The organism is Terrabacter terrae, assembly GCF_039529575.1.
Classification (GTDB): domain Bacteria; phylum Actinomycetota; class Actinomycetes; order Actinomycetales; family Dermatophilaceae; genus Terrabacter; species Terrabacter terrae.
Genome location: NZ_BAAANB010000003.1, coordinates 115344 through 172335, shown reverse-complemented (window position 1 = coordinate 172335; position 56992 = coordinate 115344). Strand labels below are relative to the sequence as shown.

Below are 56992 nucleotides of genomic sequence, written 5' to 3'. Positions count from 1 at the left end.
TGTCCCGGTCTTCGTCGCCGACTACGTCCTGATGGGCTACGGCACCGGAGCGATCATGGCGGTGCCCGGACAGGACACCCGCGACTGGGAGTTCGCCGAGAAGTTCGACATCCCGATCGTCCGCACGGTCCAGCCCACCGAGGGCCACCCCGACGACGAGCCGTTCCTCGGCGACGGCGTCGCGGTCAACAGCTCCAACGAGCGCATCTCGCTCGACGGCCTCCACGTCGCCGACGCCAAGGCGAAGATCATCGACTTCCTCGAGGCCGAGGGCATCGGCGAGGGGACGATCAGCTACCGCATCCGCGACTGGCTCTTCAGCCGCCAGCGCTACTGGGGCGAGCCGTTCCCGATCATGTTCGACGAGGAGGGGGTGGCGTATGCCGTCCCGGACGACGAGCTGCCGCTGACCCTTCCCGACGTGCCGGACTACAGCCCGAAGACGTTCGACCCGGACGACGCCCAGAGCAGCCCGGAGCCGCCGCTCTCCCGCGTCCCCGAGTGGGTCGGGGTCGAGAAGGACCTCGGCGACGGGCGCGGCCTGCGGAAGTTCCGCCGGGAGACCAACACGATGCCCAACTGGGCCGGCTCGTGCTGGTACTACCTGCGCTACCTCGACCCGGCGAACCGCGAGAGCTTCGTCGACCCGGCCAACGAGGCGTACTGGCTGGCGCGGCACGACACCCCGGTCGAGGGAGCCCCGGCCGGGACTCGCGACCCGGGCGGCGTCGACCTCTACGTCGGCGGCGTCGAGCACGCGGTGCTGCACCTGCTCTACGCCCGCTTCTGGCACAAGGTCCTCTTCGACCTCGGCCACGTGCAGAGCGAGGAGCCGTTCCGGAAGTACTTCTCGCAGGGCTACATCCAGGCCTACGCCTACACCGACAGCCGCGGCCAGTACGTCCCGGCCGCCGAAGTCGAGGAGCACCCGGGCAGCCACGGCAGCGAGCCGACGTTCACGTGGCAGGGCCAGCCGGTGGGCCGCGAGTACGGCAAGATCGGCAAGTCGCTGAAGAACTCCGTCAGCCCCGACGAGATGTACGACGCCTACGGCGCCGACACCTTCCGCGTCTACGAGATGTCGATGGGCCCGCTCGAGCTGTCCAAGCCGTGGGAGATCCGCGCGGTGGTCGGGAGCCAGCGGTTCCTGCAGCGCCTGTGGCGCAACGTCGTCGACGAGGCAACCGGCCGGCTGCGGGTCGTCGACGTGCCGCTCGACCAGGCGCTGACGACCCAGCTGCACCAGACGATCGCCGGCGTGCGCGAGGACTTCGAGGGGCTGCGCTTCAACACCGCGATCGCCAAGCTCATCGAGCTCAACAACGCCGTGACCAAGCTCGACGCGCCGCCGCGCGAGGTCGTCGAGGCCATGGTGCTGATGCTCGCTCCCGTTGCCCCGCACATCGCCGAGGAGATGTGGCAGCGGCTCGGCCACGAGAGTGGGGTGGCGTATGCCCCGTTCCCCGTCAGCGACCCCGCCAAGATCGTGCTCGAGCGGGTCACCTGCGTCATCCAGATCAAGGGCAAGGTCCGTGACCGGGTCGAGGTGAGCCCCGACATCTCTGAGGACGAGCTGCGCGAGCTGGCCCTGGCGCGCGAGAAGGTGCGCGCCGCGACCGAGGGAGGGGTGCGCACCGTCATCGTGCGGGCCCCGAAGCTGGTCAACGTCGTCCCGCTCTGACGTCGCGGTCACCGCGCGGGTCCGGCTCCGGGGCGAGCCGGGTCCGCGCCGGTAGGTTGAGGCACACCAGGGCGCGCGGGGACGGAAGGAGCGGGACGTGACGGTGCGGATCGTGACGGACTCGACGGCGTACCTGCCGGGCGAGCTGCTGCGCACACACTCGATCGAGGTCGTCCCGCTCCACGTCGTCGTCGGCGGTGACGACCACGTCGAGGGGCAGGACATCACCGCAGCGCAGGTCGCTGCCGCGTTGCGCGACTACACGATCGTGACGACGTCGCGCCCGACTCCGAGAGTCTTCACCGAGACCTACCAGCGCCTCGTCGACGAGGGGGCGACCGCGATCGTGTCGGTCCACCTCTCGTCGCAGATGTCCGGGACCGTCGAGGCGGCTCGCCTGGCGGCGGCCGAGGCCCCGGTGCCCGTCGAGGTCATCGACAGCCAGACCATTGGGATGGCAATGGGGTTCGCCGTCGTCGCGGCCGCGGAGGTGGCGGACGGCGGGGCAGACGCCCGGGCCGTCACCGGGGCGGTGCACGCCCGGCTCGGGCCCTCGGGCGTGCTCTTCTACGTCGACACCCTCGAGCACCTCCGAAGGGGTGGCCGCATCGGTGCCGCGTCGGCGCTGCTCGGCTCCGCCCTGTCGATCAAGCCCATCCTGGCCGTGCGGGGCGGAAGGATCGTGCCGGTGGAGAAGGTGCGCACCTCCTCGCGCGCCGTCGCCCGGATCGAGGCCATGGTGGTGGACCACGTCGGCAGGGGCGGGCACGCCGTCGACCTCGCCGTGCACCACCTGGACGCGGCGGCACGCGCCGAGGAGATCGCCTCCCAGCTGCGGACCATGGTGCCCGGCACCCCGAGCGTCCTCGTCGTCGAGCTCGGCGCCGTCGTGGGAGCCCACGTCGGCCCGGGCACCGTCGCGATCGCCGTGTCCCCGCGTCCCGGCGAGCCGCTCGACGCCTCGCACGGGGAGGTCACCGGGTCGTGACCGTGGGGACCGTCCTCGGGTGGACCGCCCTGGTGGTGGTCGCCTTCCTCGTCGGCTCCGTCAACCCGGCGACGATCATCGCGCGCCTGCTCGGCAAGGACCTCGCCGCGTCCGGCTCCGGCAACCCGGGCGCCACGAACGCCGGTCGGGTGCTCGGGCGCAAGTGGGGCATCGTCGTCGGCGTCCTCGACGTCCTCAAGGGGCTCCTCCCCGCGTTCGTCGCGGGCCACCTCTTCGGGGCCCACGCGGCATACGCCGTCGGCATCGCAGCCGTGCTCGGGCACATCTGGTCGCCCTTCCTGAGGGGGCGCGGCGGCAAGGGCGTCGCCACGACGCTCGGCGCCATCCTCGGAGTGCACCCGTGGGTCGCCCTGGTCGTCGTCGTGGTCTTCGCCGTGGGCGTCGCGGCCACGCGCTGGGTGGCGGCAGGGTCGATCCTCGGCTCGGTCGCGATGGTCGTCCTGGCCGTGCTGATCTGGGCCGGTCATGCGCCGGGTGATGGGTGGACTGCACTGTGGCTCATGGCGATCGGCCTGCTCGTCCTGGCCCGCCACAAGAACAACGTCATCGGCTGGTGGCGCCAGCGGCACCTGTCGTGAGATGAGGCGGCCCCGGCGCACGTCGTGAACCGGGGAATCGGTCAGAAGACGATCGTGCGCCGCCCGGAGAGGAAGATGCGCGACTCGGCGTGGTCGCGCACCGCCCGGGAGAGCACCCGTCGCTCGACGTCGCGACCGATCGCCACGAGCCGCTCCGGGGACTCCGCGTGGGTGACGCGCACGACGTCCTGCTCGATGATCGGGCCCTCGTCGAGGTCGGCCGTGACGTAGTGCGCCGAGGCGCCGATGAGCTTGACGCCGCGGTCGTGGGCCTGGTGGTAGGGCTTGGCGCCCTTGAAGCCGGGCAGGAACGAGTGGTGGATGTTGATCGCCCGGCCCTCGAGCGCTGTGCACAGCTGGTCGCTGAGGATCTGCATGTAGCGGGCAAGCACGACGAGCCCGACGTCGTTCGTCTCGACCATCCGCAGCAGCTCGGCCTCGGCGTCGGCCTTGGTCTCACGCGTGACGGGGATGACGGTGAAGGGCAGGCCGTAGTACTCGACGAGACCCCGGCAGTCCTCGTGGTTGCTGACGACGCCGACGATGTCGATCGGCAGGTCGCCGGACTTCCAGCGGTAGAGCAGGTCGAGCAGGCAGTGGTCGAACTTGCTGACGAGGATGATGGTGCGGCAGTGCTCGTCCTCGGGCCGGGCTGCCAGGTGGTGGTGGGAGATCGCCGCGCTCTGCCGGATGGCCTCGAGCACCTGCTCGACCTCGTGCGGCTCCGCGTCGAAGACGGTGCGCATGAAGAAGAGGTCGGTGTCCTCGTCGGAGTACTGCTGGTTCTCCACGATGTTGGCCGACACGGCGAGCAGCGCCGCGGAGACCGTGGCGACGATGCCGGGCCGGTCGTCGCAGGTGAGGGTCATGATGTGCCGGGCCATTGGGGCAGTCTGGACCAGCGGGCCGTGTCGGGGTGAATCGACGCGCGGGCAGTCTCGCTCTGTGGCCGTCCACATCCCCTGCGGGCGCGGACGGGTTGTCCCCAGCCGGTGCCGAGGCGGCCGGGAACGGGCGGCCGGCTTCCTACCGTCGGGGTATGCCGTTCCGACGCGCCCAGCGACCGCCGGACCTCGAGCGGGTGGCTCGGGTCCTCGGCGCCGGGCCTCCTTCTTCCGGGAGACCGAGTGCGCGGTCCAGCGAGCCGGATGCGGGGGAGTCGCGCTCGGCAGACCCTTCGGGACCGGCAGGCCTCCCGGCCGTCGACGAGGAGTCGGAGCCGGCCGGTGGCTGGGTGCCGTCTCCGCCCGACGGTGCGCGGGCGCCCACCTTCTGGTCGAGCGGGACCGCGGGTGCAGGTCCGGGGGCGGCCCGGCTGGGGTCAGTCCTGCGTCGGCTGACCGAGCGGGCCACCGAGGACGAGGTGTCGCGGCTCGATGCCGACCTCCGCAGGGCGCGACGCCCGGGGGTGCTCACCGTCCCGGACGAGCTGCGCGCAGGACGGCGGGGGCTCACCAGCGCCGCCGTCGTGTCGATGCTCGCCCTCGTGGTGGCGGTGGGCTGCGCCTTCGTCCTCCGGGTCCTGTGGGCCGAACGATCCGCGTCCGCCTCGGAGCGCCCGGCCGCGGGAGCGGCCACCGTCCAGGTGGTCGGAGGGACGGCAAGAGGTGCCGCGGTGCCGGGGGCGGGGACGACGCGGACGCCGCCCGTCGGACCGGGTGACCCCACGGCCGGCGCACCCTCGCGCGACGGGCTGGCCGACGCCGGTGGCTCCGGCGGGACAGCGGGTGCAGCGCCGCCGGGTGGATCGGTCGTCGTCCACGTCGTGGGGCAGGTGAACCGCCCCGGTCTGGTGCAGCTGCGTCAGGGCGCCCGCGTCGCCGATGCCATCACGGCGGCGGGAGGCACCCGACGCGGCGCCGACGTCTCGGTCCTCAACCTGGCGCGTCTCGTCCAGGACGGTGAGCAGATCCGGGTGCCGAAGCCGGGGGAGAGGCTCGTGGCGGCGCCCGGTTCCGGGACCTCTGGTGGCGCCGCATCCGCTGGCGCTGGGGGCGCGTCGGGCGGGTCCGCAGTGGCGGGCCCTCCGGTCAGCCTCAATGCCGCCGATGTCGCGGCCCTCGACACCCTTCCCGGTGTCGGCCCGGTGCTGGCCCAGCGGATCGTCGACTGGCGCACCGAGCACGGGCGGTTCACGTCCGTCGACGAGCTGGGCGAGGTGAGCGGCATCGGCGACAAGCTGATGGCGCAGCTGAGGCCGAAGGTGACGCTGTGACGCGCTCATCGAGCCCGCCCCCGGAGCGTGAACAGGCCCCGCGCGGGCCGTCCCTTGTCGTCCTCACCGGCCGCGAGACGATCCGCCGGGTCAGGCCACGCGCCTCTCACCGGCTCGACTTACGGCTGCTGCTTCCCGTCGTGCTCGCCTGGCCGCTCGTGGCCTTCGTCGGTCTGGTCGGCCCGGTCTGGCTCGTCGCGAGCGGCGCAGTGCTGGCGCTCGCGGTGGGCACCCTCGTCGCGACGGCGAGTGCCAGGGACCGACCCGCGCCACGCCGCGCCCCGCCGCCTCGCGGCCCTGACGTCCTCGGCGGCGAGGGCCGCAGTCGTGGTCGCGAGCGCTGGCGCCGCGGCGTTCCTGTGGGGACCTCGCCCGGCCTGCGGTCCCTCGCAGCAGCCTGCGCCGTGCTCGCCCTGCTGCTGGGCGCGGCCGCCGGCCACCGCGCGGTCAGGTCCGCCGGCCCGCTGGGCGACCTCGCCTCGGAGCGAGCCGTCGCCACGGTGCGTGCCGTCGTCGCTGCCGAGCCGCGGCCCGTGCACAAGCGCGGACGTGCCGGCCCGGACGACGCTCCGGGGTCGCAGGTGACGGTGGTTCGGCTCGACGTCACCGAGCTGGTCGCGCGCGGCCGGACCTCTGCAGTGGCGAGCCCGGTGCTCGTCATCGGACGAGGTCCGCAGTGGTCGGCGCTGCACTGGCGCGAGCAGGTGGAAGTCGTGGTCCGCCTGGCGCCGGCGGAACCCGGCGACGACGTCGTCGCGGTGGCCACCCCGAAGGGTGGTCCGCGGGTCATCGCCCGCCCGGGCGGGGTCTTCGCCGCCGCCGACGCAGTCCGGGCGCGATTCCGCGCCGCCACCGAGCAGCTCTGGCCGGACGCACGCGGACTCGTCCCCGCCCTGGTGGTCGGCGACACGTCGCGAACTCCTCCGGACCTCGAGGCGGCGATGCTGCAGATCGGGCTCAGCCACCTCAGCGCGGTGTCCGGGAGCAACGTGACGTTCGTCCTCGCCGCGGTGATGTGGCTGTGCAGCATCGTCGGGCTCTCCCGGCGATGGCGCCCAGCCGTTGCCGCGGTGGCGCTGCTCGCGTTCGTGGTCCTCGCCCGTCCTGAGCCGAGCGTCGTACGGGCCGCGGTGATGGGTCTCGTCGGCCTGCTCGCGCTGTCGACGTCGCGCCGACGGGCGGGCATCCCGGCGCTCGCCGGCGCGATCGTCGTGCTGCTCGTGTGGGACCCCTGGCTCTCCCGCTCCTACGGGTTCGCGCTCTCGAGCGTCGCCACCTTGGGCCTGCTGGTCCTCGCCCGGCCGTGGGGCCTGACGGTCGCACGCCGGCTGCCTGACCGGTTGAAGCCGCTGGGGCCGGTTCTCGCCATCCCCGTTGCCGCCCAAGCGGTCTGCGCCCCGCTCGTCGTGCCCCTCCAGGGCAGTGTCTCGGTCGTGGCCGTCCTCGCCAACCTCCTGGCCGCACCCTTCGTGGCACCCACGACCGTCGTCGGCGTCGCAGTCTCGGTCGTCGCGATCATCTGGGTCACCGGAGCCGGTTGGCTCGCGTGGGCGGCGGCGCTCCCGGCCCAGGCCATCGCCGCGGTGGCCCGGTGGTGCGCCGGCCTTCCGCTCGGGAGCATCCACTGGGGAGACTCGGCCGCGGCCGCGATCCTGCTCGCGGTGCTCACCGTGGCGGTCGTCCTCACCGCGCCGTGGGCCTGGCACCGGACGAGGCAGCGCCCGACCGTGGCCGTCGCCGTCGTGGTCCTCGCCTCGGGTGTGGGCGCGCCGACCTCGACGGTCGCCTGGCCTCCGCCGGGGTGGGCGCTCATCGCCTGTGACGTGGGGCAGGGCGACGGCCTCGTGGCCGACAACGGCGGCGGACACGTCGTCGTCATCGACACCGGACCCGAGCCGGAGCCGATGCGGGCCTGTCTCGACCGCATCGGGGTGACAGCCGTCGACCTGGTGGTGCTCACCCACTTCCACGCCGACCACGTCGGTGGACTGGCTGCCGTTCTCGAGCGGCCGGTCACCGAGATCCGGGCCTCGCCCGTGCTCGACCCGCCGGCCGAGGCGGCCCGGGTGTCGCGACTCGCGGCCGCCGCACGCATACCTCTCGGGGAGCTCCGTGCCGGTGAGGAGCTCACCGTGGGCACCATCAGTGCGGACGTGTGGTGGCCCGCGCGGCGCATCGACGCCGGGTCCGTACCCAACAACGGCTCCGTCGTGCTGACGATGCACGTGCGCGGCCTCACCGTCCTGCTCGCCGGTGACATCGAGCGGGAGGCGGCCGGACAGCTGCTCCGCGAGACTTTGCTGGACCCGCAGCGGTGGGGGAGGATCGACGTCCTCAAGGTGGCCCACCACGGGTCCAGCAACCGGGACGACCGGCTCCTCGACCAGGTCGACGGACGGCTCGCCCTCATCAGCGTCGGGAAGGACAACGACTACGGACACCCGGCCCCGGCGACGATGAAAGCCCTGCAGGACAGGGGCTTCCAGGTGCACCGCACCGACCTCGAGGGCGACGTGGCCGTCGTGGCCGACGGTGAGGACATCACAGCGGTCTCCCGGTGAAAGGATCGGCGACGGAGCCTCGTCGAAGCAGGACTTCAGGCCGGGTTGGTCGGTTCGGAGGGGTCCACCGGCGACTCCTCGGGACCTGCCGGGGCACGCTGCACCGGGCCGGCGTCCACGTCGGCGTCCGCGTCGCCGCCGACGTCGCCGCCGACGTCGCCGCCCACGTCGGTACGGCTGTCGTCCGCGAGCTCGAAGTCGGAGAAGTCGAAGCCCGGGGACACGAGGCAGCTGACCAGCGCGTCCGAGCGGGTCGACACCGTGCGCTGCCACACATGCGCCGGCACGACCGCCTGGCCCACCTCACCCGCCGCGAGGTCGACTCCGACAGTGACCCTTGGGCCCTCATCACCGTGTACCTGCGGCGCCGCACCGTCACCGCCGAGCTCCAGGATCACCGAGCCGGCATGGGCGAGCCACACCTCGTCGGAGGCGACGCGGTGCCACGCGGACGCCTCACCGGCAGGCAGCAGGAAGTGGATGAGCGTCGCGGTGGCGCGCTGCCGACCGTCGGGCAGGGTCACCGTCTCGGGGGACACCCACGTCTGCCGGTACCACCCGCCCTCGGGGTGTGGCTGCAGGTCGAGCAGATCGGCGAGAGGCGGGCGCATGACGACCATCATCGCCGACCCGCTCGACGCTCGCTCAGTCCTGTCTGGCAGTCGGCTGCACGGGTCCGTGTCCGCGCCGGGTCGGCGGGCTTCGGTGGCCACGGGAAGAACCCGCTCGTACGCCGCACGTAGTGGGCGTAGGCGGGACGACGGTCGCCGATGTCCTTCTCGAGCAGCTTCTTGCCGGTGCCGGCGTAGAGGTTCCAGACCATCACCGCGGGCGACAGGATCGTCAGCGCCCCCGGCCAAGCGCTCGCTGCCACGAGGAAGAGCCCCGACCACACGCACGCGTCCCCGAAGTAGTTGGGGTGGCGGGTGTACCTCCACAGCCCGGTGTCGAGCACCGCGCCGCGGTTGGACGCGTCGCGTCGGAAGCGCATGAGCTGCAGGTCGCCCACCCCCTCGAAGAACAGGCCCACCGCCCACACGAGGACCCCCAGCCAGAGCACCCAGCGCTGACCGCCCTCCACGAACATCGCGATCTGCACCGGGAGGGAGACGAACCACATGGTGAGGCCCTGCGGGAGGTAGATGTGCACGAGGGCGTAGGCCTTCGGGTTGCCGTCGGCACGCGCCAGCATCGCCTCGTAGCGCGGGTCCTCGCCACTCCCGCGCGACCGGTTCCAGATGTGCCCCGCCAGGCGCAGACCCCACGACGCTGTCAGCACGAGCGCCAGCCACCGGCGCAGCCCGTCGCCGTGGCCGGAGCTGCTGACGAACGCCGTCACCGCCAGCGCCACGAAGCCCAGACCCCACGTGACGTCGATGACGGCCTGCTTGCCCACGCGGAGAGCGACCGCGAACGTCACAGCGAGGACCACGACGACGGTCAGGGCCGTGAGCAGCAGGGTACGACCGAAGCCGCCACCGTCGAAGCCGGCGGTCGACGCAGGGGCGTGGACAGTGGCAGCGGTTGCGTGCGAGGTGGCCAGAGCGGCAGTGGCCGTGAAGGTCGCCCACGCGGACGACACAGTGGTCACCAGGCCCGCACGGGCGGCATACCGCTGCGGCCTTCGGCCGTCGGCTTCACGGCGAGGATCTGGTCCACGCCCATGCGACCCTCCTCGAAGGCGAGGGCCCCGCCGACGAGGTAGAGCCGCCACACGCGTGCGACCTCCTCGCCGACCATCGCGACGACCCGGTCCCAGTTGGTCTCGAAGGTCTCGTACCACGCATTGACTGTCCGGACGTAGTGCTCACGCATGGCGTGCACGTCCCGGACCTCCAGGCCTGCCTCCTCGATGAGGTCGACGGTCTCGCCGACCGGGCGCATGTGCATGTCGGGCGCGATGAACGCCTCGATGAAGGGCCCGCCTCCCGGCCGCGTCGTGCGCGACATCTGCTGGATCAGCGCCCGGCCGCCGGGCTTGAGCAGGCGGTGGACCTGGCCGGTGAACGTCGGGTAGTTGCGCTGCCCGACGTGCTCACCCATCTCGATCGAGGAGATCGTGTCGAACGGGCGGTCGGGGACCTCGCGGTAGTCTTGCAGGCGGATCTCGACCAGGTCCTCCAGCCCGCGCTCGCGGATCCGCGCGTCGATGAACGCCTTCTGCTCGCCCGAGATCGTCACCCCGACGACCCGGGCACCGAACTCCTCGGCGGCGTGCACGGACAGGGAGCCCCATCCGCAGCCGATGTCGAGGTGCCGCCCACCCGGCTCGATGCCGAGCTTGCGGCAGACGAGGTCGAGCTTGTCGCGCTGCGCGTCCTCGACGGTGTAGTCGGTTGCGGTGCGCGACCAGTAGCCGCACGAGTAGGCCATGTGCGGGTCGAGGATCAGGGAGTAGAAGTCGTTCGAGAGGTTGTAGTGGTGCTCGATGGCGCTGCGATCGCGGCGCTTCGTGTGCAGGCGGCCGCGCAGTCGCGCCTGCGAGACTGGCGGTTCCGGCGGGAGGCCGACGACGCCGAGGTCGAACGCCGTGCGGATGCCGTTCTTCGCCGCCGCGACGAAAGTGCCGGCGGAGCCACGCCCACCCGAGAGGTGTCGGGCGCTGGACCACACCCGGCGGAACCCGTCGAGCAGGTCTCCCTCGACGTCGAGCTCGCCCGTGACGTACGCCTGGGCGAGCCCGAGCTCGCCGGGGTGGCGCACGAGCCGACGCAGCGCGGCGGGGTCGCGCAGCACCACGGTGGGTGCGTCGACCGGTCCGGCGACGGTGCCGTCCCACGCCTTGAGGCGCACCGGCAGCCGACCGCCGAAGAGCGGCTCCACCACCGTCGCGAGCCGGGGTGCGATCCCGGTGGGCCGCGAGGGCGCCTGCGGGGTGACGGCTGGCAGGTCGGGACGGTGGTCGGTCAGGGTCATCGCGGTGGCCTCTCGTTCGGGGTCGACTCGGAGAGTTCGGTGCGCTGCCCGTTCCGGATGGGTGGAGCTCGCTCGGGGCCGTTGGCTCCGCTCAGCGAGACACGCCGACGGCAGCCTCACGCCGCCCGTCACCGGCTGCCACGAGCCCGTCGGGACCGAGCACGGCCGCGCCCACGCCGCCGAAGTACATGTGCGCACCCGGGAACGCGTGGGACGCAAGGCCGCTCGCCCCGATCGCTGCGGCGATCTCGTCGGACGGCTCGTGCTCGACGCACGGCGACCCGTCATCCATGAACCGCACGTGCAGGCGAGGTGCATCGATGGAGTGCTGCAGGTCGTCCCCGAGCAGCAGGCCGCGTCCGAGCACCTGCATGAGCGCGGTCGTGATCCGGTCTGCGCCGGGCGACCCCACGGCCAGGGCGGCACCGGAGGTGCGACGACCTGTCGTCGGTGCCATGTTGGACGCGAGTCGCGTGCCGGGCGGGACGGCGTGCAGCCCCAACCGGTTGAGCTCGGGCTCCCCGAGGGCGTTGTTGAGCAGGATCCCGGTGCCGGGAATCACCATGCCGGCGCCGTAGCCCGCGGACATCGTGATGGCACAGGCGTTCCCGTGCTCGTCCACCGCCGACACGTGCGCCGTCGACGCCGAGGTGGGCAGCCCGGCGAGCCCGTGCCGCTCGACGGTCTCGAGGAGGGCGTGCCCGTCCGCGTCGAGGTCGCGCGAGCGGTCGTGGACCGACAGCCGGTAGGCCAGGACCCGCCGCTGGATGTCGATGACCTCGGCCCAGGTCCAGTGCTCGTGCCGCGCCAGCTGTCCGAGCATCGCCGCGAGCATGGGACCACCGACGGACGGTGGTGGGTTCAGCGCGACCTGCCACGAGCCCAGCGTTCGCAGGGTCGGTGTGCGCACGACCGGCTCGTAGGCCGTCAGGTCGGCCTGCGTGACGAGACCGCCGTTGGCGGCCATGTCGTCGACGAGCACGCGCCCCACCGCTCCTGTGGTGAAGAGCGAAATCCCTTGGGTGGCAAGCAGATCGAGGATGTCCGCGAGATCCGGGTTCAGCGACGTCTCGCCAGGCTCGAGCGGCCCACCGTCGGCGCCCGTGACGAGCGCGTGCGCCTCGGGGTCGGGCCCGAAGAGGACGTCGCGGACGAGGCCGAGGTAGAGCGCGGCGGACGCTCCGATGCGGTATCCCTCGCGGCAGGCACGCGCCGACGGTTCGACGAGCCGGCCCCAGGGAAGGCTCCCGAAGCGATCCCGAGCGAGCGAGAGAGCTTGCAGCGCACCGGAGTTCGCCACCGAGCCGTGGCCGGCGCCAATGGTGATGCCGCCCCCGTAGTCGGTGGTCACCTCGCGAACGCCCTTGCCGAAGGCCGCCGCGTCGAGTCCGCGGCCCGGCATCTCGACGTTCCCGTCGACGACGACGGGGTCGGACCCCGCAGGCCAGATGTTCACGAAGGCGCCGGCCATGAGGCTCACGATCCCGGGTTCCGTGCTCATGGCGGCGATGGACGCCGCGATGGCTGCGTCGACGGCGTTGCCGCCCTCTGCTGCGGCCTCGAGGCCTGCGGCCAGGGCCGTCGAGCTCGGCGTGGCCAGGGCGACCCGGGTCATGAGGTCGTGCGACCGGTCGAGTGGTACTCCGGGTTCGGCACGAAGCCCAGTGCGGTCGAGACCCGGTTGGTGAGGTTGAACATGCCGACCACCTGCACGAGCTCGACCAGCTGGCGGTCGTCGAGGCCCACCGCGCGCAGCGCCTCGAGGTCCGACTCGGTGACCTCGGCCGGGTGCAGGGTGAGCTTCTCGGCGTAGGAGGCCATGGCGTACTCACGCTCCGGCAGGCCCGCTTGGCGCCAGTTGGAGGCGACGAGGTCAGCGGTCACGGCGTCGCCGGTGTACTCGCGCAGGGCGGCGCCGTGGCTGACCTCGCAGTACGTGCACCGGTTGACGCTGCTGACGACGACGGCCACCAGCTCGCGGTCCGCGTTGCTCAGGTGCCCTTCCTTGTTGACGAGGAGGTTGAAGTAGCCCCACCACGCCAGGAACTGGTCGCCGTTGAGCGCTTGTGCCTTGAAGACGTTGGGCACGAAGCCGAAGGCCTCGTGTGCCTTGTCCCAGAGCCGGCTCACGCCCTCGGGCACCTCGTCTCGTTCGGGCACGGGCAGGTAGGAGATGCGTTGACGGTCACCCATGAGCCCACCGTATGCCGGGTGGCAGTCGTCCGCCCCTGGGCGGCGCGCCGGGACGGCCGGGCCTCAGGCGTTCGCGCCCGCGAGCCTGGCCGGCGAGACCCGGGGGTCGGCGCCGGCCGCCTCGCACAAGGCGTCGAGCGCCGCAGCCACCGCCGGAACGCGCTGGAGGTCCGGGGTGGTGACGGCGAGGATCTGGCGCCGAGAGGCGGGGGAGAGGGGCAAGGTCGCGACCTCGTCGTGCTTGGCGGCGTTGAGGATGAGGTCGGGCACGAGGGCCACCCCGAGACCGGCGGTGACGAGGCCGAGCTGGGCGACGTAGTCCTCGGTCTCGAAGGCGACGTTGGGGCGGAAGCCGGCGCCGTCGGCGAGGGAGAGCAGGTGGCCGCGGCAGCGGGGACAGCCGGCGATCCACTCCTCGTCGGCGAAGTCGGTCAGGGTGGCCGCCTCGTCACGGGCGTGGGGGTGCGTGCCGGGGACGACGAGTCGGACCTCGTCGTCCATGAGGCGCCGGGTCACGAGGAGCGAGAGGTCCTCCTCGAGCTCGCCCAGCTCGGCGCCCTCGTAGGCGAAGGCGACGGCCACGTCGCAGTCGCCATTGCGCAGTGCTGCCAGCGACTCGGGCGGCTCGGCCTCGGTGAACGTGACCGTGATGTCGGGGTGGCGCGCCTTGAGGATCGCGAGCGTGCGAGGCACGAGCGTCGCCGACGAGCTGGGAAAGGCCTGCAGTCGGACTCGGCCCGCGCGGAGCCCGGCGATCGCGGTGATCTCCTCCTCGGCGGCGTCGAGGGCCGCGAGGACGCCGACGGCGTGGCGGGCAAGCACCTGCCCGGCCTCGGTGAGGCGCACCTGCCGGCCGTAGCGCTCGACGAGCACCGTGCCGGTGCGCTGCTCGAGGCGGCGCACCATCTGCGAGATGGCCGGCTGGGTGAAGCCGAGGGCGTTGGCGGCGCTGGTGAAGCTTCCCTCGTCGGCAATGGCCTTCATGACCCGCAGGCCGGCAGCATCGATCATGGAAGAAGCATAACCGACCGTTATGGTGTTCGGGGGATCTCGGGCGTCCGGCACGGGCCGCCGCGCGACGTAGGCTTGCGACGTGCAGCAGCCGAACGGCATACCCCCACAATCCTCCACGACCACACGGCTCTCCACGTCGCGCACCCTGCCGCTCGAGACGCACGACCTCGGCAGCTTCGACGACCTCGTCGACCTCGTCAGCGGCGGTGGTGTCGTCGTGCTCTCGGGCGCCGGCCTGTCGACGGAGTCCGGCATCCCCGACTACCGGGGACCGGACGGGACGCGCCGGGTGGAGCCGATGACCTACGGCGAGTTCGCCGGCTCGGGGGAGGCCCGACGGCGGTACTGGGCCCGCAGCTACATCGGCTGGCAGCGCTTCAACGCGGCCCAGCCCAACGAGGGACACCGCGTGGTGACCGACCTGCAACGGGCCGGTTACGTCGGGCCGATCATCACGCAGAACGTCGATGGGCTGCACCAGGCGTCCGGAGCGGTCGATGTCGTCGAGCTGCACGGCTCGCTGGACCGGGCGGTGTGCCTGACCTGCGGCGAGTACACGTCTCGGACCGGTCTGCACGAGCGCATGACCGAGGCGAACCCGGGGTTCATGGACCGGTTCGCCGAGGCCGCCGCGACCGTGGGCTCCCAGTGGGGCGAGCAGGTGCGACCCGATGGTGACATCGTCCTCGCCGACGCCCTCGTCGAGACCTTCCACGCGCCGCGGTGCCTCGTGTGCGGCCGCGACACGGTCAAGCCGGACGTGGTGTTCTTCGGCGAGTCGGTGCCCAAGGCCCTGGTGGAGCAGTGCTTCTCACTCGTGGAGGGCGCGGGGGCGGTCCTGGTGCTCGGCTCCTCGCTGTCGGTCATGAGCGGCTACCGGTTCGTCCGGCGGGCGCACCAGCGTGAGGTCCCCGTGGCGATCGTGACGCGGTCGGCGACTCGCGGTGACAGCGAGGCCAGCTTGCGTCTGCATGCGCCGCTCGGGATCACCCTGACGAAGCTGCGCAGCGCGCTCGGTCACTGACGGGTCACCGAACCCGTCACCGAGCCGGTCGCCTCACCTCACGACGGGACCGGGGGCCCGGGCCTCCGGGCCCGAGGTGTCCCGCAGGTCCCACAGCTCCTTGGTCTGCACCCCCCAGTACGTGCCGAAGAGGATGATGACGATGACCTCGGCGACCAGCACGAGGTGCCCGAATCCGGTGAGACCGGCTGCGGTGACCACGGCGACGAGGAGCGCCAAGGCGAGGGCCACCGCCAGTGCGATGTAGACCTTCTTGTAGACGGTGCCGCGACTGCCGTCACGGCCCAGGTGTCTCTCCTCGGCGCCGAGGGCGCTCAGCACCATGACGGCGATGACGCCGGCCACCATGGTGCCGGCCGCGATGCCGTGGCTCAGGGCGATGAACCGGTCGCGCAGGACGAGGAACAGGGTGAGCTCGGCCAGCACGACCGTCCCGCAGACGACGCTCACGACGATGGAGCGCACGCTGCGCGGTCGCGGCGGCGCTCCCGCCCTGCCGACCCGCCCGAGCCAGGCGACGACTGCCGCGGAGACGACGGCGACCACGAGCAGTGACCACACGTTGTTGCGCACGGCTGCCGCGATCTCCGGGGCCGTCTGGGTGTATGCGTTGGGCCCGCACCGGTCGTCGGGCGCGGTGGGGACCAGGGCGACGACGAAGGCCATCAGGCCGGAGAAGTTGAGGAGCACGTCCTCCTCCGGGGAGTGTCCCTTGTAGGCGATGAGGTTGGCACCGAGCGCGCAGAGCGCGCCGACGAAGACGCCACGGGCAGGTGTGTAGTAGTAGGCGCTGATCGATCCGAGCCAGCAGGAGTGCCCGGTCTCCCACCACCACTGGTAGCCGACCGACAACAGGAGCATGAGCAGCAGCGCGATCATCGCGCCCCGCAGGTAGCGGTAGGTGAGGACGACGTCTGGGGTGCGCTCCTGCGCCATCGGGGTCATCGGGGTCATCGGGGTCATCGGGGTCATCGGGGTCATCGGGGTCATCGGGGTGAGTGTCCGCCTTCGTCCCGCTCGTGTTCGCCTCGGTCCGCCGGGGGTTCGTTCAGATGCGGCGCAGGACCGCGGTGACCTTGCCGAGGATCGTGGCGTGGTCGCCGTCGATGGGGGAGAAGCTGGGGTTGTGCGGCATCAGCCACACGTGGCCGTCCTTGCGCTTGAACGTCTTGACGGTGGCCTCGTTGTCGAGCATGGCGGCCACGACGTCACCGTTGTCGGCGTGCTGCTGCTGGCGCACCACGACCCAGTCACCGTCGCAGATGGCGGCCTCGACCATGGAGTCGCCGTTGACCTTGAGCAGGAACAGCTCGCCCTCACCGACGAGCTGCCGCGGCAGCGGGAAGACGTCTTCGACGACCTGCTCTGCGGTGATCGGCACCCCCGCCGCGATCTGGCCGAGCACCGGCACGTAGGAGGCCTCGGGCCGTGCGTCGCCCGAGTCGGTCTCGGTGTCGTACTGGTCACCGCGGGGGCGGATCGGCTCGACGGAGCCGCCGCGGTAGCCGAGCTCCTCTGCCTTCGCGTCGGGGGAGACGACCTCGAGGGCGCGCGGACGGTTGGGGTCGCGGCGCAGGTACCCCTTGGCGACGAGCGCGTTGAGCTGGTGGGAGACGCTGGAGGGACTCGCCAGGCCGACGGCGTCGCCGATCTCGCGCATGCTCGGCGGGTAGCCGCGACGGTCGACGGAGTTGCGGATGACCTCGAGCACGCGCCGCTGGCGGACGGTCAGGCCGTCGCCGGTCTCGCGGTCGGGAAGCTCGGTCACGCCCATGGTGTCCCCTTCGTCGGCTCGTCAGGCCGCGCGTGACGCCGGCGTGGAGCGGCCAGTGTCAGTGGTGGCTGGTGAGGTCTGTGGTGTGAGGAAAGACTACGAGGTTCGAACACAGTTGCCAAACACCTGTTCGAGGCGTGTCTCGACTTCGTCGAACAGACGTGCTACAACTCGTACACACGTTCTATCGAACACATGTTCGTCACATCTGGAGCAAGGGGAGGTCACCATGAGCGCAATCGTCCTCGAGGCCGTTCGCGAGCCGCAGGCGGAGCGGACCGGGGGGCAGTCGTCCACGCCGCGGCCGCACCTCGTCCTCGTGCCCACCGGGCGTGACGCGGCCCGGGGGAGTCGTGCAGCGCACCACTCGTCGCCACGGTCCCCGATGCGGCTGACCAGGTTCGGGCGTCTCGTGCGCACGATTCTCGTCGCGAGCGTCGTCGCGCTGCTCGGCGTGGGCCTGGCGGGCCAGCTGGCATCCGCCACCGGCGACCCGCACACGGTCACGGTGCAGTCCGGCCAGACCCTCTCCGGCATCGCGGCCCGCGAGCTGCCCGAGCTCACCGTCCCCGACGGCGTCGTGCAGCTCCAGGTCGCCAACAGCCTGAGCACCTCCCAGGTCCACGCCGGGCAGCAGCTGGTCATCCCCGCGCACTGACCCACAGCGCCCTCGTCCCACGAGCCCGTGCCCGCGCCACTGTGCCTGATGCACCCGGCTCTCCGATCGGCCGCGTTGGCTCCACCTCCAGCGGCTGGCGGTAGCGGCGCTTCGACCCCGCCGCATCCGCCCCCGAACGCCGTATCCCGCTCAGGGATGCGGCGTTTCGGGTTGCCGCCGTCTTCGAGGCCATGTCCTCGGGGTGGTCCATGCTGTGGGCCGGGACCGGCGCGCCCGCTCAGCCCTGCCGGTCGCCTGATCCAGTACTTCCCGAAGCGCCTCCTGCAGCGCCTCCCGACGTGCCCTCTGCGGTCACTCCGGCAGAGCCGGCGTCGGTCTTTTCGACAGGGACCTCGAACCACACGCTGCAGCCCGGGCCTTCGACCGTGCCGATCCCGATGGCGCCGCCGTGAGCCTCGATGATTCGCCTGACGGTGGCGAGTCCGATGCCGTTGCCAGGGACCGAGGTCTCGACCCGGTTGAACAGGCCGAAGACCTTCTCCCGGTCCGCCTCCGCGATACCGATGCCGTTGTCCTGCACGGTGAGGCGCCAGCTGCCCGGGTGTTGCACGGCCGAGATGGTCACTCGTGGAGCAGTGTCGGGACGTGCGTACTTCACGGCGTTGGAGACCAGGTTGAGGAGCACGGAGTAGAGCTGTTGCCGGTCCACGCACAGGACGGGCAGCCGGTCGGAGGTCACCGTCGCACCGCTCGCGCGCAGGGCCGGTTCGAGGTCCTCGAGCACGGAGGTCAGGACCTCGTTGACGTCGGTCCGGCTGCGCCGCAGCTCGGCGCCCACGCGCGCATAGGCGAGGATCTCCTCGATCATGCCCGCCATCCGGCCAGCGGCCCGGTGGGCCGTGGAGACAAGGCGCTGGGCCCACTCGTCGGCCCGCACCGAGTCCTCCTGGCCGAGCAGCTCGGTGCTGGCCATGATCGCGGTCAACGGCGTGCGCAGGTCGTGGCTCACCTGCCCGGCGAACACCGAGAGCGCCTCGTTGGATCGGCGCAGCTCCTCCTGCGCCCGCGTCAGGGCCTCCAGCGAGTCCTGCAGCCGGCGGGTGCGCAGCCGCAGCTCCAGGACGTCCACCACCCGTTCGGCGACAGCGGCCAGCGACTCCTCCTGGGCTGCGTCCAGGTGGCGCGGGGTGGAGTCGAAGACGCACAGCCGGCCGATGATGATGCCGTCCGGAGTGGTGAGCGGGGCCGATGCGTAGAAGCGGACGTCGCCGAGGGGACCCGTGACGAATGGGTTGTGCCGGAAGCGGGCGTCGAGGCTGGCGTCCGGCACGACGACCCGGTCGGCGTTCTCGAGCACTGCCGCACACATCGAGTCCTCGCGCGCGCAGATGGAGGGGTCGAAGCCCGTCGTCGCGATCTGCTGCTGGTGCGTGGCCGTGATGAGGTTGATCGCTGCCCGAGGCACGTCGCAGACCTGTGCCGCGATGTCGACCAGGGCCTGCAGCTCACGCTGCGGGGCGTTGCCCAGCACGTCGTACTCGAGCAGCGCCTCCTCGCGCCGCCGGGTGGCGGGCGACGGCGGCGCCTCTGGTGTCCGGATTGTCACGCAGGGAAGCCTCCGACATCGGGGCCCTGCGTGCAAGGACCTGCGCTGTGGAAGCCGGGGCCGCGTCGCGTCATCAGGGTGCACATGAGCGGTTGTGCGGTTGGGAGCACCCCCAGATCTTGGGGTCACACTGCCCCGACACGCCGCCCTGCGCCGGTCGGCGTGGCTGTTTGTGCAGGTCAGCGACCTGCCACGCCGGACATCTTCGCAACTGCTTGCGATCGGGGTCGCACCGTGTCAGAGTTACCCCTACATCTAGTAGTTACACAGATGTAAGACGTCCACATGTAGTCCCCAACTTCTCGGGGTTACCCACAGGCCATCCCCAACGTCATCCCCAGGACATCCCCAGGTCGCCGGTCCCACGAACACCGGCGCGGCCTCGGGAGCCCCGGGACGGCATACGGGGCGGTGTGGACGCTTTGGACGACGGACTGGGAAGGAAGGTGGCCACAGGTGCACTGTCCATTTTGTCGGCACACCGACTCGCGGGTCATCGACTCGCGCACCACTGACGACGGCGCCTGCATCCGCCGGCGTCGCCAGTGCCCCCAGTGCAACCGCCGCTTCACCACGCTCGAGACCTCGAGCCTCAACGTGATCAAGCGGTCGGGGGCGTCCGAGCCGTTCAGCCGGGCCAAGGTGCTCTCCGGTGTGCGCAAGGCCTGCCAGGGACGGCCCGTCAGTGAGGACGACCTGGCCCTCCTCGCCCAGCAGGTCGAGGAGGCGATCCGGTCGCAGGGCAACGCCGAGATCGAGGCGCACGAGGTCGGCATGGCCGTCCTCGAGCCGCTCCGCGAGCTCGACGAGGTCGCCTACCTCAGGTTCGCCAGCGTCTACCAGGCGTGGGAGAGCCTCGAGGACTTCGAAGGGGCCATCGCGCTCCTGCGAGCCGAGCGCGCCGCGCTGGGGGAGGAGCCCGAGGCTTCCCCGCAGCGCGAGGAGCTCGACGCCCAGCGGTAACACCCTCCACCACACCGGCTCCACCCGGAGCCACCAGCAGGCAGCAGCAGGCATTTGGCAGGCACGCTGTCGGTGCTCCACGCAAGACTCATTCCCAGCAGCAGATTCGGTCAGGGAGGCCGCACGACATGACGGAGATCGGTAACCGCAGCTCACGCTCGAAGGCTGGCGCCAAGGGCGTCAAGATCGAGCGCATCTACACCACGCCCGGCGTCCACCCGTACGACGAGGTGACGTGGGAGAAGCGCGACGTCGTCCAGCAGAACTGGAAGACGGGAGAGACGATCTTCGAGCAGCGGGGCGTCGAGTTCCCTGACTTCTGGTCGGTCAACGCGAGCACGATCGTCACCACCAAGTACTTCCGTGGCGCCGTGGGCACGGCCGCTCGCGAGGTCTCGCTCAAGCAGCTCATCGACCGCGTCGTGCTGACCTACGTCGCCGCGGGCAAGAGCAACGGCTACTTCGCCTCCGCCGAGGATGCCGAGATCTTCGAGCACGAGCTGACCCACGCCCTGCTGCACCAGGTCTTCTCGTTCAACTCGCCCGTGTGGTTCAACGTCGGCACCAAGAGCCCGCAGCAGGTCTCCGCCTGCTTCATCCTCTCCGTCGACGACTCGATGGACTCGATCCTCAACTGGTACAAGGAGGAGGGGAAGATCTTCCAGGGCGGCTCCGGCGCCGGCCTCAACCTCTCCCGCATCCGCTCCTCCAAGGAGCTGCTCTCCTCCGGCGGCACCGCCTCCGGCCCGGTCTCCTTCATGCGCGGGGCCGATGCGTCGGCCGGCACCATCAAGTCCGGCGGCGCCACCCGCCGTGCGGCCAAGATGGTCGTCCTCGACGTCGACCACCCCGACATCGAGGAGTTCGTCGAGACCAAGGCGCGCGAGGAGGACAAGATCCGCGCCCTGCGCGACGCCGGCTTCGACATGGACCTCGGCGGCAAGGACATCGTCTCGGTCCAGTACCAGAACGCCAACAACTCCGTCCGTGTCAACGACGAGTTCATGAAGGCCGTCGAGGACGGCACGAACTTCGGTCTGCGCTCCCGCCTCGACGGCTCCGTCATCGAGGAGGTCGACGCTCGCGAGCTCTTCGGCAAGATCGCCAAGGCTGCCTGGGAGTGCGCCGACCCCGGCATCCAGTACGACGACACGATCAACGCGTGGCACACCAACCCGGAGACCGGCCGCATCACCGCGTCCAACCCCTGCTCCGAGTACATGTCTCTCGACAACAGCTCGTGCAACCTCGCCTCGCTCAACCTGCTGAAGTTCCTGCGCGACGACGACACGTTCGACGGAGTCACCTTCCAGAAGGTCGTCGAGCTCGTCATCACGGCGATGGACATCTCCATCTGCTTCGCGGACTTCCCGACCGAGCCCATCGGCGAGACGACGCGCAACTACCGCCAGCTCGGCATCGGCTACGCCAACCTCGGCGCGCTACTCATGGCCACCGGTCACGGCTACGACTCCGAGGGTGGCCGCTCGCTCGCCGCGTCGATCACCTCCCTGCTCACGGGTGCCGCCTACAAGCGGTCCGCCGAGATGGCCGGTGTCGTCGGCGCCTACGCCGGGTACGCCCGCAACGCCGAGGCCCACAAGCGGGTCATGCGCAAGCACCAGGCCGCCAACGACAACATCAAGACACTCGACGCGATGGACTCCGACGTCCACACGCTCGCCACGAAGGCGTGGGACGACGTGGTCAAGCTCGGTGAGAAGCACGGCTACCGCAACGCCCAGGCATCGGTGCTCGCCCCGACCGGAACCATCGGCTTCATGATGGACTGCGACACGACCGGCATCGAGCCTGACTTCTCGCTGGTCAAGTTCAAGAAGCTCGTGGGCGGCGGCTCGATGCAGATCGTCAACCTCACGATCCCGCGCGCGCTGAAGAAGCTGGGCTACCAGCAGGAGTCGATCGAGGCGATCGTCGAGTACATCGCCGACAAGGGCCACGTCATCGACGCGCCGGGTCTCAAGCCCGAGCACTACGAGGTCTTCGACACCGCCATGGGTGCCCGCGCGATCCCGCCGATGGGTCACGTGCGCATGATGGCCGCGACCCAGCCGTTCCTCTCCGGTGCCATCTCCAAGACGGTCAACCTCCCCGAGACGGCCACGGTCGAGGAGATCCAGGACGTCTACCTGCAGGGCTGGAAGCTCGGCATCAAGGCGCTGGCCGTCTACCGCGACAACTGCAAGGTCGGACAGCCGCTGTCCGACGGTGGCTCGACGGCCAAGGACAACAAGGCCGCTGCCGACGCCGCTGCCGCGGACGTCAAGGTCGAGAAGGTCATCGAGTACCGCCCGGTCCGCCGCCGGCTGCCCAAGCGCCGCAGCTCGCAGACGACGTCGTTCGCCGTGGGTGGCGCCGAGGGCTACCTGACTGCGGGCACGTACGACGACCAGCAGCTCGGCGAGATCTTCCTCAAGTTCGGCAAGCAGGGCTCGACCCTGGCCGGTGTGATGGATGCCTTCTCGATCGCGGTGTCGATCGGCCTGCAGTACGGCGTGCCGCTCGAGACGTTCGTCGAGAAGTTCACCAACCTGCGCTTCGAGCCGGCCGGCCTGACCGACGACCCCGACGTCCGCATGGCGCAGTCGATCATGGACTACGTCTTCCGCCGCCTGGCGCTCGACTACCTCGACTTCGACACCCGCTCCTTCATGGGCATCCACACGGCTGCCGAGCGGGCCCGGCAGGTCGAGACCGGCTCCTACGAGGCCGTCGAGTCCGACGAGTCCGACGAGGACCTCGAGGAGGAGCTCGAGTCGCTGCAGCAGTCGGCTCCGGTCTCGAAGAAGTCCGAGCCGAAGTCGGATGAGACGAGCAAGACCGAGGTCAAGGGCGCGGCCGCGGAGGTCAAGTTCGGCGCCGGCGCAGCCTCCGCTCGAGAGGCGTCCAGCGACGTGCACAGCTCGGCCGAGCTGCTCGAGAAGTTCGGCGGCATCACGGCTGACGCACCGATCTGCATGACCTGCGGCACGAAGATGCGCCCCGCCGGCTCCTGCTACGTCTGCGAGGGCTGCGGAAGCACCAGCGGCTGCAGCTGATGTCGTCGGTCAGGAAATGTCATGAGGGCCTCGGTCACGAGTGACATTCGGCCGGTCAGCGAGGTCACGGATCGGCTCAGCATGACGACGAGCCAGCGCGAGGGCCCCGGCCTCCCACGTGGGAGGCCGGGGCCCTCGACGCGCTCGGGGGAGCGTGGTCAAGGGCACGCGTCACTGCCCAGCAGCCGCGTGAGCGAGAGGCTCATCCATCACGACGACCAGCACCCAGACCGCGGGCACGTTGAGACGTGGTCGACGACGTCGCTCAACCGGCCACTCAGATACCCGGCCGCGGCTCGCACCACGCACGCAGCGGGGTGATGGTCCGCGCCCGCAAGACGGCGAGCACGAGGGGCGTGCGCAAGAGCAGCCAGCCGGCGCCGGCGACGACGGCACCGAGGAGGAGGCCGACGAGAACGTCGAAAGGGTAGTGCGCTCCGACGTACACGCGTGTCGCGGCCATCAGCAGGGCCGCGACCGCGGCCACGGCACCCAGGCGCCGGGAGAAGATGAGCAGCCCAACGGCGCAGGCACCGGCCATGACCGAGTGGTCGGACGGGAAGGACCAGTCGGTGCTCCGGGCGACGAGCACGAGGATGCTCGGGTGGGTCTGGTAGGGACGGGGCTCGGCCACCATGGACACCACCGGCTGGTTGACCCCGACCGCGAGGACGGTCGCGATACCGGCCCAGAGGGCGGCCGCCAGCTTCGCGTGCGGTGCGTGCCGGCCCTGCCACACGGCCAGCAGGACCAGCGCTCCGAAGAGCAGCACTCCGTACTCGGCGTAGCCGGTGGCGAGGCCGTGCAGCCAGGGCGTGTGCCGGGCCACGTCGTTCACCTGGCTGAAGAGAGTCTGGTTGGCGTCGGCGGGTGCGGTCACCGGAGTCCTTCCCGAGGGCGGGGTGGGGCGCCCGGACACCGAGTGTGCCCGTCCGGCGCCGTGCGTACCCCCCACGATGCCGTCGACTGCCTGAACCGATGCTGAACGAGGTGAACGAGGTGAACGAGGTGACGGTGTGCTGTCGACCTCAGGTGTCCGGACCGGAGCTGACCGGGTGGAGGCGATAACCCCGGCCCCGGACGGTCTCCAGGGACTCGGTCCCGAAGGGTGCGTCGATCTTCCTGCGCAGGTGCCCGATGTAGACCTCGACGATGTTCTCGCCGCCTTCGTAGGTCGGGTCCCACACGTTGTCGAGGATCTGCGCCTTGGAGACGACGTCCCCGGCGTGGCGCACGAGAAAGTGCAGGATCGCGAACTCGCGGGCGGTCAGCTGCAGAGCCGTGCCAGCACGCGTGGCCACGTGTCGGGCCGGGTCCAGGTGCAGGTCCCCGGCAGTCAGCGTGACCGGTCGCTCCGGAGCGCCCCGGCGCACCAGGGCGCGCAGCCGCGCCACCAGAACCGGAAAGCTGAACGGCTTGGACAGGTAGTCGTCGGCGCCGAGGTCGAAGGCGTCGGTCTGGTCGTACTCACCGTCCTTGGCCGTCAGCATCAGGACGGGCGTCCACACCTGCTGCGCCCGCACGTTGCGCAGCACGTCGTAGCCGTTGCGGCCCGGGAGCATGATGTCGAGGACGACCACGTCATAGGGGTTCTCCGTGGCCAGCCACTGGCCGGTGATCCCGTCGTGCGCCACGTCGACGACCAACCCCTCGCCGGTCAGGGCCTGCTTCAGCGGGCCGGCGATGTTCACCTCGTCCTCGACGAGCAGCACACGCATCGGAATCGCACCTCCTTCAGGCCGCACAGTAGCCCGCACGCCGGAGGGCAGGACGGGGCACGTCGTTCAACAACGCTTCAGCCGCGTCCCCAGATCGTGGGTCCTCCTTGGGGCGTGGCTGAACGCTCCGGGTACGGAGCACGAGATCGAGGGAGTACGCGATGTCATACCGACCGTTGACGACCGACCCGCCGCCGCAGCAGCGCACGCGGGATGCCCGGGTGCTGAGCGACTCCGGTTCGGCCCTGGCGTGGCAGGTGGTCGTCGGCGTCCGTGTCGTCTGACTGCTCTGGCGTCGCCTGTGGCCGCTCGCGATCCTCACCGCCGTGACCGTCGCAGGCTCCTCGCCGCTCAACGACCGTCGTGAAGACGCGGGTGCACCGGACCCGGCCCGTCGTCACCGACCTGTTCGTCCCTGAGCCAGGCGCGAGCTTCCCCAGCGGACACGCCCATGCGGCGATCGTCGGCGACGGCGTCCTGCTGCTCGTCTTCCTCCCGGTGCTGCCCGCCCGGTGGCGCCGTCCTGCGTTGGCCGTGGCGGCCGTGCTCGTCGCCGCGATCGGCTTGTCCCGGGTCGCGCTGGCCGCCCACTACGTCTCCGACGTGGTCGGTGGGTTCGTCCTGGGAGGGCCCTGGCTCGCGGCCCTGACGGCGCTCTTCAGCGCCTGGCGGCTCCAGCGGGGCCGGGCGCCCGTCACCCCTGAGGAGGGTCGTGCCCCGGAGGAGACCGCGCGGCTCGACCCGACTTGAGCTCTCACTCGCGTTCAGGCCGGTTGAGGGAGCCGAACCTCGAACCGGCACCACCCGTCCGGGGCCACGCCGGCGCTCACGGACCCGCCGTGGGCCTCGACGAGGGCTTGCACGATCGACAGCCCCAGCCCACTACCTCCGGTGTCGCGGTCTCGGGAGTCCTGCAGGCGGATGAAGCGGTCGAAGATCGCCTCGCGCAGGTCGGGCGGCACCACGTCGCCGTCGTTGTCGACGGTGATGACGAGCGTTCTGGCCGGTCCTGGCCCGCAGGCCAGACGGATGGCGCTGCGGGCGTGGCGTACCGCATTGTCGACGAGGTTGCGCACGACCTGGGCCAGCCGGTCCGGGTCGCCGCTGACGCGGGCGGCGTGGATGTCGCCGACGACCGTCAGCGAGCTCGTTGCCCGAAGGTGTCGAATCTCCTCGATGAGCACGTCGTCGAGGTCGACATCTCTGTGCTGGAGCGCGATTCCCTGGTCGTCCGCCTTGGCCAGGGTGAGCAGGTCGTCGACGAGTCGCTGCATGCGCAGGGCCTCGGCGCCGACGACCGCGGTGCCCGCCGCGTCGATCCCCGCCGGTGAGCTCTCGCTGATGACGCGGATGGCAGTCAGTGGGCTGCGCAGCTCGTGCGAGGCGTTGCTGACGAAGGCACGCTGCGCGGCGTCGGCGCGCTGCAGCCGGTCCAGCATGTCGTTCATCGTCTGGGCCAGGTGGGTGATCTCGTCACCTCCGGGAGGGACGGGGACGCGCACGGGGGAGCGGGTGGCGCCGATCTCCGAGACCGAGGCCCGGACCCGCTCGACGCGGCCCAGCGCGCTGCCCAGCACCCGGTCGATCAACCACAGCAGACCCGCCAGCAGCAGCAGTGCCAGCACACCGAGCGCCGTGGTCGCGCCCTCGATGAGCAGCGACTCGGTCTGCAGCGGGGTCGCCACGAGCAAGGTCGCCCCGCCACCACCGCGGCCACCCTCGGAACCGGTGGCGAGCCCACGTCCCACCACGACGTATGCCTCGTGCTCGTTCGTCGGTATGCCGTCGACCCGCGTGGTCACCACCTGTCCGGGGGCTGCGTGCAGGTCGGCCAACGGGCGGTTCGCGGCCGCGACGTCGTTGTACGACAGCACCCGCCCGTCGCTTCCCAACAGCTGCAGGACCGAGCCTCGGGCGGGCACCGAGCGCAGCGTCGAGGCCGGTTCCCTGGCGGCCACGATGATCGACGCGATCTGGTTCGCCTGCTCCGTCACCGCCGTCGTGGTCGTGTTGCCGACGACGGCCTCGAGCGTCTTCTCGTAGGCCCCCAGGGCCACCACGAGAGCGAGGGACGCCGCCGCTGCGGTGACAGCGAGGATGCGGAAGCGCAGGGACCGCACGCGCCACCGGGTCAGGAGGGAAGAGGCCGTCATCTCGACATCGTCTCCTGCGCCGTCACGGGCGACATCTGGGCTCGCAACGCCTGCTGGTGCGCGGATGCTGTGTGGTGTGTCAAACGGGTGGTCAACTCGGTGATCGAGGCGCAGCATGAAAAGGTCCGGCCGAGGGATCCAGAGCAAGAGCCCGAGGAGCGACGATGTCACGACAAGCTCCCTTCGTCCCCGATGGCGTGCCGGTCCTGTCACGGGGCCGCCACCGCAGCCCGCGCAAGGGTGCGTGCCTGATGGAGATGGCCTCGTTCCTCGCCGGCGAGCGGTGGAGCGACCATCCGACGTGCACCCACCCGGTGCTGGCCACCCTGGCCCGCTGCGTCAACGACATGCTGGACGACGCGCACCGCCAGCGTCTGGTGACGATGATCCCGGACATCGTCGGGCTCGATCCGGACGACCCGCGCGCGACGACGGCCCTGCTCCTGACCGCTGCACGAGCCGCCCTCCCGGTCGCCGCCGAGGACCGGCAGAACCTCATGGCCCTGGCCATCCTCAACGCCGAGCGGGTGCTCGCGGAGCAGGACGGCTGTTCCCCCGGGCACCTGTCCGACGCTTCCCGCGACGCTCTGGCGACATCGCCCTCGGCCGAGCGCTGGGCGCGGCTCTACCTGGCCCGCATGGGTTTCAACCCGGTGGGGGTGAGCCCCTCCACCGCGGCCAAGGTGGCAGTGCTCGCGGTGGACGGCATCGCCCGGGCCTGGGTCGACGACCGCCAGGAACGCCTGGTCGCGCTCCTGCGCGAGGGCATCGACGTCATGGCCGCCTTCTCGCCGCTGGTGCCGGACCCAGCCGTCGTGTCGTGGCCGGTGCGCGAGCCAGCGGTGCGCGAGTCGACGCCCACGCGCAAGGCGCGCAGCCACGCCGGCTGAGCCCGGTCGCATACGCACGCTTGTCGGCGCTGACCCCTGACTCGGTTGGTGTCTGCAGCCAATCGTTTTGACTTAATACCCCAGGGGGGTACCTTGGAGGTATGGACAGCCACAGCGAACACTCGACATGGTCGACGACCTCGCTGGTGCAAGACCCCGTCTGCGGCATGGACGTCGACCCCGCCACCAGCGACCACCACATCGAGCTCGACGGACACGAGCACCACTTCTGCTCCGCCGGCTGCCGAGCCGAGTTCGAGGCGCACCCGGGCAGCTACCTGAGCAGCTCCTCGGGGCAGTCTCCGTCGGGTCACGAGCGTGGCCACCATGGCCGCCACGCCGAGCACGGTCCCGGTGCCGACGTGGCCGACGCGGCACCGGGGGAGGTGGCGGAATGGACCTGCCCGATGCACCCCGAGATCCGGCGACCTGGCCCCGGCAGCTGCCCGATCTGCGGCATGGCCCTCGAGCCGGTCACCGTGACGGCGGACAGCGGCCCGAATCCCGAGCTCGCGGACATGACGCGCCGGTTCACGGTCGCGGTCGCCCTCAGCATCCCTGTGCTCGTTCTGTCGATGGGGCGCGACCTCATCCCTGCGCTCGAGGACGCCATCTCGGCCACGGCGGCGAACTGGGCGCAGCTGGTCCTGGCGACGCCGGTCGTGCTGTGGGCGGGCTGGCCGTTCTTCCAGCGCGGGTGGGCCTCGGTGCGGACCATGAGGCTGAACATGTTCACCCTCATCGCGATGGGGACAGGGGTGGCCTGGCTCTTCAGCGTGGTCGCCACCATCGCGCCGGAGATCTTCCCCGAGGCCTTCCGCATGGACGGCGCGGTCGCCGTCTACTTCGAGGCCGCCTCCGTCATCACCGCGCTGGTGCTGCTCGGGCAGGTCCTCGAGCTGCGCGCCCGGGAGAGCACCTCCGGTGCCATCCGCGCCCTGCTGGACCTCACGCCGAAGACCGCCCACCGCGTCGACCCCGACGGCACCGGGTCCGAGGTCACCCTCGACCAGGTCCAGGTCGGGGACCTGCTGCGGGTCCGCCCCGGGGAGTCCATTCCCGTCGACGGTGCCGTGCAGGACGGGCGGTCCAGCCTGGACGAGTCCATGGTGACGGGTGAGTCGATGCCGGTCACCAAGGCGGCCGGTGACGCCGTCATCGGCGGCACCGTGAACCAGACCGGGTCGCTCGTCATGCGCGCCGACAAGGTCGGACGCGACACGATGCTGGCCCGCATCGTCCAGATGGTGGCCGACGCGCAGCGCTCGCGCGCACCCATCCAGCGCCTGGCCGACCGGGTCTCAGCCGTCTTCGTGCCCGCAGTCATCCTGGCCGCGCTGGTCGCGTTCGTCGTCTGGGCCACACTGGGCCCGGAGCCGCGCCTGGCCCACGCGCTCGTCGTCGCCGTCAGCGTCCTCATCATCGCCTGCCCGTGTGCCCTCGGGCTCGCCACGCCGGTGTCGATCATGGTCGGCGTCGGACGGGGCGCCTCGCTCGGCGTGCTCATCAAGAACGCCGAGGCCCTCGAGCTCATGGAGAGGGTCGACACGCTCGTCGTCGACAAGACCGGCACGCTCACCGAGGGGCGTCCGTCCGTCACTCACGTCGTCGCCACGGACGACGGGGACGGGAACGAGGTGCTGCGGCTGGCGGCCGCCGTCGAGCGCGCCAGCGAGCACCCGCTCGGCCTGGCGGTCGTGCGGGCCGCCACGGACGCCGCCATGGCCATCCCGGAGGTCACCGACTTCGACGCTCCCGTCGGCAGGGGTGTCTTGGGCATCGTCGACGGCCAGCGAGTCCTGGTGGGCAGCAGCTCGTTCCTGGCCGGTCACGGCGTGGACACGGCCGGCATGGACGCGGAGGCGGACCGGCTGCGCGCCGACGGCGCCAGCGCCGTCTACGTCGCCGTCGAGGACCACGTCGCGGGAGTGCTCGCGATCGCGGACTCGGTGAAGGACACCACCCCGGCCGCCCTGAAGGCGCTGCGCGAGGAGGGGATCGACGTCGTGATGCTCACCGGCGACAACCAGGTCACGGCCCAGGCCGTCGCCCGCAACCTGGGCATCGACCGGGTCGAGGCCGAGGTCCTGCCCGACCACAAGAGCGACGTCGTCAACGCGCTCCGCGCCGAGGGGAGGGTCGTGGCCATGGCTGGTGATGGCGTCAACGACGCCCCGGCTCTGACCGCAGCGGACGTCGGCATCGCGATGAGCACCGGCACCGACGTCGCCATCGAGAGCGCCGGCGTGACCCTGCTCAAGGGCGACCTGACCGGGATCGCCCGTGCCCGAGCGCTGTCCGAGGCGACCATGTCGAACATCCGCCAGAACCTGGTGTTCGCGTTCGTCTACAACGCTGCCGGCATCCCGTTGGCCGCCGGAGTGCTCTACCCGGCGTTCGGCCTGCTGCTGTCCCCGATGATCGCGGCGGCGGCCATGGCCCTGTCGTCCGTCAGCGTCATCGGCAACGCCCTGCGACTGCGCACCCAGCGCCTGTAGTCGGGCGCTGTCCAGCGCGGCGCCCTGTCAACCGGGACGCCGCGCATGTCTGCCTATCGCTGGGCTTGTCGGCTGCTTCTGCCTATTCGTGTCTTGTGGGTCTTCGCCCTCGGACAACGGTGCCGAGGTCCACCATTGACCTGTCCCCGGCCGCTTTCGGCCGTGACCGGAAGCGTGCCACTCAAACCACGGGCCCAGGAGGCCTCGTATGAGAACAACGCATCTGACGCATCGGATCCGGTTCATGGTCGCCGCGGCCTGCGCTGCAGCACTGTCCCTGTTCATGCTCCCCGCGGTGTCCGCCCAGGGCACCATGACCCAGACGGCCACGAGCACGCAGCGCGACACGCGCACCTGGCACGTACGGGTGGGTGAGGAGACCGCCCACCAGGCCATCCAAGGCATGGCGTTCCTGCCCGGAACCATCTGGATCAATGCCGGCGACCGGATCACCTGGACCGCCAACTCCGGCGAGATCCACACCGTCACCTTCCTGGCGACGGGGCAGTCCCTCAAACCGTTCGACCCGTTCGACCCCAACCAGCTGCGCCCCCGTGGCGGGAGCCACTACGACGGCCGCTCGTACTACAACTCGGGCATCATGAGCAGCGACGAGGCTCCGGTCCTCCCAGCCTGGCGCAGCTACACCCTCACCTTCGACAAGACGGGGACCTTCACCTACTGGTGCCTCGTCCACGGCGTGATGATGAAGGGCGTGGTCCACGTCCGGCCGGAGGGGACCAGCTACCCCTTCTCGCAGGGGCAGTACGACCGCCGCAGTGCGCTTCACGCTCAGCGCATCTTCGCTGACGGCTGGCGTCTTTGGGTGAGCACGGCCCTGCGGGCGACGAGCCGGACCTCCTTCTTCGGAGCCGACGACGGCGTGGCGATGGTCATGCGGTTCATCCGGCCCACCTCACGCGTCCGTGTCGGGCAGACCGTCACGTGGCGAAACGTGGGGATGGCGGCTCCGCACACCGTGACGTTCGGACCCGAACGGGCCAACATCTTCGTCCCCTACGGCGACCCCACCCACTTCTCGGGTGGTCAGCTGAACTCGGGCATCGTGACGCCCGGTGGGTCGTTCACCGTGCGCTTCACGAAGGCAGGCACCTACCCGTACATCTGTGCCCTGCACGACAACCTGGGCATGGTGGGCACCGTCATCGTCTCGGGGGCATGATCGCCTCCGAGCCAGACTCGACGGGGACGACGGCCACGACGGCCGACCCGTGCCGAAAACGCGATGGAGGGGCTCGGACGGTCCTGTCCGGACCCCTCCTCGGGCGCCGTCGGTATGCCCCGGTAACGGCTGGAAAGAACGCCGATCCCCGGGCTCGCAGTGACCGTTGTGGGTATGAGCCGGGTGATCAGGCAGCAACGCATCGGGGGAGCGGCGGCCTGAAGCCCACTATCAACGGAGAGTCACCGTGATCGTCCTTGCACTTGCCACCCCTCTGCTCGGTTTCGCCCTGCTCCTGCTCATGCAGCGCCTCGAGGAGCACATGATGGCCGCTCCGGCCCAGGTCGTCCCGACGACCCAGGAATGACGGCTCCTTCGCAGAAACGGAGCCGGGAGCGAGGGCGCGTCAGGCGACCACGCTCGCGACCGCGAACTGGTCCGCCGGCATGGGTGTGTGCAGCCGCCAGGTGATGGCGATCGGCCGCTCGCCCCGGTGCTCGACGTAGGACACGGGGCCGAGGAACAGGTACGGCGCGCCGGCGCCGAACTCGGTGGTCTTGGCCTCGCGGACGAAGAGCAGGACGTGGCTGCCCTGCCGCTCGTGGGCGAGGTAGCGCTGCCCCGTCTTCGACGCGGTGGTCGTGCCGGACTGCGACTCCCAGTGGAACAGCGTCGGGCTGATGGCGTAGTCCCGGTACATCGTCGTGGGGGAGTAGTCGCCCTCGGACTTGTTCAGCGTCACGAAGAAGGCATCGCTGTTCGCCGCGGCGGAGAACAGCACGCCCTCACGGAAGCTGTTCGGCTTGCGCCCGTCGAGGCCGACGTAGTCGAGCGCCGCGACAGCCTCCTCGCGGGTGTAGCGGGCGTGCACGGCCAGCGGCCGGTCCGCGAGCGCGCCGGAATCCCCGAGCGCGCCGGAATCCCCGAGCGCGCCGGAGTCCTCGAGCACGCCGGCCGTCCCGAGCGCACCGACCAGGGGCCGAGTGACGTGCGACGCGTTCTGCACGCCCAGGTCGAGGACCGCGCGTAGGTCCTCGCACACGGCGGCCTCGCGGCGTACCGCGGCCAGTCCGTCGTCGTACGAGGCGAACCCGCCGCCGTCCGGGAAGAGCGAGAAGAAGAGCATCCGGGCGTATCGCTGCATCTCGGCCGCGGCCTCGCCGTAGGTAGGCGGGTCGGCCGAGAGCCACCGTCGGTATGCCGCAGCGCGCCCCGGGTCGTCGACGTGGGCGAGCGCGCGGACGCGTTTGAGCAGCTTGTCCTCCCGCGGGCCCGGCGGAGGTGCGGCGACCCCGGCGTCCCGGCGCAGCCGCACCCACGAGCGGTCACCGCGCAGCACGTCGGCGAGGTCGACCCCGGAGTCACGCAGGAAGGCGCCGAGGTCAGTGGTCGGGTGGGCCCTCAGCTCGGCTGCCAGCTGTGCCCAACGGTTCCAGACCTGCTCGCGGATGTTGCGCAGGACGAGCTCCTCGCTGAGCCGGTCGAGCACGATCTGGGTGCCGGCGGGGAGGAAGGGGAACCCTCGCTCGATGTCGTGGACCAGCTGGGAGCGGGTGGCTCCGGTGACGGCGCGGAAGCGCTGGTCGAAGCGGAACTCCTTGCGGTGGTGGCCGACGAAGTCGAGGGCGGTCAGCACCGCCTTGCCGGGCGCGCGACGCAGGCCACGTCCGAGCTGCTGCAGGAACACCGTCGAGCTCTCCGTCGGGCGCAGGAAGAGCACGGTGTTGATGGCCGGCACGTCGACGCCCTCGTTGAAGACGTCGACCGTGAAGAGGGCCTGCAGGTGGCCCCCGCGCAGCTCGCCGATGTGGCGGTCCCGCTCCCGCGGCGCGGTGTCACCGAGGACCACGGCCGAGCGGATGCCCGCCCGGGTGAAGACGTCCGCCATGTAGTGCGCGTGCTCGCGACTGACGCAGAACCCAAGTGCCCGCATACCGTCGAGGTCGAGCACCTTGTCGCGAAGGGCCTTGAGGATCAGTCGAGCCCGCGCGTCGTTGCCGGTGAGGACCTCGGAGAGGCTCTGCACGGCGTACGCCCCGTTGGTCCAGTCCACCGAGCGCAGGTCGGTTCCGTCCGCCACGGCGAAGTAGTGGAACGGGGTCAGCAGCTCTGCCTTCAACGCGTCCCAGAGGCGGAGCTCGGCGGCCACCCGGCCGTCGAAGAACGCCCGGACGTCTGTGCCGTCGCCGCGTTCGGGCGTCGCCGTCAGACCCAGGAGCTCAGCGGGACGCAGGCGGTCGAGGATGTCGCGGTAGGTGCGGGCCTCGGCGTGGTGGAACTCGTCGATGACCACGACGGCGAAGGCGTCCACGGGGAGGTTGCCGATGCCGTATGCCGTGAGCGCCTGGACCGAGGCGAAGACGTGACGCCACCGCTCGGGGCGGGCTCCACCGACGTACAGCTCGCCGAAGTCGGCGTCGTTCAGCACCTCCCGGTAGGTCCGCAGCGACTGCTCGAGGATCTCCCGTCGGTGTGCGACGAAGAGCAGCGTCGGCCTGTCGCCGAGCTGCTGGCAGAGCCGCCTGTAGTCGAGGGCGGCAACCACCGTCTTGCCGGTCCCGGTGGCGGCGACGACGAGGTTGCGGTGGCGGTCGTGGACCAGCCGCTCGACGTCCAGCTGCTCGAGCATCTCCGTCTGGTGCGGGTACGGGCGCACCTCCAGGCCGGAGAGCGACAGCGTCACGCGGTCGTGCGTGCGGCGGCCGGAGGCCTCGGCCAGCGCGTCGTCGAGGCGGTCCCGGTCACGGTCGGGGTCGTAGGTTTCGAACGTCGCGTCGTTCCAGTAGCTGTCGAAGGTGGCCCGGAACTTCTCGATGAGGGTCGGCGTGGCGACGGCCGAGAGCCGCACGTTCCACTCGACCCCGTCGAGCAGGGCGGCGCGCGAGAGGTTGCTGGAGCCGACGTAGGCCGTGTCGAAGCCGGTGTCGCGCCGGAAGAGCCAGGCCTTGGCGTGCAGGCGGGTGCGGAGGGCGTCGTACTGCACCTTCGCCTCGGCGCCGAACTCCCTGACCAGCCGGTCCAGGGCAGCGCGCTCGGTGGCACCCAGGTAGGTCGTGGTGATGATCCGCAACGGCACCTGGCGTTCGCGCAGCTCCCGCAGCTGGCTCTCGATGACCCGGATGCCGTGCCACTTCACGAAGGCCATCACGACGTCCACGCGGTCGGCGCTGGGCAGCTCGGCGCGCACCTCGTGCCCGATGCCCGGCTCTCCGGCCGCGTTGGTGAGCAGGGCGGCGTCGGACAGCGGCGTGGCCGGGCGGCCCGTCGACCGCAGCGTGCCGTGCTCACGGACGTAGGAGACTGACAGCAGCTGGCGTGAGGCTTCCACGACGGCGTCCTCGTCGGCGCCCAGGACGCCGAGGATGCGGTTGACCAGCTCCACCCGCGCCTCGGGACGGCGTTCGCCGCGGAGGACTCGGGCGACGGACTGGGCCACGTGCCGGCTGAGGACGTCCGGCTCGTCCGCCTCGGGGACGGCCTGCCGGGCAGCCCGGATGGCTCCGGCTCGGTCCAGCCGTCTCTGCAGGCGCTCGGTGATCAGGCTCTCGTAGACGCCCTCCAGCAGGCTGCCCCCGTCGTCGGTCATGGCCGGCAGCTTGCCAGGTCACCGGCGTCGCGGCGGTCAACGTGGTGCGGTGTCGCTCGGGTGCACCGCCACAGGCCGATCACGGCGGATGAGCACGGCCAGGGTGGAGACTGGCCTCGTCGGGCACTGCTGCTCTCGCGAGGGGACCGTCATGACCATCCCGAGTCCCGGGTACTCCATCACCGTCCGGGTCGAGGTGCCCGCGTCGGCCGACGCCACGGCGGCGCTCACGACGGCCGTCTCGTCCACGGGTGGCGCGCTCACGGCGCTCGACGTCGCGGAGAGCCACACGGACCGGCTGGTCGTCGACGTCACGTGCGACACCCGGGACGAGGCGCACGGGCAGGCCATCACCGAGGCCATCGCCGCGGTCCCCGGCGCAGTGGTCCGCAAGGTCAGCGACCAGACGTTCCTGCTGCACCTCGGCGGCAAGATCGAGGTGAACCCGAAGGTCCCGCTCAAGCACCGGGACGACCTCTCGCGGGCGTACACGCCGGGCGTGGCCCGCGTCTGCCTGGCCATCGCGGAGCACCCGGAGGACGCGCGCCGGCTGACCATCAAGCGCAACACGGTCGCGGTCGTCACCGACGGGTCGGCCGTGCTGGGGCTCGGCAACATCGGTCCCCTCGCCGCCCTGCCGGTGATGGAGGGCAAGGCCGCCCTCTTCAAGCAGTTCGGGGGAGTCGACGCGTGGCCCGTCTGCCTCGACACGCAGGACAGCGACGCGATCGTCGAGATCGTGCGCGCCATCGCGCCCGTCTACGGCGGCATCAACCTCGAGGACATCTCCGCGCCGAGGTGCTTCGAGATCGAGGCGAGGCTCCGCGAGCTCCTCGACATCCCGGTGTTCCACGACGACCAGCACGGCACCGCGATCGTCGTGCTGGCGGCCCTGCGCAACGCCCTCCGCGTCGTGGGCAAGTCCATCGACGACGTGCGCATCGTCGTGTCGGGGGTCGGCGCGGCCGGGCACGCGATCATCCGGCTGCTGCTCACGCAGGGCGCTCGCGACATCGTGGCCTGTGGCCGCAACGGCGCGGTGCACAGCGGCGAGCAGGTGATGGAGCCGTTCCGACAGTGGATCGCCGACCACACCAACCCCCGGCACCAGAGCGGCACTTTGAAGGAGGTCCTCGTCGGCACCGACGTCTTCATCGGGGTCTCCGCACCGGACCTGCTCACCGGCGCCGACATCGCCACCATGGCTCCCGGCGCCATCGTCTTCGCCCTCGCGAACCCCGTTCCCGAGGTCGACCCGCTGGCAGCCGGTGAGCACGCCGCCGTGGTGGCGACCGGGCGCTCCGACCACCCCAACCAGATCAACAACGTGCTCGTCTTCCCCGGCTTCTTCCGAGGCCTCCTCGACGCGCACGTCTCCGGCATCACCGACGCCATGATGGTCGCGGCCGCGCACGCCATCGCCGACACCGTCCAGCCGGGCGAGCTCAACCCCAGCTTCATCATCCCCAGCGTCTTCGAGGCGAGCGTCGCGCCGGCCGTCGCCGATGCGGTGCGTCGCGCCGCCAAGCGGTGACAACGCGTACGTATGCCGTCATCTCAGCAGCGGGACAGCGCTCCGGGGAGCGCGTCAGGCCGCGTGGCGCCCGCGGCTGCCGGTGCGGACGACGGCACCCTCCGGAACGGACTCGTCGCTGTCGACGCGTGCCCCGTCCCAGACGTGTGCCTCGCGTCCGACCTTGGCGCGAGGCCCGATCCGAGCCTCACGCCCGACCACGGCGCCCGCCGCCACGTGTGCCGTGGTGCCGACGTTCGCGCCCGCGTGGACGACCGCGTCGCGGTCGATCCAGGCACCGCTGGCGATGTGAGCGCCCTCGCTGACGACCGCTCCGCGGTCGACGTATGCGTGCTCGCCGACGTACGCCGTCGGGTCGACGTGGGCGTGCGACTCGACGAAGCCCCCACCGTTGACGTGGCGGGCGTAGCGCAGCATCGTGCCGTTGTCCTCTTCGAACTCCTCGTACTTCCTGCGCCTCATCGTGCACCCCCTCCGGGTTTGAGCGTGGGCACCGTGCCCACGCTCGTGACATGCATCCAACGTTCAAGTGAACGTGAAGATTCCGCTCTGCCGAACCTCCGACAACCTGTATCGGAGCAACGTCCGTACCCGCCCGGACGGTTCCTGATTCACCCCGTCTCACGGCAAACCGGGCGCCTCTGGCGCAACGGAGGCGGCGGCATACGGTGGAAGGATGAACTTTCGATACCTCGGCAACAGCGGACTGAAGATCTCCGAGATCACCTACGGCAACTGGCTGACCCACGGGTCCCAGGTGGAGAACGACGTGGCGACACAGTGCGTGCGCGCCGCGCTCGAGGCCGGCATCAGCACCTTCGACACGGCCGACACCTACGCCAACACCAAGGCGGAGAGCGTCCTCGGTGAGGCGCTCAAGGGCGAGCGGCGCGAGAGCCTCGAGATCTTCACCAAGGTCTACTGGCCCACGGGCCCCGGCGGGAAGAACGACACCGGCCTGTCCCGAAAGCACGTCATGGAGTCCATCAACGGCTCGCTGCAGCGGCTGCAGACCGACTACGTCGACCTCTACCAGGCGCACCGCTACGACACCGAGACGCCGCTCGAGGAGACGATGCAGGCGTTCGCCGACATCGTGCGCCAGGGCAAGGCGCTCTACATCGGGGTCAGCGAGTGGACGGCTGACCAGATCCGCGAGGGAGTCTCTCTCGCAAAGGAGCTCGGCTTCCAGCTCATCTCCAGCCAGCCGCAGTACTCCATGCTCTGGCGCGTCATCGAGGGCGAGGTCGTGCCGACGTGCGAGGAGCTCGGCGTCAGCCAGATCGTCTGGAGCCCCATCGCGCAGGGCGTGCTGACGGGCAAGTACCAGCCCGGCCAGCAGCCGCCCGAGGGCTCACGCGCCGCCGACGAGAAGGGCGGTGCCGACATGATCAAGCGCTTCATGAACGACGACGTGCTGACCCGCGTCCAGAACCTGAAGCCGATCGCCGACGAGGCCGGTCTCACGATGGCGCAGCTGGCTGTCGCCTGGGTGCTGCAGAACCCGAACGTCGCAGCCGCCCTCGTGGGGGCCTCGCGCCCGGAGCAGGTGGCCGAGAACGTCAAGGCGGCGGGTGTCAAGCTCGAGCCCGAGCTGATGAAGAAGATCGACGACGTGCTCGGGGACATCGTCGAGCGCGACCCGGGCAGGACCAAGGAGACCGCGCCCCAGCACCGCGTCGCCTGATCTGCGAGCGGGTGCGTCGGTCGGGAGCGCACGCTCCCGGCCGGCGGTCCCGCCCGGTCATCGGTCCTCGCGGCTCGATGTCCCGAGAGGTCGCCCGAGCGCCTGCTGGAGACAGTGGTCGATGACGGCGGCTCGAGACGGCGTGAAAAGCCCTGCGGCACCGGCTTCCTCGGGGGCCAGCTCACCGCGGAACACTTGGAGGGCGGCCCCGATGCTTCGCTGGTTGGCGCGGTGCCAGACGTCGTGCGGTGACCACTCCCCAGCATCCAGGGCCCTGCCGTCGAGCCGGACGGGTGCGAAGCGCCACGACCGGCCTTCTTGAAAACCGCCGGTGAGCTCGAGGGTCCCGGCGGGGCCGTGCGCTCGGATGCGATGGCGCAGTCCGTGCAGGCCGGGCTCGTGGCGCGATGCGACCTGCGTGTCCACCTCGCCGATGCGCAGCTGCAGCTCGGTGGCGTCGTGCGGGTCGGGCCTCGTCGAGCCGCCAACGACCGCCGGAGGCCCGAGCAGGTGCACCAGCAGCGACAGCGGGTGGCTCGCGACCTCCAGGAACCACTCGGGCGCGGTGAACGTCAGGGGCAGGTCGTATGCCGTGTCGATGAAGACGTGGTCCGGTGGCCCTGCACTCTCCAGGGCTCGAGCGAAGACCCGGGCGCAGTCGAGGAACGAGAACGCGTAGTTCACGAACGTCGATGACGTGGCCGACGGCACCCGGGCCAGGTCACCGGTGGCTCCCGCGACGGGCTTCTCACAGATCACCGCGGACCCGGCGAATAGCTCGAGCATGTCCAGGTGGGTGTGCGCCGGTGTTGCCACCGTGACGACGTCGACGTCGAGGTCGTGGATGTCGCGGGGGTCGTTCAGTGCCAGCGGTATCCGTTCCTGCGCTGCGACGGCTCGGGTGCGTTCGGCGTCTCTCGGCGAGCCGCACAGGGCCACGACGTCGACGTCGTTCTCGCGGAGCGCTCGGACGTGGACCAGACCCCAGCCCGTCCCGACGACGGCCGCTCTCACTGCCGTTCGCCGCCCGTCGAGGCCGGGCGCGTCGTGGTCAGCATGACGCAGATGAACCGCGCGCCCCCCGTACCTGCCACGGAGCCGTGAGTCATGCCGGTTCCCACGCGGTGGCTGTCGCCCGGCTCGAGCTCGAACGTGTGGACCTGGCCGGTGAGGTCCTCGACCGTCACGTCGAGCCTGCCCTCGAGCAGGTAGTAGTGCTCCTCGGAGTTGTCGTGCCGGTGCCAGCCGACGCTGGCACCTGGCTCGAGCCATGTGTCGAGCATGCCCTCCAGGCAGGACTCCGCGATCGCCTCGGCCTGGCGCCCCTGCTCGCTGGACAGCCAGATGCAGCGGCTGGTGCCCTGGCCGGCGCGGGCGCCCCCTTCGTGCGGGTTCGGGTGCGAGGGCTGGTAGGCGACGTGAGCCATGTTCCTGCCGCGCTTGACCAGGTGCGCCAGGGTCGCATCACCGCTGTAGATGGGGGCGTCGCTGCCGTGGAAGGTCGAACCGTCCTGCCATGCCGCGCTCTCGAAGGTCTCCTCCTGAGACGAACGGGCCCGCGGTCCGGCTCCTGACCCATGGGCTTCTCTCATGTGCTGAGCACTACCCGGTGGGCTGGCTGGTGAAGCGGCGCGGTGACTGGGGACAAGTCCAGCGTGCCGGGGCTTTTCCCGACCACCATGGCGAGCATGACCTTCAGAGACCTACCTCCTCGTGCCAGTGAGATTCCCCTGACCAACCGACGCGTGGCAGCGGATGTCGTCGACCTCATCGTGGGCGACGCGGACCGGGCCGCCGGATGCGTGGCAGTGATGCTGTGTGACGCCCGGGACCGGGGGTTCCAGCCTCTCGTGCTCCGTGACGTGCCGTCGGGTGCCGGCCCCGCGAGCCTGTCTCAGCTGCTCGGCCTCGTCCTGCCCCTGGTCGCCGCGAGCGGCGGCTCTGTGCTCATCGGCCGGGGACGACCGCGGGGCACCGCTCCCGACGACCTCGACAGGGCCTGGCACCAGGTGTCGATAGACCGGTGTGCCGACCACGGGGTCGGGCTGCTCGGCTTCTATCTCGCCACGGGCGACGGCATCTCTCGGCTGCCCGAGCCGCTGACCGCGGCTACCTGAACCCACCTGGCAGCCCCCGTCCTCCACGGCCCCTCCTCGTCCTGCCGTGGCTCACGGCCAGGAGGTCGGCAGCCACCACCGGCGACAGGTCGTCTGCGGCAGCCTCGAGCAGCTCGCCCAGCAGGCCCGGCACGACAGGGGTCAGCCGTGACTCCGCGACCTGCTGGCGCAGCACCCGCCCGAGCATCGGCAGGTCGCGTTGGCGCAGTGGCGTGCGACTCGCGGCACGACCCCGGAAGAGCTGGGACAGGTGGTCGAGATCGAGGACGACGTCGCCGCGGTGGGCGTCGCCGGGCGGGGGAAGCGCTGCCACCGACTCGATCGACCTCATGATTCATTCGCTGTTCGAACAGGAGTCAAAGGCTTGCCGTGTCGTGCACGCGGGGGTGAGTGACTCTTCTTCCGACGCGACGTCGCAGCCGTTTCCTTGCGCGGTCCCGCGTCCCCGGAGGAGGGTGCCGACATGGACGTCGACCTGGACAGGCTCTTCGCGCGCGCCGCGTCGGAGGGTGCCCACCACCGGGACCGCGTCCGCGACCGTCCCGTGCATCCTCTTCCCGACCGGGTCTCGCTCGACGCCGCCTTCGGCGGGGAGCTCCCAGCCGGGGCCACCAGCCCGGACCGTGTGGTGGGGGAGCTCATCGCCGCGGCCAGCCCCGGGCTCGTCGGCACGGTGGGTCCGCGCTTCTTCGGCTTCGTCATCGGTGGCGCGTCGCCCGCTGCGAGCGCGGCCGACCTGCTGACCACGGCGTGGGACCAGTGCGCCTACAACGAGGTGCTGTCACCCGCTGCCGCGGCCGCCGAGCGGGCCGCCGCCGCGTGGACGAAGCAGCTCCTCGGGATCCCGGAGACGGCGTCCGTGGGCTACGTCACCGGGGCGCAGGCCGCCAACACGGTAGGGATCGCAGTCGGGTGTCAGCGAGTCCTCGCCGACGCCGGTTGGGACGTGGCCCGGGACGGCCTCTTCGGGGCGCCCCGCGTCGCGATCGTGGCGAGCGAGGAGCGGCACGCCACCATCGACCGCGCCGCGCGCCTGCTCGGCTTCGGCACCAACAGCGTGCGACCCGTGGCGGCAACCACGCAGGGGGCCATCGACCTCGCGCAGCTGCGGGCGACTCTCGACTCGCTCGACGACGCGCCCGTGATCGTCTGCCTCCAGGCCGGCAACGTGAACACCGGCGCCTGCGACGACCTGAGGGCGGCCGCCACCGTCGCGCACGAGCACGGCGCCTGGGTGCATGTCGACGGCGCCTTCGGCCTGTGGGCGGCAGCGAGCCCCCGGACCGCGCATCTGGTCGCCGGCATCGAGCTGGCCGACTCGTGGGGCACCGACGCCCACAAGTGGCTCAACGTCCCGTACGACTGCGGTCTGGCGATCTGCGCCGACGCGGCGCTGCACGCCGCGACCATGTCGTATGCCGCCGCCTACCTCACCGGTTCCGGCGCCACCTCCGACCCAGTCCTCGGCGACCTCACCCCCGAGTCGTCCAGGCGGGCCAGGGGTTTCGCGGTGTGGGCCGCCCTGCGAGAGCTCGGTCGGGACGGGGTGGCCGACCTCGTCGACCGCTGCTGCGCACTGGCCCGCCGGATGGCTGCCCGCCTCGAAGCCGGTGGGGCGACGATCCACAACGACGTCGTCCTCAACCAGGTGCTCGTCAGTGTCGGCGACCCCGGCCGCATCGACGCCGCGATCGAGGCGATCCAGCGTGAGGGCACGTGCTGGGTCGGAGGCACCACCTGGCACGGCCGGCGCCTGATCCGCGTCTCCGTCTCCAACGCGACGACCACCGAGCACGACATCGACGTGTCCGCGGATGCCATCCTGGCGGCCGCGACCTCGGTGGCGCTCGGCGACGGGTGACAGAGCCGCCCCCCTCGCTGCCGCGCTTGCCATGCCCACCACGTCTGCCACGTCGCCGTGTCAGCCCGCCGAGGCCAGCAGCGCGGAGAGCTCCTGCGCCACGGGAGCCGCGAGGTCCCTCCACCCGGCACCACGTCGGGATCGCTGACGACCGTGATCCCGAGCGTGCCGGCATACGACAGCACGTCGAAGGTGACGCCGGAGTTCCCGGGCGTCACCGCGACGGGAACGACGCGCCTCACGCTCCACCCGGGCACGGGCCAGGCGTGCCCCGTCGTCGACGAGGAGGACGGCCGCGATGTTCATGGCGGCGGGCCCCCGGTCCGTCACCAGCGTCGTGAGGTCGCTCGGCGAGATGCGGTCGATGAAGGGCGCTTCGCGGAGGGCCTCGCGTGGAGTCCTCGTGTCCAGGACTCGACGGTAGGTCGGCGGTAGCCGGGCTGGGCCGCTGTCGCCGCAGCCTGCCCTGTCTCATCGCTCACGGACTGCCGCTGCAGCCTTGGTTCTCAGGACGCACAGCCGGCATCCAGCGGAATCCCAGCGCATCTTGACGCTCTCTTGACCCGCGATTTCGTAGCCTCCGCGGTGCCGAGGTCGTTGAGCAGACGAGCGAGGACGCCTGTCGTCGCTTCACGGTCTCGACCGGATGCCTCGGGGGTGTCCCCTTCCCTGACCCAGGAGATTGCGCACATGCTGCCAACCTTGCTCAGAAGACCTCGTTCCCGCGCCGTGCCCCTCGTGGCCTCGGCCGCCGTGGTCGCAGCCCTCGGCGTGGCTGCCCCTGCCCTCGCCGCAACGCCGGACTCCGGAATGGTGTCCGACACCAGCACCAGCGTGCAGTGGACCGCCGGGCCCTTCGCGGTGCCCAACGTCACGGGCACCACCGGTGACGTCACATGCGGACCCGGTCTCTGCGACGACTTCGCCCTGCACGTCTCGACCCCCAGCGGTTACGGCGACAGCCACCAGCTGACCATCAAGGTCGGCTGGGCCAACGCCGTGGCCGACTTCGACGTCTACCTGCTGAACCAGCAGGGCTCGGTCGTCGCATCGGCCGCCTCGAGCTCCGACCCGGAGGTCATCGTGGCACCGCCGACGAGCGGCGACTACACCGTGCGCGTCGTGCCCTATGCACCGCTCGCCGAGACCGTCACCGGCACCGCCACGCTGACGACCCCTCCCGCCAACCCGGCGCCGAGCACCGCCACGCCGCCCACCTTCAGCCAGTACGGCGCTCCCGAGTCGTTCGCCCAGGCACACAACGCGGGGGAGCCGTCCCTCGGCAGCAGCCACACGACCGGCGCGTCGTTCTACCAGGCGCTCTACGAGACCTACCGGGCGACGTGGGACGACAGCGTCAGCCCGTCGAAGGTCTCGTGGACGAACGTCTCGGCAACGCCCGCCAACGGCTGCCTCACCGGCGGCTCCACCTCCTTGGACCCCATCGGCTTCACCGACCCCTCGACCGGCAGGGTCTTCGAGAGCCAGCTCGCCGGCAAGACGTCGCTCATGTGCTACTCCGATGACGAGGGCAAGACGTGGTCGCCCAGTCAGGGGGGCGGCCTCAACTCCGGTGTCGACCACCAGACCGTCGGGGGTGGCCCCTACTCGCCCCACGGGATCGGAGCCCTGCCGACGTCGTCCTACAAGAACGCGGTCTACTACTGCAGCCAGGACATCGCGGACGCGAACTGCGCCTCCAGCCACGACGGCGGCGTGACCTTCGGGCCCGCGATCCCGATGTACTCGCTGCTCGACTGCGGAGGCCTGCACGGGCACGTGAAGGTCGCCCCGAACGACGGCACCGTCTACGTGCCCAACAAGTCGTGCGGCGGCAACCAGGCGGTCGCCGTCTCCGAGGACGGCGGCACCACGTGGTCGGTGCGCAAGAACCCGGCCAGCACCGCGGGGGACTCCGACCCGAGCGTCGGCATCGGCGCCAGGGGCACCGTCTACCTGGGTTACCAGGCCGCTGACGGAACGCCGCGCGTGGCCGTGAGCCGCGACAAGGGCAAGACCTGGACCGACGACCAGAACGTGGGCGCGAGCCTCGGCATCCACAACGTCGTCTTCCCGGCGGTGGTCGCCGGCGACGACGACCGCGCATCGTTCGCCTTCATCGGCACGACGACGGCCGGCAACTACCAGGACGCCACCAGCTTCAAGGGTGACTGGCACCTCTACGTGTCCACCACGTACGACGGCGGCAAGAGCTGGGTCACGGTCGACACGACCCCGAGCGACCCGGTGCAGCGCGGCTCCATCTGCACCGGCGGCACCACCTGCGGCAACGACCGCAACCTGCTGGACTTCATGGATGCGACGGTGGACAGGACGGGCAGGGTCGAGGTCGGCTACGCCGACGGCTGCACGGGCGCCTGCGCCCAGCCGGGTGGCGCGCAGAACTTCGACGCGTACGCCACCATCGCGCGCCAGCAGACCGGAAACACGCTGTATGCCGCCTACGACGCCCAGCCCAACCTGACCCCGACCTCCCTGTCGGTGGCCAAGAGCAGTGGGCTCTACGTCACGTCCGCCACCGTCGCGAACACGGGCAAGGCGGCGGCTCAGGGCGTCACCGCGCGGTTGCTCGTGGACGGTGTCAACGTGGCCACGTCCGCGCCGGCCGACCTGGCAGCCGGGCGCTCGGCGAGCATCGCCTTCCCGGGAGTGCGACTGGGCAAGGGAACCCACACTGTGACCGTCGTCACGGATCCCGACGGCCGCATCAAGGAGTCCGACGAGTCCGACAACCAGCGCCAGACGCAGGTGACCCGGTGAGGGGCTCGGCGCTGACTCGTGGTCATCCGGGCGGCAGGCCCTGTGCCACAAGGGGACTGGTGGTGCCCGTGGTCGCGGGGCTGGCCGTGCTCGCGGCCGCCGTCATGGGCGGCTGCGAGTCGGACGAGCTGGAGGCGGCCATGGCCGAGCCGGCCGCGACCGTGACCAGCCTCGCGCCCGTCTGCGCCCAGGAGGCCAAGCCGGTGGCGCTGCCCGGGTCGTTCCCCTCGCAGGCGGCGCTGCCGGACACCTACGTCGTGACGCGGGTCGAGGCGCGCAGCCAGGGGCGGACCGTGGTGACGGCCGTGTCGCCCAAACCCTTCGCGCAGACCCTCGCCGACATGCAGAAGGCGTACGCGACCCGCGGGTGGACGGCCTCGGAGGGAGAGGTCGAGGAGCGGGACGCGGAGTCCAACTTCTCGGGCAACGGGCTGCGGGGCCGATGGGCCGTTCGGGAGATGCCCGAGTGCACCGGCAACACCTCGGTGAGCGTGCTCATCGGCAAGTAGGAGGCGGTAGGAGCCGTAGGAGCCCATGAACAGGCCGGCGGGGAGCGGGCCGCACCGTTCCCCGCCGGCCTGTCAGAGCCGTCACAAGTCGCAGACGCCCCAGCCCCGACGCGGGACGATGGAGGTGGCCGGAGCATGCGGCCCCGACCAGACCGGAAGGGGAGGGCGATGAGCGCCGCAGGCAGCACCACAGACGCCACCTCGAGCACCGACACCGCGAGGAACGACACCGCTGGTGTCGAGACGGTCAGCCACGGGATCGTGGTCGGCTACGACGGCTCGCCCGGGGCACGGCTCGCGCTCGAGTGGGCGATCGAGACGGCCAAGCGCGACGAGAGGCCGCTGACGCTGCTGCACTGCGTCGGGATGACCATGACGCCCACCTTCCGGGCCTACGACCCCGGTGTCCAGGCGCGCCCGTACGACGTCATGGGCCAGGGCGTCCTGTCCGAGGCGGTAGAGATCGCCACCAAGACCCTGCGCCACCAGGACGTGCACTCGGTCAGCGTCATCGGCAGTGCCGCCGCAGAGCTCGTCGGAGTGTCCGACCGAGCCGACCTCGTCGTGACGGGGTCGCGCGGGCACGGCGCCATCTCCGCGGGGCTGCTCGGCTCCACCTCGTATGCCGTCACGGCCCACGCGCACTGCCCCGCGGTCGTCGTCCGCGGCGACGCGGTCGTGCACGCCGGGCCCTCCCACCCGGTCGTCGTAGCCTTCGACGACTCCAAGAACGCACAGCAGGCGCTCGAGACCGCCGGGCAGGTGGCGGCGGCGGCCCAGGCGCCTTTGCATGTCATCGCCGTCGACAACGTCGGTGGGCTGGAGGTGTGGCCCGAGACCGACACCATGATCGGACGCGAGCAGATGATGGAGTCGATGCACCGTCGCGTGGGCCAGGTGCTCCAGGACGTGACCGAGGACGCCCGTCAGGCACACCCCGGTCTCGAGATCAGGACGAGCGTGCTGGGTGGGTCCCCGGGACAGGCGATCGCCGCGTATGCCGTCGACGTCCGTGCGGGACTGGTGGTCATGGGGTCGCGCGGGCACGGCGGGTTCACCGGCATGCTGCTGGGCTCCGCAAGTCATCGCGTCGTCCACGACGCGCCGTGTCCGGTCCTGGTGATCCACTGACCACCCGGCGGTCCGCAGTTCACCGGAGGAGGAGGACGGATGGGGGTGCCCGCACCGGCCGAGGGGCTGGTGGTCGCCGGTTACGACGGGTCTCCCGCCTCGCAGCGCGCGCTCGCCTGGGCAGCCGGGGTGTCCCACTCGCTCGGAGACGCGCTCAAGATCGTGCACGCCGTCCGGCTGGTGCCGAGCCGGGAGGGCTATGCCGTGCGTCCGCTCAGCCCTTCGCTCGAGACCGTCGCGGAGACCCTCGTCGGAGCCCCGTCGATGTGGGCGGGGCGTCCGTTGGCGCGGTCGCGGGTCCGCGCGGTGCACGCCTTCGGCCGTCCAGCGGAGGAACTCGTGAACGCGTCCATGACCGCGGACCTCATCGTCCTGGGTACCCGCGGACGCGGACGCGCGCGGAGTGCGCTCATCGGCTCGGTGTCGTCAGCAGTGGCCGCTCACGCGTACTGCCCCGTGGTGGTGCTGCACGGGCTGGGCCGGCACGAGCGTGGCGCTCTGCACGGCGTGCCGGTGCCGGGGCCCGGGCGCGAGGTGGTCTGCGCGGTGACGGCAGCTGGCGACGACGGGCACGCCGCCCGCGTCGAACGGATCGTCTCGGCGGCCGCCACCGTGGCGGACGGATGTTCGGCTCCGCTGCGGCTCGTCACGGTGCTACCCGGAGCCGACGTGCACAGTGGGAAAGGGCCTGCGGGACAGGCGATTCCGTATGCCGTCGACGCCCTCACCGACCGCCATCCCGGCCTGGACGTCGCAGTGCAGAGCCTCCACGGCGATCCCGTCTCCACTCTGGCCCGGAGCAGCCGAGCCGCCGGGTTGCTGGTGGTCGGAGCGCCGCACCAGGGCGGCATCGGCGCCGTGCTGGCCGGGACCCCGGCCTACCGGATCGTCCACGACGCGACGTGCCCGGTCATGCTCGTCCGCTGACGAAGGCGCGGCGACGCGGATCTCGTCCTGAAGTCGGTCTCGCGCCCGAATCCTCGCAACTCGCGGGGGGACCCGGGCCTCGAGACCGTGCCCGGCGGCATACGGCCGGGGAGCAGCCGTGCGAACGGCGGCGGCGGGAGTTCGTGGAGGTTCTGCGGCGGCAGGTGCCGGAGAACCTCCACGACGTCGGGCGTCAGCGGGAGGGCGGACGCTGGAAGCCTGGCCTGCCCGCAGTCGACGCCGCCCGCTCGATCGAGCGCTCGAGGCGTCCGGCGGCCGACCCGATGGGCCGGGGCGGCAGGTCCCCGAGGGCGGGGGGAACGACGACGACGGGGCAGTGGGCGACGTGCACGAGCCGGCTGCCGAGCCAGCGGGCACCCAGCTCGGTCGAGTGGCCGGCGTCGATCACGAGCAGGTCGGCGGAACGGCTCTCCTCGACGAGGACGGCGCGGCGTTTGCCGGCCACGACGCGGGTCTCGACCAGGTGGTCGGGGCCGAGCGCGCGGGCGACGTCCTCGGCGAGGCGTGCCTGCTCGACGGCGAGCGTCGTGTCGTCGGAGACGACGGACGGCAGGCGGCCGCCGGTCGCCGTCTCGGGCATGTGCGAACGCCAGGCCCGGACGGCCACGACTCGGCCACCGCGGCCGGCGGCCTCCTCGACCGCCCACCGGAGCGCGCCGGGGGAGCCGCTCGTCGGGCTCACGCCGACGACGATCCGGTGCTGGCGCCCGAGGTCCTTGACGTTCATGCGGCCGCTCCCGACTCCTCCGGGACCTTGCTCAGCGGGTCGGCGATGTCCTCGAGGGACTTGCGCTCGGCATCGATGCCGATGACGAGGGCGACGATGCCGCCGAAGATCATGATCACGGCACCGGCGACGTAGCCCCACGTGAGCGGCATGCGGTCCTTGCCCTCACCGATGAGCGCGCCGTAGAGCACGGGCGCGATGGCGCCGGCGCACTGCGCGATGACGAAGAAGTAGCTGATCGCCTGGCCGCGCACCTCGAGCGGGAAGATCTCGCTCACCGTCAGGTAGGCGGCCGAGGCGCCGGCGGAGGCGAAGAAGAACGACACGCACCAGAAGATCGTGTGCGTCGTCGCGTTGAGGATCTCCGCGTGGAAGGCCCACGCCGAGACCAGCAGCACGATGCCCGCGATGGTGTAGGTGCTGAAGATCATCTTGCGACGCCCGATGGTGTCGAAGAGGTGTCCGAGCAGCAGCGGCCCGAGCAGGTTGCCTGCTGCGAAGGGCAGGAAGTAGAGCGAGGTCTGCGCCTTGGTGATCCCGTAGAAGTTCGTCAGCACGAGCGCGTAGGTGAAGAAGATCGCGTTGTAGAGGAACGACTGGGTCACCATCATCGTGAGGCCGAGCACCGTGCGCCGGCCGTAGCGGTTGACGAAGACGTCCCAGAGCACCTTCGGGCCCATCCGGTCCTCGGGCTTGACGTTGATGGCCTTGCTCTCGTCGACCTCGGAGATCTCGCCACCCTCACGGCGCACGCGCTCCTCGATCTCGTCGACGGTGCGCTCGGCCTCCTCGGCGCGGCCGTGCGTGAGCAGCCAGCGCGGGCTCTCCGGGATGTGGCGCCGCAGGTAGATGATGGAGAGGCCCAGGACCGGACCGATGAAGAAGCCGATGCGCCAGCCGATGTTCTCGGCGAGGTTGTCGGGGTTGAGCAGGTAGAGGTTGGCCAGCGCTCCGAGGAAGGCGCCGGCCCAGTAGGTGCCGTTGACGGCGATGTCCACGCGACCGCGGTAGCGCGCGGGGATCAGCTCGTCGATCGCCGAGTTGATTGCGGTGTACTCACCGCCGATGCCGAGGCCCGCGATGAAGCGGAACACCCAGAGGAAGATCATGTTGGGTGCGAAACCGGCGACTCCCGAGCCGACGAGGTAGATCACGAGCGTCAGGATGAAGAGCTTCTTGCGGCCCAGCCTGTCGGTGAGGCGCCCGAAGGTGAGCGCGCCGACGACCTGGCCGACCAGGTAGACGGTGCCCGTCAGGCCGACCTGCGCGGCCGACATGCCGAGCGACTTCTGGAAGCCCGACTCGGACACGATCTGGATCTCGAGTCCGTCGAGGATCCACGAGACGCCGAGCCCGAAAACGACCGACCAGTGGAACTTCGTCCACGGGAGCCGGTCCATGCGAGCCGGCACCAGGCTCCTGATGGCACCGCCCCTACGTTGTGCGACAGCCTCGCTCATCACATCTCCTTTGATCCGAACAGCGAACGGCATGGAACCCGCCGGTCAGGACATGTGATGACACGTCCTCACCGGGGACTGCGTACCCCGAGAGCCGCTGCTCCCAACGCGTAGCCCGGGCGAGCTTCCTCGGCCGGGCTACGCGTTGGGACGCTCAGTCCCGGCGCTCGTCCTCCGCGTCGCCGGCGGCGGAGTCCGGGACGGCGTCCGTCTGCTGTTCGAGGGCGTCGGCCTCGTCCGCGCGAGGCAGCGGCTCCTCGCGTCCGTGGGCGCCGAGGGTGTCGGGGAAGAGCACGTCGGGGGTCTCGTCGTCGACGGGGTCGGGCTGGCCGCCGTCGAACTCGCTGGGGTCGGGGGTGCCGGGGTAGCTCGGGGTGGAGGTGTCCATGCCCCCGCCCCTACCCCTCTGTCGCACGTGCACTCCGGCCGACCGATCGCGTATGCCGTTCCTGCCGCCGCACGCGCCGCGGACCGCGCGGGTGGGTACGTCTCAACCAAACGGACGGTTGCATCTCAACCAAATGGACGGTTGCACCAGAGGAGGTCGCCATGCCCGCCAAGAAGCGTTCAGCCAGCAGGTCGAAGACGGACCTGCCCTCGACCCTCGAACGGTCGCCCCAGAAGGCCCAGGACACCTGGCTCGCGACGCACGACTCGGCCGTCGAGGAGTACGGCGAGGGGGAGCGTGCCCACCGCACCGCCTTCGCCTCGCTCAAGCACTCCTTCGAGAAGGTCGGCGACCACTGGGAGGAGAAGGGCTCCAAGGGCCCCAGCGACCGCCAGGCAGCCCGAGGAGGAGCGGATGCCCGCCGCTCCGACCGCGCGGACCGTGGCGACACGGCCGGCGGCGTCGACGCGAACGCGTCGAAGAAGCACCTCTACGACATCGCCCAGCGGCTCGACGTCCGGGGGCGCTCGCGCATGACCAAGGACGAGCTGGTAGACGCCATCCAGCACGCCAACGACCGAGCCACTGCGAAGGCGCGCCAGGACTGACTCTGCGCGGGACGGCATACCCCGCGTGGTGGCTCGTGCCTGAGTCGTCACAAAGCGCCTCGACCGCCCATTCCCCGCGAGAGGATGGGAGTGGCCGGAGGATCGGCCCCGGCCGGGACCTGGAAGGGGTGGACCATGAACGGCCAGGCGCGCCCGTCGTACGGCATCGTCGTCGGCTACGACGGTTCGGCAGGATCACAGCTCGCGCTCGAGTGGGCCGCCGAGACGGCACGGCGGCAGGGCAAGCAGCTGACCCTGGTGCACGGCGTCAACGTCGCAGCCGTCCCGGCGTACCCCGCCATGGATCTTGCGTCCGTCGAGCCCACGCTGGAGCACGCGGCCAAGGCGCTCGTCGACCAGGGCGCCGAGCACGCGGGCGCCACGCTCGACGCCTCGCAGATCGAGACGCAGTACTGGCTCGGGAGCGCGGCCGCCCAGCTCGTCGAGGCGTCCAAGGACGCCGAGCTCGTCGTCGTGGGCAGCCGCGGCCGTGGACGTGTCCTCGCCGGGCTGCTCGGCTCCACGTCGTATGCCGTCGCGGCCCATGCGCACTGCCCCGTCCTCGTCGTCCGGGGCCCCGAGGGCCAGGAGCCGGACGACGTGCCGCCGCCGCCCCGACCCGGCCCCCAGCACCGCGTCGTCGTGGGCGTCGACGACTCCGACACGGCGATGCGAGCCGTCGACGCGGCCGGCCAGTTCGCAGAGTCGGAGGGTGCGCCGCTGCACGTCGTGACCGTCGCACACGCGCCGTCGATGGAGTCGTGGGCCTACGTCGAGACGGCCAAGGGCGGGACGGAGCACACGCACGCCGTCCGGGAGCAGGCCGAGGAGCTCCTGGCACGGGCCGGGAACCGGGTGCGGGCGCAGCACCCGCAGGTCGCGGTGACGACCGAGGTGCTCTACGGAGACGCCGGCCAGTCGCTCGCCGACCTCGGCGCCACGGCCGGACTGGTCGTCGTGGGCTCCCGGGGACGCGGCGGGTTCGCCGGCATGCTGCTGGGGTCGGTCAGCCACCGGGTCGTGCACAACGCGGCCTGCCCGGTGCTGGTCGTCCGCTGATCGCGAGAGGTCGGCGGGCTGGGGCGAGGGTGGCGGTCAGGCGTCGAGGGCCTGGGCGAAGCGCCCGAGCGCGGCGTCCCAACGGGACTTGTCGCCGGGGCCGTCCTCGGCGATGCCCTCGCCCTCGTGGTAGAGGTCCACTCGCGTGCTGTCGCCCTGCGGCTTCAGCTGCAGGTCGACGACGCTGAGGGGCCCGTCCTCGTGCGGGTGCCACGACACCCGGATCTGCTCGAGGGGGTGGTAGCTGCGGACGACGCCGTGCGGCCCGTCCGCGCTGTGCCACGACTCGCCCTTGTTGCCGAGGGTGACCCCGGGGCCGAGGAGGGCCTCCGTGCCGCGGGCGCTGATCAGGTGCTGCCAGACCTGGTCGACGGGCGCTTCGACCGTCACCGTCGAGTGCACCCCGGCGGGAGACCCCTCGAGGTCTCGGTCCTCGTCGCCGGGGGCGGCGTTGTCGGGGACGGACTGGGTGGGACTGCTCATGAGCACCTCCGGGTTGCTCGGACCGGCTCCTCCTGGGCCGGACCCACTACCAGACAGTCGACCAAAGACCGGGCCCGATGACAATGGTCCGACGGCACCCGTTCGGGCTCCGGCGGCCGCTCGCGCGCCCTAGCCTCGGGGAATGATCGACCACTTCGGCATCAACTGCTCGGACTTCGAGGCCAGCGCCCGCTTCTACGACGCCGTGCTGGGCGTCCTCGGCTACGGGCGGCAGATGGACGTCGGACCCGCCATCGGCTACGGCACGGAGGGCCACCCCGACTTCTGGATCACCCGGTGGCAGGGCGCCGAGCCCAACCGCGAGATGCACTGCGCCTTCCAGGCGGACAGCGTCGAGGCGATCCAGGCCTTCCACGCCAAGGCGCTCGAGCTCGGTGCCGAGTCGCTGCACGAGCCGCGCCTGTGGCCGGAGTACCACCCGGGCTACTACGGCGCGTTCGTGCGCGACCCCGACGGCAACAACGTGGAGGCGGTCTTCCACCGGGCTCGTGCCGATGCCTGAGTGCTCGAGGCGCGGGCGGGCCGTCGGGCTCGACCCGGGTCGGCCGGGGGAGCCCAGCCTCAGCCGGTGAAGCCGGCCCGGCGCAGCGCGTCGGCCATGGCGCTGTTGACCGGGGCCTCGTCCCGACGAGGACGGCCGCCCTGACCGGAGCTTCCCTGGCCACCACGGCCCTGGGCGTTCCTGCCCTGGCCGCCGCGCGAACCTGAGCCGTCGCGCGCGTCGCGACCCTGTCCCGGCTGGCGCCTGCGGGTCTCACCCGCGTCGCCGCGCTCCTTCGTGCCTCCGGGGGTCACCTCGTCGTCGAGGCGCAACGTGAGGGAGATGCGCTTGCGCGGCACGTCGACGTCGAGGACTTTGACCATGACGACGTCGCCGGGCTTGACGACCTCGCGCGGGTCGCGGACGAAGGTCTTCGACAGCGCCGACACGTGGGCGAGGCCGTCCTGGTGGACCCCGATGTCGATGAAGGCACCGAAGGCGGCGACGTTGGTCACGACGCCCTCGAGCGTCATGCCGGGCTCGAGGTGCTTGATCTCCTCGACGCCCTCCTTGAACGTGGCGGTCTTGAAGGTCGGGCGCGGGTCGCGGCCGGGCTTGTCCAGCTCGCGGATGATGTCTGTCACCGTCGGGAGGCCGAAGGTGTCGTCGACGTAGTCCGCCGGCCGCAGCGCCGAGAGGGCTGGGGTGTTGCCGATGAGCGTGGTCAGCTTCTGGCCGGTCGACTCGAGCATCCGGCGTACGACCGGGTAGGCCTCGGGGTGCACGGCCGAGGCGTCGAGCGGATCGTCCCCGCCGGGGATGCGCAGGAAGCCGGCTGCCAGCTCGAAGGCCTTGGGCCCGAGCCGGGGCACGTCCTTCAGCGCCTTGCGGGACCTGAAGGGGCCGGTGGCGTCCCGGTGCGCCACGATGCTGTCGGCCAGGCCCGGCGTGATGCCCGAGACCCGGGTCAGCAGGGGGGCGGAGGCCGTGTTGACGTCCACGCCGACCGCGTTGACGCAGTCCTCGACGACGGCGTCCAGGGAGCGTGAGAGCGCCGACTGGCTGATGTCGTGCTGGTACTGCCCGACGCCGATCGACTTGGGATCGATCTTGACCAGCTCTGCGAGCGGGTCCTGGAGGCGCCGCGCGATGGAGACGGCCCCGCGCAGCGAGACGTCCATCCCGGGCAGCTCCTGCGACGCGAACGCCGACGCGGAGTAGACGGACGCACCGGCCTCCGAGACGACGGCAGACGTCAGCTTGAGCTCGGGGTGCTTCTTGATGAGGTCGGCGGCGAGGCGGTCGGTCTCGCGTGAGGCCGTCCCGTTGCCGATGGCGACGAGGTCGACCGAGTGCTCCTTGGCGAGGCGGGCGAGCGTGGCGAGGGAGCGGTCCCACTGGTTCTGCGGCACGTGCGGGTAGATGACGTCGGTCGCGACGACGCGTCCCGTTCCGTCGACGACGGCGACCTTGACGCCGGTGCGGAAACCGGGGTCGAGGCCCATCGTGGCGCGGGCGCCGGCGGGGGCGGCGAGGAGCAGGTCGCGCAGGTTGGCGGCGAACACGCGTACGGCCTCCTCCTCGGCGGCGCGACGCAGCTGCATACGGGCGTCGATGCCGAGGTGCACGAGGATCTTCGTGCGCCAGGCCCACCGCACCGTGTCGGCGAGCCACTGGTCGGCCGGGCGCCCGGCGTTCTCGATGCCGAAGCGGCGGGCGATGGCGCGTTCGTATGCCGTCGGGCCGGGCTGCTGCTCGGCGGCCGGGTCCTCGGGGTTGATCTCGAGCGAGAGCACGTCCTCCTTCTCGCCGCGGAAGAGCGCGAGGATGCGGTGGGACGGCAGCTTCGAGAGCGGCTCGGAGAAGTCGAAGTAGTCGGAGAACTTCGCGCCCTCCTCCTCCTTGCCGGAGCGGACGCGCGAGCCGAGGTGGCCCTGCTTCCACACGCGGTCGCGCAGGTCGCCGATGAGGTCGGCGTCCTCGGCGAAGCGCTCGACGAGGATCGCCCGGGCGCCGTCGAGGGCTGCTGCCGAGTCGGCCACCTCGCGGGACGGGTCGACGAATCCCGCTGCAGCAGCGCCCGGTTCGGTGTCGGGGGAGGCGAGGAGCAGGTCGGCCAGTGGCTCGAGGCCGGCCTCGCGAGCGACCTGGGCCTTGGTGCGCCGCTTGGGCTTGAAGGGCAGGTAGATGTCCTCGAGACGTGCCTTCGTCTCGGCCGAGAGGATCTGGGCGCGCAGCGTCGCGTCGAGCTTGCCCTGCTCCTCGACGGAGGCCAGCACCGCGGCCCGGCGCTCCTCGAGCTCCCGCAGGTAGCCGAGGCGCTCCTCGAGCGTGCGCAGCTGGGCGTCGTCGAGCCCGCCGGTGACCTCCTTGCGGTAGCGCGCCACGAAGGGCACGGTCGAGCCGCCGTCGAGCAGGCCGACCGCGGCGGCCACCTGCCCGTCGCGCACGCCGAGCTCCTCTGCGATGCGACGCTCGATCGAGGGCACCTTCACCTGCCCGCTCGCCTGCATGCTCACCGGGTTGTTCTCCTTGTCATCGACGACGGACCGAGCCACGCATTCTGCCGTGCGTCGCCGGTCAGTCGTCGAGCAGGGCCTTCAGGGCGGCGCGTTCCGCCTTGGGCACGTAGCCCGCGTAGTAGTCGTAGAGGCTGTGGAGCGAGGCCCGGCCCGCCTCGGGGCCGTCGCCGGCCCGGATGGCGGCAAGCACCTGCTCGTGGTGCCCCAGGGAGCGCTTCATCAGGGCCTGGGAGTTGCGGGCATGGGCGATCTTGTCGGAGATGAGCGAGAGCACGGTGTCCCGCACGACGCCGTTGCAGACCTGGATGAGGGTGTTGCCGCTGGCCCGGGCGATGGCCTCGTGGAAGGCGAAGTCGGCCTCGCTGAAGGAGGCGTAGCCACCTTCGACGGCCGCCCGCATCTGCTCGATGGCGGCGTCCATCTCGCCGAGCTGCTCCTCGGTGCGCAGCACGGCGGCGAGCCGGTTCGCCGTCGAGTCGAGCATCATCCGGGAGACGAGCAGCTGGGACAGGGCCAGGCCGTCGGCCCGGGCCAGGCGGCGCAGCTGCTTGGTCAGGCCACCGGTGGTGAAGGGCAGGATCTCCGGGCCGTTGGGGTCGCCGGGGCGCGAGCGCACGACGCCGTTGCTCTCCAGCACGCGCAGTGCCTCGCGGACCGTGGCCCGGCTGGTGCCGAACTGGACGACGAGGTCGCGCTCGCTCGGCAGCCGCTGGCCGGGGCGCAGCTCCCCGCTCGCGATCGCCTCCTCGACCTGCTCGACGATGCGCTCGTAGAGCCGGACCGGGCGCACGGGCTCGAAGCCACGGGCGGCGTCCTCAGGCATGGGCGCCACGCTCGTCGGCCGACACGGGCTCGGCCCGGCGCTCGGGCTCGGGGATGGGCCAGGATGGCACCGCCTCCGCCGGGCGGTGCTGCTCGTACCAGTCGACGGCGCGCAGCACGCCCACGTCGTCGAAGCGGCGGCCGGAGACCTGCAGCCCGATCGTCCGGCCGTCGGCGGTGAAGCCGCAGTTGACGGAGGCGGCCGGCTGGCCCGACATGTTGTAGGGCGCGGTGAAGCCGATGTGGGCCATGCCCGCGTCGTCCTCGCCCCACGGCATCGGCCACTCGGCGGGGAAGGCGGTCACCGGCGCGACCGGCGCCAGGACGAGGTCGAAGGGCTCGGTGGCCGCGACGGTGGCCTTCTGGAGCAGCATGATGCTCGCGTAGTCGCGCAGCGCCGTGGTGCCGTCGACGCCCCGAACGGCCAACACCCAGCGCTGGATGAAGGGGAGGACCCGCTCGCGTGCCGCTGGCGGCAACGCGTCGAAGTCGGCGAGTGAGCGCACCCGCCAGAACTCGTCGAGGTCGTGCAGCATCCGCGGCGTCATGAACGGGCCCAACGGCTCGACCTCCGCGCCTGCGTCGGCGAAGAGGGCAGCAGCCGCCTCGACGG

At 71.2% G+C, this 56992-nt stretch carries 50 protein-coding genes and 1 pseudogene (2 of these 51 only partly in view); 25 read left to right on the top strand and 26 right to left on the bottom strand.

What is annotated here, in order from left to right; all coding sequences use genetic code 11:
• The 3 genes from leuS to plsY all read left to right on the top strand — a co-directional run.
• On the top strand, positions 1–1681 hold the 3' portion of the coding sequence (gene leuS, locus ABD194_RS06130; RefSeq protein WP_343989091.1) for a leucine--tRNA ligase. Its footprint begins 1259 nt before the window's first position; 1681 of the gene's 2940 nt are visible here — the last part of the coding sequence; its start codon lies beyond the left edge, outside the window; its stop codon occupies positions 1679–1681.
• Between the two features lie 97 nt (positions 1682–1778).
• On the top strand, positions 1779–2669 hold the full coding sequence (locus ABD194_RS06125; RefSeq protein WP_343989089.1) for a DegV family protein: 891 nt from the start codon (positions 1779–1781) through the stop codon (positions 2667–2669).
• Entirely contained in the window at positions 2666–3268 is a 603-nt protein-coding gene (plsY, locus tag ABD194_RS06120) for a glycerol-3-phosphate 1-O-acyltransferase PlsY (RefSeq protein ID WP_343989087.1), read from the top strand. The genes ABD194_RS06125 and plsY overlap by 4 nt, the downstream gene beginning before the upstream one ends.
• Positions 3269–3309: 41 nt before the next feature.
• Here plsY and purU read toward each other — a convergent pair whose 3' ends face one another.
• Entirely contained in the window at positions 3310–4152 is an 843-nt protein-coding gene (gene purU, locus ABD194_RS06115) for a formyltetrahydrofolate deformylase (protein WP_343989085.1), read from the bottom strand.
• A gap of 155 nt (positions 4153–4307) precedes the next feature.
• Here purU and ABD194_RS06110 point away from each other — a divergent pair, with 155 nt between their 5' ends.
• Both ABD194_RS06110 and ABD194_RS06105 read left to right on the top strand, forming a co-directional pair.
• Complete coding sequence (locus ABD194_RS06110; RefSeq protein WP_343989083.1) at positions 4308–5483, top strand: ComEA family DNA-binding protein; 1176 nt, start codon at positions 4308–4310, stop codon at positions 5481–5483.
• Entirely contained in the window at positions 5480–8044 is a 2565-nt protein-coding gene (locus ABD194_RS06105) for a ComEC/Rec2 family competence protein (RefSeq protein WP_343989081.1), read from the top strand. The genes ABD194_RS06110 and ABD194_RS06105 overlap by 4 nt, the downstream gene beginning before the upstream one ends.
• Positions 8045–8079: 35 nt before the next feature.
• Here the strand turns inward: ABD194_RS06105 and ABD194_RS06100 are convergent, their stop codons facing one another.
• From ABD194_RS06100 to ABD194_RS06075, 6 genes are all read right to left on the bottom strand, one after another.
• Entirely contained in the window at positions 8080–8655 is a 576-nt protein-coding gene (locus ABD194_RS06100; RefSeq protein WP_343989079.1) for a cupin domain-containing protein, read from the bottom strand.
• 8 nt (positions 8656–8663) lie between these two features.
• Positions 8664–9635, bottom strand: a complete 972-nt coding sequence (locus ABD194_RS06095; protein WP_343989077.1) for a DUF1295 domain-containing protein — start codon at positions 9633–9635, stop codon at positions 8664–8666.
• On the bottom strand, positions 9632–10960 hold the full coding sequence (locus ABD194_RS06090) for a class I SAM-dependent methyltransferase (protein ID WP_343989075.1): 1329 nt from the start codon (positions 10958–10960) through the stop codon (positions 9632–9634). Before ABD194_RS06090 ends, ABD194_RS06095 begins: the two co-directional genes overlap by 4 nt.
• Positions 10961–11051: 91 nt before the next feature.
• On the bottom strand, positions 11052–12575 hold the full coding sequence (locus tag ABD194_RS06085; RefSeq protein ID WP_343989073.1) for a gamma-glutamyltransferase: 1524 nt from the start codon (positions 12573–12575) through the stop codon (positions 11052–11054).
• Complete coding sequence (locus ABD194_RS06080) at positions 12572–13153, bottom strand: peroxidase-related enzyme (RefSeq protein WP_343989071.1); 582 nt, start codon at positions 13151–13153, stop codon at positions 12572–12574. The genes ABD194_RS06085 and ABD194_RS06080 overlap by 4 nt, the downstream gene beginning before the upstream one ends.
• 63 nt (positions 13154–13216) lie before the next feature.
• Entirely contained in the window at positions 13217–14164 is a 948-nt protein-coding gene (locus ABD194_RS06075) for a LysR substrate-binding domain-containing protein (RefSeq protein WP_343989069.1), read from the bottom strand.
• Between the two features lie 82 nt (positions 14165–14246).
• Between ABD194_RS06075 and ABD194_RS06070 the strand changes: the two genes are divergently transcribed.
• A complete protein-coding gene (locus ABD194_RS06070; protein ID WP_343989067.1) occupies positions 14247–15191 on the top strand; it encodes a Sir2 family NAD-dependent protein deacetylase in 945 nt (314 codons plus the stop codon).
• Between the two features lie 33 nt (positions 15192–15224).
• Here ABD194_RS06070 and ABD194_RS06065 read toward each other — a convergent pair whose 3' ends face one another.
• Together ABD194_RS06065 and lexA are read right to left on the bottom strand one after the other, a co-directional pair.
• Positions 15225–16181, bottom strand: a complete 957-nt coding sequence (locus ABD194_RS06065) for a hypothetical protein (RefSeq protein WP_343989065.1) — start codon at positions 16179–16181, stop codon at positions 15225–15227.
• Positions 16182–16239: 58 nt separating this feature from the next.
• A complete protein-coding gene (gene lexA, locus ABD194_RS06060) occupies positions 16240–16965 on the bottom strand; it encodes a transcriptional repressor LexA (RefSeq protein ID WP_343989063.1) in 726 nt (241 codons plus the stop codon).
• A 229-nt stretch (positions 16966–17194) separates the two neighbouring features.
• Between lexA and ABD194_RS06055 the strand changes: the two genes are divergently transcribed.
• A complete protein-coding gene (locus tag ABD194_RS06055) occupies positions 17195–17623 on the top strand; it encodes a LysM peptidoglycan-binding domain-containing protein (RefSeq protein ID WP_343989061.1) in 429 nt (142 codons plus the stop codon).
• 238 nt (positions 17624–17861) lie between these two features.
• Here the strand turns inward: ABD194_RS06055 and ABD194_RS06050 are convergent, their stop codons facing one another.
• Entirely contained in the window at positions 17862–19190 is a 1329-nt protein-coding gene (locus ABD194_RS06050; RefSeq protein WP_343989060.1) for a sensor histidine kinase, read from the bottom strand.
• Between the two features lie 456 nt (positions 19191–19646).
• Here ABD194_RS06050 and nrdR point away from each other — a divergent pair, with 456 nt between their 5' ends.
• Positions 19647–20153, top strand: a complete 507-nt coding sequence (gene nrdR / locus ABD194_RS06045; protein ID WP_343989058.1) for a transcriptional regulator NrdR — start codon at positions 19647–19649, stop codon at positions 20151–20153.
• Between the two features lie 128 nt (positions 20154–20281).
• The gene (locus ABD194_RS06040; RefSeq protein ID WP_343989056.1) at positions 20282–23212 is read left to right on the top strand and encodes a vitamin B12-dependent ribonucleotide reductase; all 2931 of its coding nucleotides are present in this window, start codon (positions 20282–20284) and stop codon (positions 23210–23212) included.
• A 277-nt stretch (positions 23213–23489) separates the two neighbouring features.
• On the opposite strand, the gene ABD194_RS06035 is transcribed toward ABD194_RS06040, so the two are convergent.
• Together ABD194_RS06035 and ABD194_RS06030 are read right to left on the bottom strand one after the other, a co-directional pair.
• Positions 23490–24092 carry a phosphatase PAP2 family protein gene (locus ABD194_RS06035; protein WP_343989055.1) on the bottom strand — a complete coding sequence of 201 codons (603 nt, stop codon included), beginning with the start codon at positions 24090–24092 and terminating at the stop codon, positions 23490–23492.
• A gap of 148 nt (positions 24093–24240) precedes the next feature.
• Positions 24241–24930 carry a response regulator transcription factor gene (locus ABD194_RS06030; RefSeq protein ID WP_343989053.1) on the bottom strand — a complete coding sequence of 230 codons (690 nt, stop codon included), beginning with the start codon at positions 24928–24930 and terminating at the stop codon, positions 24241–24243.
• A gap of 161 nt (positions 24931–25091) precedes the next feature.
• Here ABD194_RS06030 and ABD194_RS06025 point away from each other — a divergent pair, with 161 nt between their 5' ends.
• Together ABD194_RS06025 and ABD194_RS06020 are read left to right on the top strand one after the other, a co-directional pair.
• A complete protein-coding gene (locus tag ABD194_RS06025) occupies positions 25092–25214 on the top strand; it encodes a hypothetical protein (protein ID WP_343989051.1) in 123 nt (40 codons plus the stop codon).
• A gap of 79 nt (positions 25215–25293) precedes the next feature.
• On the top strand, positions 25294–25680 hold the full coding sequence (locus ABD194_RS06020; RefSeq protein WP_343989049.1) for a phosphatase PAP2 family protein: 387 nt from the start codon (positions 25294–25296) through the stop codon (positions 25678–25680).
• A 14-nt stretch (positions 25681–25694) separates the two neighbouring features.
• On the opposite strand, the gene ABD194_RS06015 is transcribed toward ABD194_RS06020, so the two are convergent.
• On the bottom strand, positions 25695–27083 hold the full coding sequence (locus ABD194_RS06015; RefSeq protein ID WP_343989047.1) for a sensor histidine kinase: 1389 nt from the start codon (positions 27081–27083) through the stop codon (positions 25695–25697).
• Between the two features lie 164 nt (positions 27084–27247).
• Here ABD194_RS06015 and ABD194_RS06010 point away from each other — a divergent pair, with 164 nt between their 5' ends.
• The 3 genes from ABD194_RS06010 to ABD194_RS06000 all read left to right on the top strand — a co-directional run bounded on the left by ABD194_RS06010 (position 27248) and on the right by ABD194_RS06000 (position 31654).
• On the top strand, positions 27248–27973 hold the full coding sequence (locus ABD194_RS06010; RefSeq protein WP_343989045.1) for a hypothetical protein: 726 nt from the start codon (positions 27248–27250) through the stop codon (positions 27971–27973).
• A 101-nt stretch (positions 27974–28074) separates the two neighbouring features.
• Positions 28075–30471: a heavy metal translocating P-type ATPase gene (locus ABD194_RS06005; protein WP_343989043.1), complete on the top strand. Its 2397-nt coding sequence runs from the start codon at positions 28075–28077 to the stop codon at positions 30469–30471.
• Between the two features lie 208 nt (positions 30472–30679).
• Entirely contained in the window at positions 30680–31654 is a 975-nt protein-coding gene (locus tag ABD194_RS06000) for a cupredoxin domain-containing protein (RefSeq protein WP_343989041.1), read from the top strand.
• Positions 31655–32060: 406 nt separating this feature from the next.
• Here ABD194_RS06000 and ABD194_RS05995 read toward each other — a convergent pair whose 3' ends face one another.
• Entirely contained in the window at positions 32061–35240 is a 3180-nt protein-coding gene (locus ABD194_RS05995; protein WP_343989039.1) for a DEAD/DEAH box helicase, read from the bottom strand.
• A 151-nt stretch (positions 35241–35391) separates the two neighbouring features.
• On the opposite strand from ABD194_RS05995, the gene ABD194_RS05990 reads away from it, so the two are divergent.
• On the top strand, positions 35392–36774 hold the full coding sequence (locus ABD194_RS05990; protein WP_343989037.1) for an NAD-dependent malic enzyme: 1383 nt from the start codon (positions 35392–35394) through the stop codon (positions 36772–36774).
• A 54-nt stretch (positions 36775–36828) separates the two neighbouring features.
• Here the strand turns inward: ABD194_RS05990 and ABD194_RS05985 are convergent, their stop codons facing one another.
• The gene (locus ABD194_RS05985; protein WP_343989035.1) at positions 36829–37236 is read right to left on the bottom strand and encodes a transferase; all 408 of its coding nucleotides are present in this window, start codon (positions 37234–37236) and stop codon (positions 36829–36831) included.
• Positions 37237–37450: 214 nt separating this feature from the next.
• Here ABD194_RS05985 and ABD194_RS05980 point away from each other — a divergent pair, with 214 nt between their 5' ends.
• Complete coding sequence (locus ABD194_RS05980; protein WP_343989033.1) at positions 37451–38461, top strand: aldo/keto reductase family protein; 1011 nt, start codon at positions 37451–37453, stop codon at positions 38459–38461.
• Between the two features lie 57 nt (positions 38462–38518).
• On the opposite strand, the gene ABD194_RS05975 is transcribed toward ABD194_RS05980, so the two are convergent.
• Both ABD194_RS05975 and ABD194_RS05970 read right to left on the bottom strand, forming a co-directional pair.
• Positions 38519–39475, bottom strand: a complete 957-nt coding sequence (locus tag ABD194_RS05975; RefSeq protein WP_343989031.1) for a Gfo/Idh/MocA family protein — start codon at positions 39473–39475, stop codon at positions 38519–38521.
• Positions 39472–40053, bottom strand: coding sequence for a cupin domain-containing protein (locus tag ABD194_RS05970; protein WP_343989029.1), 582 nt, complete (start codon positions 40051–40053; stop codon positions 39472–39474). Before ABD194_RS05970 ends, ABD194_RS05975 begins: the two co-directional genes overlap by 4 nt.
• Before the next feature lie 96 nt (positions 40054–40149).
• Between ABD194_RS05970 and ABD194_RS05965 the strand changes: the two genes are divergently transcribed.
• Positions 40150–40578: a hypothetical protein gene (locus ABD194_RS05965; protein WP_343989027.1), complete on the top strand. Its 429-nt coding sequence runs from the start codon at positions 40150–40152 to the stop codon at positions 40576–40578.
• Here ABD194_RS05965 and ABD194_RS05960 read toward each other — a convergent pair.
• Positions 40571–40909, bottom strand: a complete 339-nt coding sequence (locus ABD194_RS05960; protein ID WP_343989025.1) for a hypothetical protein — start codon at positions 40907–40909, stop codon at positions 40571–40573. The genes ABD194_RS05965 and ABD194_RS05960 overlap by 8 nt on opposite strands.
• Before the next feature lie 132 nt (positions 40910–41041).
• Between ABD194_RS05960 and ABD194_RS05955 the strand changes: the two genes are divergently transcribed.
• Positions 41042–42439, top strand: coding sequence for a pyridoxal phosphate-dependent decarboxylase family protein (locus ABD194_RS05955; RefSeq protein WP_343989023.1), 1398 nt, complete (start codon positions 41042–41044; stop codon positions 42437–42439).
• Between the two features lie 137 nt (positions 42440–42576).
• Here the strand turns inward: ABD194_RS05955 and ABD194_RS21670 are convergent.
• Positions 42577–42681 (bottom strand): annotated as a pseudogene (locus tag ABD194_RS21670) (hypothetical protein); the annotation flags it as partial.
• Positions 42682–43141: 460 nt separating this feature from the next.
• Between ABD194_RS21670 and ABD194_RS05950 the strand changes: the two are divergent.
• The 4 genes from ABD194_RS05950 to ABD194_RS05935 all read left to right on the top strand — a co-directional run bounded on the left by ABD194_RS05950 (position 43142) and on the right by ABD194_RS05935 (position 47787).
• Complete coding sequence (locus ABD194_RS05950; protein ID WP_343989021.1) at positions 43142–45220, top strand: CARDB domain-containing protein; 2079 nt, start codon at positions 43142–43144, stop codon at positions 45218–45220.
• 62 nt (positions 45221–45282) lie between these two features.
• The gene (locus tag ABD194_RS05945) at positions 45283–45729 is read left to right on the top strand and encodes a hypothetical protein (protein ID WP_343989019.1); all 447 of its coding nucleotides are present in this window, start codon (positions 45283–45285) and stop codon (positions 45727–45729) included.
• Between the two features lie 168 nt (positions 45730–45897).
• The gene (locus ABD194_RS05940; protein WP_343989017.1) at positions 45898–46860 is read left to right on the top strand and encodes a universal stress protein; all 963 of its coding nucleotides are present in this window, start codon (positions 45898–45900) and stop codon (positions 46858–46860) included.
• A gap of 39 nt (positions 46861–46899) precedes the next feature.
• A complete protein-coding gene (locus ABD194_RS05935; RefSeq protein ID WP_343989015.1) occupies positions 46900–47787 on the top strand; it encodes a universal stress protein in 888 nt (295 codons plus the stop codon).
• Between the two features lie 193 nt (positions 47788–47980).
• Here the strand turns inward: ABD194_RS05935 and ABD194_RS05930 are convergent, their stop codons facing one another.
• From ABD194_RS05930 to ABD194_RS05920, 3 genes are all read right to left on the bottom strand, one after another.
• Positions 47981–48535 (bottom strand): universal stress protein, encoded by a 555-nt coding sequence (locus ABD194_RS05930; RefSeq protein ID WP_343989013.1) that lies wholly within the window; start codon positions 48533–48535, stop codon positions 47981–47983.
• The gene (locus tag ABD194_RS05925) at positions 48532–49935 is read right to left on the bottom strand and encodes an MFS transporter (protein WP_343989636.1); all 1404 of its coding nucleotides are present in this window, start codon (positions 49933–49935) and stop codon (positions 48532–48534) included. Before ABD194_RS05925 ends, ABD194_RS05930 begins: the two co-directional genes overlap by 4 nt.
• A gap of 214 nt (positions 49936–50149) precedes the next feature.
• Positions 50150–50383 (bottom strand): hypothetical protein, encoded by a 234-nt coding sequence (locus ABD194_RS05920; RefSeq protein WP_343989011.1) that lies wholly within the window; start codon positions 50381–50383, stop codon positions 50150–50152.
• A gap of 161 nt (positions 50384–50544) precedes the next feature.
• Here ABD194_RS05920 and ABD194_RS05915 point away from each other — a divergent pair, with 161 nt between their 5' ends.
• Positions 50545–50991: a ChaB family protein gene (locus ABD194_RS05915; protein ID WP_343989009.1), complete on the top strand. Its 447-nt coding sequence runs from the start codon at positions 50545–50547 to the stop codon at positions 50989–50991.
• 135 nt (positions 50992–51126) lie between these two features.
• Positions 51127–52050 (top strand): universal stress protein, encoded by a 924-nt coding sequence (locus ABD194_RS05910; protein ID WP_343989007.1) that lies wholly within the window; start codon positions 51127–51129, stop codon positions 52048–52050.
• A 36-nt stretch (positions 52051–52086) separates the two neighbouring features.
• Here the strand turns inward: ABD194_RS05910 and ABD194_RS05905 are convergent, their stop codons facing one another.
• Entirely contained in the window at positions 52087–52533 is a 447-nt protein-coding gene (locus ABD194_RS05905) for an SRPBCC family protein (RefSeq protein WP_343989005.1), read from the bottom strand.
• 142 nt (positions 52534–52675) lie between these two features.
• On the opposite strand from ABD194_RS05905, the gene ABD194_RS05900 reads away from it, so the two are divergent.
• Positions 52676–53056 carry a VOC family protein gene (locus tag ABD194_RS05900; RefSeq protein WP_343989003.1) on the top strand — a complete coding sequence of 127 codons (381 nt, stop codon included), beginning with the start codon at positions 52676–52678 and terminating at the stop codon, positions 53054–53056.
• A gap of 59 nt (positions 53057–53115) precedes the next feature.
• Here the strand turns inward: ABD194_RS05900 and ABD194_RS05895 are convergent, their stop codons facing one another.
• The 3 genes from ABD194_RS05895 to ABD194_RS05885 form a co-directional block, all read right to left on the bottom strand.
• Entirely contained in the window at positions 53116–55548 is a 2433-nt protein-coding gene (locus tag ABD194_RS05895) for a Tex family protein (RefSeq protein ID WP_343989634.1), read from the bottom strand.
• Positions 55549–55615: 67 nt separating this feature from the next.
• Complete coding sequence (locus tag ABD194_RS05890) at positions 55616–56380, bottom strand: FadR/GntR family transcriptional regulator (protein ID WP_343989001.1); 765 nt, start codon at positions 56378–56380, stop codon at positions 55616–55618.
• On the bottom strand, positions 56373–56992 hold the 3' portion of the coding sequence (locus ABD194_RS05885) for an amidase (RefSeq protein WP_343988999.1). The gene runs 844 nt beyond the window's last position; 620 of the gene's 1464 nt are visible here — the last part of the coding sequence; the start codon falls outside the window, past its right edge; its stop codon occupies positions 56373–56375. The genes ABD194_RS05890 and ABD194_RS05885 overlap by 8 nt, the downstream gene beginning before the upstream one ends.

Coding starts and splice junctions, on each gene's coding strand:
- ABD194_RS05955 (WP_343989023.1), top strand. CDS start 41,042: ATGGACGTCGACCTGGACAGGCTCTTCGCGCGCGCCGCGTCGGAGGGT.
- ABD194_RS05980 (WP_343989033.1), top strand. CDS start 37,451: ATGAACTTTCGATACCTCGGCAACAGCGGACTGAAGATCTCCGAGATC.
- ABD194_RS05890 (WP_343989001.1), bottom strand. CDS start 56,380: ATGCCTGAGGACGCCGCCCGTGGCTTCGAGCCCGTGCGCCCGGTCCGG.
- purU (WP_343989085.1), bottom strand. CDS start 4,152: ATGGCCCGGCACATCATGACCCTCACCTGCGACGACCGGCCCGGCATC.
- ABD194_RS06025 (WP_343989051.1), top strand. CDS start 25,092: ATGTCATACCGACCGTTGACGACCGACCCGCCGCCGCAGCAGCGCACG.
- ABD194_RS06075 (WP_343989069.1), bottom strand. CDS start 14,164: ATGATCGATGCTGCCGGCCTGCGGGTCATGAAGGCCATTGCCGACGAG.
- ABD194_RS06030 (WP_343989053.1), bottom strand. CDS start 24,930: ATGCGTGTGCTGCTCGTCGAGGACGAGGTGAACATCGCCGGCCCGCTG.
- ABD194_RS06110 (WP_343989083.1), top strand. CDS start 4,308: ATGCCGTTCCGACGCGCCCAGCGACCGCCGGACCTCGAGCGGGTGGCT.
- ABD194_RS05925 (WP_343989636.1), bottom strand. CDS start 49,935: ATGGACCGGCTCCCGTGGACGAAGTTCCACTGGTCGGTCGTTTTCGGG.
- ABD194_RS06090 (WP_343989075.1), bottom strand. CDS start 10,960: ATGACCCTGACCGACCACCGTCCCGACCTGCCAGCCGTCACCCCGCAG.
- ABD194_RS06040 (WP_343989056.1), top strand. CDS start 20,282: ATGACGGAGATCGGTAACCGCAGCTCACGCTCGAAGGCTGGCGCCAAG.
- ABD194_RS05995 (WP_343989039.1), bottom strand. CDS start 35,240: ATGACCGACGACGGGGGCAGCCTGCTGGAGGGCGTCTACGAGAGCCTG.
- ABD194_RS05935 (WP_343989015.1), top strand. CDS start 46,900: ATGGGGGTGCCCGCACCGGCCGAGGGGCTGGTGGTCGCCGGTTACGAC.
- ABD194_RS06000 (WP_343989041.1), top strand. CDS start 30,680: ATGAGAACAACGCATCTGACGCATCGGATCCGGTTCATGGTCGCCGCG.
- ABD194_RS05900 (WP_343989003.1), top strand. CDS start 52,676: ATGATCGACCACTTCGGCATCAACTGCTCGGACTTCGAGGCCAGCGCC.
- ABD194_RS06080 (WP_343989071.1), bottom strand. CDS start 13,153: ATGGGTGACCGTCAACGCATCTCCTACCTGCCCGTGCCCGAACGAGAC.
- ABD194_RS05960 (WP_343989025.1), bottom strand. CDS start 40,909: ATGAGGTCGATCGAGTCGGTGGCAGCGCTTCCCCCGCCCGGCGACGCC.
- ABD194_RS06010 (WP_343989045.1), top strand. CDS start 27,248: ATGTCACGACAAGCTCCCTTCGTCCCCGATGGCGTGCCGGTCCTGTCA.
- ABD194_RS05910 (WP_343989007.1), top strand. CDS start 51,127: ATGAACGGCCAGGCGCGCCCGTCGTACGGCATCGTCGTCGGCTACGAC.
- ABD194_RS05915 (WP_343989009.1), top strand. CDS start 50,545: ATGCCCGCCAAGAAGCGTTCAGCCAGCAGGTCGAAGACGGACCTGCCC.
- ABD194_RS06005 (WP_343989043.1), top strand. CDS start 28,075: ATGGACAGCCACAGCGAACACTCGACATGGTCGACGACCTCGCTGGTG.
- ABD194_RS06065 (WP_343989065.1), bottom strand. CDS start 16,181: ATGACCCCGATGACCCCGATGACCCCGATGACCCCGATGACCCCGATG.
- ABD194_RS06015 (WP_343989047.1), bottom strand. CDS start 27,083: ATGACGGCCTCTTCCCTCCTGACCCGGTGGCGCGTGCGGTCCCTGCGC.
- ABD194_RS05920 (WP_343989011.1), bottom strand. CDS start 50,383: ATGGACACCTCCACCCCGAGCTACCCCGGCACCCCCGACCCCAGCGAG.
- ABD194_RS06055 (WP_343989061.1), top strand. CDS start 17,195: ATGAGCGCAATCGTCCTCGAGGCCGTTCGCGAGCCGCAGGCGGAGCGG.
- lexA (WP_343989063.1), bottom strand. CDS start 16,965: ATGGGCGTGACCGAGCTTCCCGACCGCGAGACCGGCGACGGCCTGACC.
- ABD194_RS05985 (WP_343989035.1), bottom strand. CDS start 37,236: ATGAGGCGCAGGAAGTACGAGGAGTTCGAAGAGGACAACGGCACGATG.
- ABD194_RS05990 (WP_343989037.1), top strand. CDS start 35,392: ATGACCATCCCGAGTCCCGGGTACTCCATCACCGTCCGGGTCGAGGTG.
- ABD194_RS05930 (WP_343989013.1), bottom strand. CDS start 48,535: ATGAACGTCAAGGACCTCGGGCGCCAGCACCGGATCGTCGTCGGCGTG.
- ABD194_RS05965 (WP_343989027.1), top strand. CDS start 40,150: ATGACCTTCAGAGACCTACCTCCTCGTGCCAGTGAGATTCCCCTGACC.
- ABD194_RS05895 (WP_343989634.1), bottom strand. CDS start 55,548: ATGCAGGCGAGCGGGCAGGTGAAGGTGCCCTCGATCGAGCGTCGCATC.
- ABD194_RS06100 (WP_343989079.1), bottom strand. CDS start 8,655: ATGCGCCCGCCTCTCGCCGATCTGCTCGACCTGCAGCCACACCCCGAG.
- ABD194_RS05905 (WP_343989005.1), bottom strand. CDS start 52,533: ATGAGCAGTCCCACCCAGTCCGTCCCCGACAACGCCGCCCCCGGCGAC.
- ABD194_RS05940 (WP_343989017.1), top strand. CDS start 45,898: ATGAGCGCCGCAGGCAGCACCACAGACGCCACCTCGAGCACCGACACC.
- ABD194_RS05970 (WP_343989029.1), bottom strand. CDS start 40,053: ATGAGAGAAGCCCATGGGTCAGGAGCCGGACCGCGGGCCCGTTCGTCT.
- ABD194_RS06085 (WP_343989073.1), bottom strand. CDS start 12,575: ATGACCCGGGTCGCCCTGGCCACGCCGAGCTCGACGGCCCTGGCCGCA.